The organism is Azospirillum melinis (assembly GCF_013340935.1).
GTDB classification, from domain to species: domain Bacteria; phylum Pseudomonadota; class Alphaproteobacteria; order Azospirillales; family Azospirillaceae; genus Azospirillum; species Azospirillum melinis.
The window spans coordinates 1-54840 of record NZ_WHOS01000031.1 but is presented as its reverse complement, the minus strand read 5'-3'; the positions used below and the strand labels follow the sequence as shown (position 1 = coordinate 54840).

Genomic DNA, 54840 nt, shown 5'->3' with positions numbered 1-54840 from the left:
AAGGGAAATCGTGGCGGCGCTGTGCAGGTCGTTCAGGTACTTCTGGCTGAAGTCCTCAATGACCTGGAAAAGCCCGCCGTAGCGGTAGCAGTCGAAGGCGCTGTCGGTGTCCGGCAGCCACACCGCCGGACGGTCGGCGTCGAGGAAGTTGACCAGGTCGAACAGGCGGTCGCGGTCGCCGGCCTCGTTGACCGTGCGGTCCAGCGTGGCGGTGCGCCGGCCGCGGCCGGGCTCCACCGCCACACCACCGCCGGCCAGCTCGGTCACCTTGCCGCCGCGGCGGTAGCCTTCGGCCGACGCGCCGATATGGCGGTCGAATGCCAGGCTGTCGCCGGCCCAGCCGAACCCGATGCGATAGGCCTGTTCGGTGGTGCTGTAGCGGCTGCCGGCCACCCGGTAGGCCGGGCCGTAGATCGTCCAGCGCAGCACCTGCGCGCTGCACAGCGGCATCGTCACATGGATGTTCGTCGGGTAGCGCAGGAACTCCCGCGCGCCCAGCTGGCCCAGCACGGTGTTCTCCCCGCCGAAGCGCAGGGTCTTCGGATCGTAGAGCCCGGGCAGCACCAGGCGGTCGATGCCGCTGGCATGCTGGGTGGTGAAGGCCAGCGCGGTCCGGGCGCTGGTCTTGAAGGCCTCCAGCCGGATGCGGCCGGTCTTCCACAGGTTGGTGCGGTAGAGCCCGGCATAGGTCAGGTCGACCGGCCGCTCCCACTCCCACTCCAGCACCACCGGTTCGTCCCGGGTGCCGATCCGGGTGGACACCGCGGCATCCACAAGCGGCAGCGTCTTCAGCGCATCGAGCGGCGCCGTTGCCGCCCAGTCGGCAGCCGTGCCGGTGATTGCGCAATCCTGTTCCGACAGCTCGTTGATATGGGCCAACAGTCCGGTGGCCATGGCTCACCGTGCCACGTAGAGGGTAGCGCCGCCGGTGCGGTCGGCGATGGTCCGGCCATAGACCACCACCGGCGCCCCTTCGGCAAAGCCGGCGATGTCGTCCTCCACCGTCACGGTGTCGCCGATCCAGACGCCGGGCGCCCCGTCCAGCGCCGGCAGCTCGTAGAGGGTCGGCGGCGCCGACAGCTCGGCCACCCAGGCCGGCAGCTCGGCCGCGGCATCGGTGCTGAAGGTCAGAGCGGTCTCGACGGTGGCCACCTTGGCCGCGCTGCCCCAGGCCGCGGCGATCTCGTCGTCCACTGCAGACGGCACCTCGACCCACTCCTGGGCCCAGCGGGTGGCGTCGGCCGCGGTGGCGTCGGTAGCGGCGCTGCTGGAGGGGCTGGGGTTGTGGGCGCAGCGCAGCACCACCTGTTTGGCCGGCGGGTTGTGCTGGCCCTCGACATACTGCAGGCCCGTGGTGGTGCCGGCGGCGCTGCTGTAGGCCTGGACCGCCGCCGCCGCGGTCGGGCGGGGAACCCGCGTCACCACCAGCTGGCCGGCGGTGCCGACATACCAGCCGCCGCGCGGCACGCTGCCGACGAACTTGGCATAGGCGGCGGCATGGGTGGTGCTGTCGCCGGCGGCGAGGAAGAGCCCCACCGTGCGCGGGATGGCGTCCATGCCGGCGCTGTCCACCGTGCTGGCCAGCCCGGCGCCGGTGGCCAAAGCGGCGATCAGCTCCCCGATGGTGCGGCGGTAGACGCCGGCGAACTTGCGGCCCAGCACCTCGACGCGGAAGTCGGCATATTTCACCGTGGTGGTGACGATCCCGCTGGCGAGGTCGACCGTGAAGTGTGCGTTGTCCGCCGGCGTGGCGCCGCTCTGCTTTGCCACCCCGACACCGGAAGACCAGCCCCGCGGCACGTCCTGCACCGGCTTGCCGCCGCCGACAGACCAGCGGTGGAAGCCGTCGATGATGCCGAGATAGGTCGGCCGCGCCATCGGGCAGTGCCCGAGCGGCAGCTCCTTCAGCGTGTCCTTCAGCTCGGCCGGCCCTTCATAGCTGCCGGTGCCCTTGTAGCGCTCGGTCTGGATCGGTGTGTCGTAATCGAGGCGGGAGTCGTAGATCGGCAGGGCGATCTCGGTGCGCTTGGGCTTGGGCTGACCGACCCGGGCGGTCCAGATGGTCACAGCCTCGGCCAGCGGCGCCCCGTCCTCGATCTCCCGTTCGGTCACCGCCTGGATGACATAGTCGCCGGTCAGCAGCAGGTTGAGCGGCCGGTCATCGAGGGCGAGGCGCAGCCAGGCGCCGGTGTCGAGGTCCTGCACGGTGGCGAAGCGCTGTCCCGGGTTGCGCGAGGTCTCGTTGCGCAGCACCAGATCGCCGATCCGCAGCTCGGCCTGCCCGTCGGCGGCGCCCAGGCTGCCGATCGACACCGACGCGTCGGCGCCGGCGGTCACCAGCGGCAGCCAGGTGACGTTCGGCGGGCTGTCGGCCGGGCCGGACTGGTAGCCGGGGAAGGTGGCCAGCGGCAGCCGGTGGCGGTGGCCGCTGGGGCGGTGGAACAGGGTCAGGTCGACAAGACGCACCTTCATCAGGCGGCCCTCCGGGTGTTGGCGAGTTTGCGGGGCAGGTCGCTGGTGGCCGCCTCGACGCGGGCCAGCAGGGCGGCGGCATCGGCACCGATACGGGCGCGCTGGGTGAGGGCATCGCGGCCGATGGCGCGGACCTCGTCGCGCAGGCCCTCCACCGCCTCCAGCAGCTCGGCCACACCGGCGCCGCCGGCGTCGAGGTCGGGGCGGCGGAAGGAGACCATCGGTGCCGGCGCAGGAAGGCCGTTCACCGCCGCGTCGAAGGCCGACGCAATCCGCAGGCTGTCGGCGCTGGATGCCACCGCCGCCCCGCCGCCCTGCCACAGCAGCTCCGGCCCGCGTTCCCCCACCCACACGGCACCCGGCGGCGTGGCCAGGGTGCCGGTGGCAAAGCCCGGGATGCCGGCACCGTGTGCCTGCGCCCGCACCGCCGCCTCGAAGGCGGACTGGTGCCCCAGCTTCACCCAGGCGTTCAGCCCGCTGTCGAGTCCGCCGTCGTAACCGGCGGCGCGGACGGCGGCGAGCTGCTGCGCCTGGGTCAGCGCGTCCCAGGCGCGGCCGACGTCGTCCGGTGCGCCATAGCGTGCCCCGCCGGCGATGGCGGTGACATCGGCGCCGAAGGTCGTGGCCCGCTGGGTCGAGGTGGCCAGCCAGATGTTGAAGGCCTCGTCCAGCTGGCCGCCCCAGCCCATGGCGCGGGCGATGCCGTGCTGCTGCTCGGCCGACAGGCCATCCCAGGCCGACTGCACTGGCGCCGGCGCGCTGTAGTGCGGCCGGTTGTCGTTGCTGCCGGTCAGCGTCATCAGCGGTGTCAGCGCCGCCTGCCAGACGGCGTAAGACTGGTCCATGACGTCGCGCAGGCTGGACAGGCTGCCGAGTTGCCGCTGCCCGATCGCCGCGGCCTCGGCCCGGGCCTTCTGCAGCTCCTTCAGCTGGTCCTGCGCCACCTGCAGGTCCTGGGTGGCGGTATCGAGGCTCAGCCCGCCGGTGTCGCCCAGCTCGGCGAAGACCTTGTCCACCTTGTCGAACAGCACCGACGCGGTGCCGCCGCTGGCCGCCTTCTCCAGCGCCACCAGGGTGGGGCCGACCTGCAGCAGGGTCTGCCGGGCGGTGTCCTTGTCGGCATCGGTCGAGCCGCTGTCCTTTAGCACCGCATAGGCGGCGTCGAAGCGGTCGCTTGCCTCCTGGATCTTCTGGCGCGGTGCCAACGGCGAGTCGTCGCCCTCGCGCAGGGCGGCGCGGGCATCCTTGAACTGCTGGGCGGCCTGCAGCAGGGCGATGGCGCCGGACTGGATGGAGTCGACCACCTCCTGCTTGGCGGCGATCTCGCGGTCGTAGGCGTCCAGCAGGTCCTGCTGTGCCAGGGTGAAGGCTTGGCTCGCCCGCTCGGCCGCCTGCACCAGGCGCAGCTGGGTGGTGTCGTAGCCGGCCGCCTTGGCATCGGCCAGGGCTGCCGCCTGCTGGGCGTCCAGCGCGATCAGCCCGGCGCCGCGGCTGTTGCCGAGCGCCGCAACCATCCGGCTGACGATGTCGGTCTGGTAAGCGGAAAGCGCCTTGGCCTTTTCGGCCGCCGTCTGGGCGGCGTCGGCGCTGTCCTGCCACGCCTGGGTCAGGTACCCCACCATGGCGGTGTACTGGTCGCCGGTGACGGTGCCGTCGTAGAGCGCCCCATTCAACCGGCCCAGCGCCGCCCGCTCCGCCTCGATGGTCAGCGTGCCGCCGGATGCCGCCTTCTCCACCCCGTCGATGACGCCGGCCAACCCCTTGATGGCGGAGTCGGTCCGGTCGAGGCCTAGCCCCTGCAGCCGGTCCAACGCGCTGGACTTGACGTTGGGGTCGATCAACGCCTCGATGGCGACCGCGCCCTGCCGCTGAACATAGGCCACCGCGTCGGCGTATCTGTCCTGCAGCTTCTTGGTGTAGCGCGCCGCCAGCTCGGCCACCTCGCCGGTGGTGTAACCCAGCGACAGCAGCGCCGGCCGGAACTGCTCGAACTCGATCTCGGCCTGCTTGGTGGCCGCGGCCATGCCCACCAGCGGCTTGGTGGCCGGGCCGAGACCCATCATCGCCTCGATGCCCTTGCGGGCGGCGGCGGTCAACTCGGTCTCGGTCGCCAACCCCAGCTCGCTGGCCTTGCTCCGCCAATCGGTGATGTTGGTCTTGACCTGGTCGCCGATCGCCTTGGCGTTCTCGGTGAAGGTCTTCAGCAGGTTGTTCGTCGGATCCAGGCTGGCGTTCATCACGTCGAGCTGCTGACGAAAGCCGGCGGCGAAGCCCAGGTCGTTGGCCAGATCCTCGGCCTTGGTCGCCTTGGAGGTGCTCAGCGCCGTCTTCACGTCATCGTTGACGCCGGTCAGCTGGCCAGTGCCGATCAGCCCCTTCAGGCTTTCGCGCATGTAGAAGGCGATGGCCTCGTTCTGGTCGGTGAACGCGGTCTTCTGCCCGGCCTTGTCCCCCACGGTCGGGGTGACGTACCACTTGCCGTCCTTGGCAAACTGCTGAATGAGCGCCGTGTTTGCACCGTCGCCACCGGTCAGCTTGCCGCCGATCCCCGACACGATGGCGTTCATCGACGCTGCAACGGCGTCGGTCACCTGCTGCATCTGGCCAGCGTCGGCGCCGTTGTCCGCCAGGGCGGTGTCGGTGCGGAACCCACCCTTGCCGTTCAGGACGATGTTGCCCGAGCTGTTGGGACCGACGGTGGCCTTCTGGGTGCTTAGCATGCCCATGATGCCACCGACCACCGCGCCGATCGCCAGCCCGACCGGCCCGCCGATGGCGCCCAAGCCCATGTAGGCGGCGAGTGCCGACGCACCGGCGCCCAATGCCGCGCCGGACAGGCCACCCACCGCCTTGGAATTGGTGGCAGTGCCGAGCATGCCGCCGATGGCGCCGCCGAAGGCACCGGCACCCGCCGCACCCAGATAGGCCGACAGGCCGCCGGTGATGCCAGCCCCGGATACGCCGCTCGCGGAGCCGGTGTAGAGTGTGTTGGCCGCTGCTGTGTTGCCTGCTGCCGCTACGCCAGTCGCCGCATTGGCACTCGCTGCCCCGGTGATGGGAGCCGCAGTTGCCGCCGTGACGCTGGCAGGGGCGGCGGCAGCCCATCCGCCGACCGTTCCGATGCCGAGGGTGCTGTAGCCAAAGCTGTCGATCAGGCCGCTGATGCCGCCGGACCCACCGATGCCGAGCTTGTCCATCGCCCAGCCGGCGCCCTTCGACAAAGCGGTGTTGGTCAGGCTGCCGGTCAGGCCGCTGCCCTGCGACTGTCCCGTTTGCCCGCTGCCGCCGCCGAACAGGTCGAACAATGTGGGCAGGTTGCTGCCCATCACCCAATTCTTGATCGGGTTGATGACCGCCATCTTCAGCGCGAGTTGCTGCAACTCCACGCTGACGGTGCCGATGGCGTCGGCCCAGGACATCGTCGACTTGCCGGCGGCAGACAGCTTCTGCAGGATGGCGTCGAAGCTGCGGTCGCCGAACTGCTCCAGCTCCTGGTAGGCGGCGTTGGTTCGCTCCAGCGCCAAGTTCTGCCGGGCGAGCGCTTCGGCGTTGGCCAGATAGGCCTGCCCCTCCCGGCTGGCGGCGTCGATGTTGCGGTCGCGCAGGTCGATCAGGGCCTGGGTGCGCGCCAGCTCCACCGCGCGCTGTTCGGCCGACGCACCGATCAATTGCAGCTGCTTCTGCCCCAGCTCCAGCTGGTCGCGCTGCTGCTGAAGCATCGGCCCGGCCGCCGCGGCCGACTCCAGCTGCTGCGCCTGGGTCAGCAACTCGACGTAATGGGCCTTGGCCTCATTGTAGCGCTGGGTGCCTTCTTCCCCTTCCTTCAGCGCCAGCGTGTGGGCCTGTTCGGCCACCTCGGCCGCCTTGACCGCCTTCGGCCCCAGTTCGTAGGCGTCCATCAGCGCCCGAGCCGAGCGGATGCGGTCCTGGATCGGCTGGTCGGCGTCCTTGCGCAGCTGCTGGACGGTCAGCGCCTCCACCCGCGCCTCGGCCGCCGCGGCGGCCTCGCCGTAGCCCTTCAGTCCGGCCGCCGCCACGCGGTTGGCAGCAGCAGCCACGCGCTGGGCAGCCTCGCCCTTGCCGGCGGCAGCGGTCAGCCGCTGCTGGGCGGCGACGTCCATGGTGAGCTGGGTGACCTGGGCGCCCACCTCGCCGGCCAGCTCGGCCCGCGCCTTGCGCAGCAGCTGGGTGCGGGTGCTGCCCTCCTGCGCCGGGTCGAGGCCCTCGCGCAGCCGCTTGGCCACCTCCACTTCGACCTCGGCCGCCTTGATCGTCGCCGGGTTGCCCGATGCCCGCGCCCGGGCCAGCTTTTCGGTGGCGTCGGCCTCCAGTTTCAGCAGCCGTACCACTTCCGCCGACTCCGCCGGGACGATCTGGCTCTTCAGCCGGCCGCGCACGACGTCGCGCTGGGCGTCCCAGGTCTGATAGGCGGTGTCGTCGGAGGACCGGCCGCGATCCTGCAGGCCGGTGACGACGGGGGTTTTCTGCTCGGGCGGCGGCCCGACCATCTCCCCGACCCGCCGCTCCAGCCCTTCGGGCAGCGACAGGGTCCAGCTCTTGGCCCCAAGCTCGGCCAGCTTGGAGGCCACGCCACCCACAGCAGAGCCCAGCCCGGCGAAGCGCGAGGCGGCGGTGTCGGCGGTCTGGCCGGCGGCGAGCACCGCCTTGGCCGCCTCGTCCGCCGGGTTGGTCAGCAACGCCAGCCGGGCGGCCAGCTCCTTCGCCGTCCTGGACGCGGCTTCCGCCTTGGTCGCCGGATCGGCCAGACGCTGCGCCAGATCCAGCAGCGGCTTGCCGGCGGCGCCGGCGTTGCGCCCGACCTCGTCCAGCACGCGTACCAGGTTGGCGATCGCCTCCGGATCGTCGGCCGCGGCCGAACGGAAGGCCTGGAACGCGATGCGCAGCCGGTCCACCCGGTCGGCCGCCAGCCCCATCTGCTCGTAGACGCGGGCCGAGCTGGCGCTGTCGGTGGAGACGTTCCAGTCGCCCGACACCGGCCGCGCCACCGAATCCGGGCGGTAGACCGCTGCCGACGCGGCGCTGCGCTGGGCGGCGATCGCCTTGGCCTGCTCGGCCAGGGCCTCGTCCAGCTTGATGCGGGTCACCGCCCGCATGCTGTCGGACAGGTGCCCGTACTGGATGGCCAGCTGCTCGACGTCCGCGGCCGAGTCCTTCACCGCGTCCTGGGCGGCGCGTTGCGCGTGCTCGAAACTGTCGGCCGCGTCTTCGGCCGCCGTGGTGCGGGTGGCGAAGACCGCCACCGCCGCGGCGCCGGCCAGCAATGCCGCCCCCCACGGTCCGCCGACCACCCCGAGCATGCCGGCGCCGGCGGCCTTCACCCCGTTCCACGCCGTGGTCAGCAGCGAGGCGCGCTGCGCCAGGGCGACGCTCGCTGCATTGGCGCTCACCGCCATGGTGGTGAGGTGGGCGTCCGCCACGACCACCGCTTCGCCGGCCGCGGCGGTGGCGAGCTGGGCGGCGCGCAGCCGGGCCAGCGAGGCCATCTTTTCGGCGTCGGCGGCAATCGAGGCCTCGCGCGCCATCACCACGGTGGCCTCGGCGTCGCGCTCGGCCGCAAGGGCACGCGACAGCACATAGACGTTGGTGGTGAGCGCCGTCTTGGCCCGGGCCGACGTCAGCGCCGACTCGGCCGATGCCAGCGTGGTTGCCGCTCCGCTCGCGGCGGCGGCCTTGGCCGCGAACTCCGCCTCGGCCGCCTGGACCGTCGCAACCGTGGCGACCCGCGCCGTCTGCGCCCGGATCAGGTTCTGCGCTGCTGCCAGCTTCTCGGCATTGGCCGCCTCGGCCGTGGCCACCGCCTTGGCATAGAGGGCAACCCGCTGGTCATCGATGGCCTGGGTAACCGCGGCAATGCCGGTCGGCATCATGCGCGCCGTGGCGATGGCGCCCAGCGCCAGGGCGGCACCGCCGGCGGCCTTGGTCACCGCATCGAGGTTGTCGGCCAGCACCAGGATGCCGGACGAAATGCCGGCGGTCAGCCCCACCGCCTGGTTCATTTGGCCGATCTGGCGCTGGGCGGTGTTGGCCAGCACCGTCAGGCTGTCGGACACCGTGGTGGCGATGTGGCCGAACTCGGTGTCGATGGCGGTGCTCTGCTTCAGCAGCGCATTCACCACCTTGTCGGCGGTCAGAGCCCCCTGCTCGGCCAGCGACTTCAGGGCGCCCCGCGGCACGCCCAGCCCATCGGCCAGGGCCTTGGCCAAGCGTGGGGACGCCTCCATGACGCTGTTGAACTCGTCGCCGCGCAGCACCCCGCTGGCCATCGCCTGCGACAGCTGCACCAGGGCGCCGGCGGCGGTGCCGGCCTCGGTGCCCGAGATCTTGAAGGTCTTGGAGATGGTCTCGGTCAGCCGGATCACCTGCCCCTGGGACTTGCCCATGGTGAGGGCGGCATCGGCCAGCGAGGTGTAGAGCCCGACCGTCGGTTCCATGGCCGAACGGGCGCGCTGGGCGGCCTGGAACAGCTGCTCCTGAACCGCCACCGCCTTTTCGCCGGCGCCGGCATAAAGCGCGATTTTCGAGGCGGACAGACTCCAGGCGTCGGCCGCTTTGATCGCCTCGCCGGCCCCCTGCGCCAGCCCGATGCCGGCGACCACGCCGGCGACGCGGCCGGCGGCGCTGCCCAGCGCATCGAAGCTGGAGGATGCTCGCCGCACGGAGCCGTCGACGCGGCCGGCGAACTGGTCGACGCGGGCTTCCGCCTGCGACAGCACCCGCCGCAGGCCAGAGTCGTCCGCACCGACCGGTACCATCATGCCGGGGAAATCAGCCATGCCGGTCTCCGGAAACGAAAAGGGCGCCGGTCACCCGGCGCCCCTGCCCTTGTCCTGTTCCGGGCGCTTCAGGCCGAACACGACCCGCGCCCGCTCCTTCAGCTCCGTCACGTCCTTGGGCTTGCGGCGCGGCTTGCGCTTGGCCCCCGGTGTGGTGGCGGCGAGGAAATCGACCTTCCCGTCCAGGGCCAGCTGGATGTCGGGGAACGGGGCGTCCAGCGCCTCGCTGCGCGACCACCCCAGCCAGCCGGTGGCGTACTGGAACATCCGGTCCACGTACTCCGGGAAGGTCAGCCGGCTTCCCCCGATGCGGCGGCCTCGCTGCCGGCTTCAGCCGTCCCAGCTTTGGGGGTTTCCGTCTTGGGCGCCTTGCCGCCGCCGGCGAGGAAATTGAGGAACAACAGGACCTGCGGTGCCACGACGACGACACCTTCGGCGAAGATCGCTTCAGCGGTGGCCTCGGCCTGCTTGCCGACGCGGCCGGCGGCGGCGTTGACGACATTCACCAGCGTGTCGAAGTCGAAGGCGTTGGTGTTGGTGAAGGCCTGCTGCAGCCCGCCATACAGGCGGCAGATGGTGCGCGAGGCGCGGACGTTGGCGAACAGCTCGACGTCTTCGCCGTCGAGGCTGATGGTCATTACGCCGTGCGCGAAGCGCGGCGCCGTGCTGGGGACGGTCATGGCAGGATCTCGCTTTGGACGGGGAGAAGGGCCGGCAGCCAGGGCGGGCTGCCGGCGTCAGGGCACCGGCGCTTACGGCGCGTCGGCCGCCACCTCGATCGGTTCGGCGTCGATTTCGAGGCCGACGCTGGCCTCGATCACCTTGTCGTTGCCGCCGATTTCGGTGGTGTAGGACATGACGTAGGCGCGCATGTAGATCGTGGTCGGCGTGCCGCCGTCCGGGGCGTCATCGAACTCGATCTTGATGTTGTAGGCGGCCTTGCGGTTCTTGGCCGCGGCGCGGATCGCCGTCTGGCCGGCGCCGGTCGGAACGCGGGCCAGCTTCAGCGTGCCCGAACCATAGTCGACGGTGCCCTTCTTCTTGTGAACGGCCCCGTCGCCCAGCGTCTTGTAGGTGACCTTCTCGAAGGTCTCGCCGAAGGCGCCGATGTCCTCGATCTCTTCGACCTCGGTCCAGGCAAGCGCCTTGTACTGGGCTTCGGTGGTGCACAGGGCGGTGGTGGAAAGGAACAGGCGCGTGCCGGCGCTCTGAACAGCGTTGCCGCTCATGGGAATGCCCCTCCTTCGGGCAAAGAAAAAGCCGCCCGAAGTCCGGGCGGCGGGGAAGCTCCGGAGGCTCCGGAGGGCTCAGGCGTCGGACTCAGGCGTTGGGCTGGCCGAAATTGGTCTGGTAGGTCACGGCGAACTGCAGGCGGGTCACCCCGGCCTTCAGCTCGCCACTGGTCAGGCGGTCGGTGACGGTGCGCACCAGCTCGATGCGATCCACCGTGCCGGCGAACTTGCCGCCGCCGGCGATCACCTGCTCGATGCGCAACGCCATGGCGTCGAGCTGGTCGTCCAGATCGGCGCCGGCGCGGACGTAGCCGTCGACATAGAGGTCCATGCGCCGCAGCTGGCGGCGGCTGCCCATGGTGATTTCCTGCGTTGCCTCGTCGGGCGTGAACAGGCCGATGCAGGGCAGCGCGTCCGGCTGCAGCGGATCGTCCCGGTTGGCGGTGACCGGAGCGACGGAGGCAAGCGCCGTGGCGATGGCGGTGCGGATCCGGGTGCGCGGGTGCATCAGCGCGACTCCCGCAGCAGCAGAACGGTCATGCCCTGCCCGTCCGGCCGCGGCTCGGACACCGTGAAGGACAGGCCGCGCACCTCGACGGCGGCGCCGGCGGGCACAGGCCCGCCCATGTCAGCGTCGACCACCGCCAGCGAGGTCATCAGGGTGGAGACCGGCCCGTCGCCGGTGTCCACCTGATAGTGCCGGCGGTCGAAGATGCCGGTGACGGTCGCGTCGGACCGGCCGGGACGGCGGATCACCGCCGGCTCACCGAAGGCACCGACACAGGCGGCGTTGAGGTCATTGAAGAACATGGCCGATTATCCCTGCAGAGCGGCCCAGGCCCGGTCACGCTGGTCGGCGGTGATGTCCGCCGCCAGCAGCTCGCCCAGCGCCTTCAGGTCCGGCTTGCCGCCCTTGAAGTGCTTGGCATTCGCCGGGTCCAGCTTGCCGATCGCCGCGATGATGCGGTCGAGCGGCAGTTCCTCCACGTCGGCCGCGTCGCCGGCCTTCACCCAGCGGGCGAAGCCGCGGGTCACCAGGGAAGCGGCCTGTTCGTCCTCCGGGTCCTTGACCTCGATGACGGCCCCCGGCCGCAGCGCGGTCTCCTTGGCCACCTTCACGGTGACCAGCAGGCGCAGCTTGGCCATGGATCACCTCACCGTCGCGCACATGCAGGCGTTGGGACGCCGCGGGTAGACCAGCGGCGCCGACTGGCTCAGCAGCATGCGCCGGCCCGGGTTCTCTTCGATCCAGCTCTTGGGGAAGACCTCCAGGGCCTGGTAGCCGGCGCGCGGGTCGAGGATGGCGCCATGGGCCTGGATGCCCTCCATGGCCCCAGTGGCGCCCAGCAGCACCGTGTAATCCGGCAGCAGCTCCTTGGTGGCGCCGGCATCCTTGTAGGTGTCGTTGTAGGTGTAGAACTCCACCATGCCGATCCGGCCCTTGAACACCGGGGTACCGGGCACGCCGGGCTGGAAGCCCATCTGGACGATGGCGGCCTGCCCCAGGGTGCGGTCGAGCACCTTCTCCAGCTTGGGGTCGGCCTCGAACAGCGCCCAGGCCTTGGCGTCCATCACCACGACATTGACCGCGGCGCCGGACTTGCGCCCCACCAGGTCGATCCATTCCGACACGTCGGCATAGGGCGACACGCCGGCCTCGCCCCATCGGGCGGCGCCGGACAGCACCAGCGACAGATCGCCATCGCGCTGGAAATCCACCAGGACCTCCGGGTAATCGTCGCCCTTCACCACGCATTTGCCGGTGCGCAGGACCTCGGCCGCCATCACCTCCTTGCGGCGCAGGATCTGGTTCAACTGGCGCTGCAGCTTGGAGCCCAAAATCGCCTGTTCGCGGGCACCGGCCGACAGGGTGCCGGTCAGCGGTTCACCGGCCAGCCGGCGCAGCGGCTCGCCCGGCTTGATGTCGTGCAGCGGCTTCACATAGGCCGGGGCGAACATCCGGGTTTCATAGCCAGTGTCCGACCCGACGCGGCCGGCGGCGAGCGGCGAAACGAAGGGGGCGATCTCAATGTCATCGACCTCGACGTCGAAGATGATCTTTTCATCGTCGCTGAAGCTGGCCAGCGGGAAGAACATGTTCAGCAGGAAGCGGGGGGCCTTGGCGCGCAGCGACTGCAGCACCCCCAGCATGGCAAGGGTCGAATAGATGTCCATGGGTGGGGCCCTCAGAGGAAGATCGACAGGTCGCGCAGCGCGTCGGCCGCCGACGCGGCGGAGTGGCCGGCGCCGAAGGTCAGCTGGTCCGGGTTGAACTCGCCGCTGAAATAGGCGATGGCCTCGACGTCGCCGGCGGTGGCATCGACCGGTTCGGCCAGGATGGCGCAGGGCTTCTCGGTGCCGTCGTTGGCCATGGCCACCGACAGGACGAAGCGCTTGGTGCCGCCGGTGCGGCCGAGCACGGCACCGGCGGGCAGCGCACCGACGCCGCTGGCAACGGTCACCAGCCGGGTGATGCGCGGAAAGTCGCCGCCGATCAGGGACGGCAGCGGCTGATTGCTCTGGGAGGAGAAGCTGGCGGAGGTCATCGGGTGCCGTCCTTCTTCGGAATGAGACCGACAGCGGCCATGCTGGCCAGCACCGCGGCGGCGGCCTTCTGGTCGTCGCTCAGGGTGGCGGTGTCGGTCGAGGCGCCGACGGTCGGGTTGGGGTGGGCGTCCATGGCGGCGAGCGCCAGGGGGTTGCCGGTAGAGGCACCGGGCATGGTGGCCCCGATGGGTGCAGCCTCCAGCGCGGCGCAGGCGGCCTCGACCGTCAGGTCGGTGTTGAAGGCCAGATGCGCGGCGAGCTGGACGCGGCCGGCGGCGGCAGGCGCTGCGAAGATAGCGGCGCAGCGCTCACGCTCACCGGGGGCGTCGGCCTGCTGGCCGGTAGCATTCTTGTCGCCCCCGTCGCCATTGCCGGGCGCGTCGTCGTCATCGCCGTCTTTCGGCTTGTCCTTGCCCTTGTCCTTCTGGTCGGCATCGTCGCCGGCACCGGCCTGCGGCGTGGTGCCGCCGGTGCCGGTCTTGGTGCTGTCGGTGCCCGCCTGGGTCTCCCCGTCCGCCGCCTTGGAGCGGCCGAAGGGGTTCAGGTGAGCGAAGCTGAACGTCTTCACTGGGTGTCCCTCACATGATCCACCAAGGCCGAAAAGGCCCGGTCGGGTGGCAGGACCGCATCGGCCAGCCCAAGGCGCACGGCCTCGGCGGTGCCGACCGGCCCCTCAAAACAGCGGGCCTCGGTGGCGAGGACCGCCGCCACGTCCAGCCCGCGGGCGCGGGCGACGGTTTCGGCGAAGAGCTGGCGCAGCGCGTCGACCTGCCCCTGCCACTCGGCACGCACCGCCTCGGACAGCGCGGCATAGGGGTGACCGTCGGTCTTGTGTGCGCCGGACTGGACGATGGTCGGCTTCAGCCCGGCCTCCTCCAGCATGCGGGAATAATCCCAGTGCATCAGCCAGACACCGATCGAACCGACCCCACCGGTGCGCGGCACCGCGATGCTGTCGGCGGCACAGGCGATGGCGTAGGCGGCGGAATAGGCCTCTTCGCTGCAGATCGCCCCAACCGGCTTGCCCGTCGCCGTCTTCATGGCGACGATCCAGTCCATCAGGTCGAAACAGCCCTGCGCGATGCCGCCGCCGCTGTCGATGTCGAGGCAGACGGCGCGCACGTCCGGATCGGCGAAGGCATGCGCCAGTTGAAACCGCAGCCCGTCATAGCCGGTGACCCAGCTGCTGCCGATGTATCCCAGCTTGGGCACCAGCAGCCCGGCGACCGACACCACCGCCACACCCTGGTCGACCTCGTAGGGCCGGCGGGTGCCGTTGATCTCGCCCAGCCGGTAGCAGCCAGCCGGCAGCTCCCCGCCGGCGCGGTTCGCCTGGGTCAGCTGGACCATGCGCGCAGCCGCCGTCTCGGCCCAGGCTGGGGACACCAGCACGGGCTGCATCGTCTTCAGCATGTCGGGAAACTCCGTCAGGCGCCGGCCGGCGGCTCGGGCTGGTCTGGGGTGGGCATGAAGTTGACCTCGGGCAGGGTCAGCCCGCGCGCCTTCAGCGCCTCCTGCTCCAGCGCGATCTGGTCCAGCAGGTCGTCAAGGTCGCGGCCCTGGTCGAGGGCCTCGTCGCGCAGGGTGGAGATGCCCAGCCGCACCCGCATCGCCGCAGCGGTGATTTCCTTCACCGGGTCCACCCAGCCGCGTGCCGGCCCGCGCCACACCCCACGCAGCCACGCCTGCCGCCGCGCCCGGCTTTCGGAGAATCCGGGAAGGTTGAGGTAGCCGCGCCACACCGCTTCCTCCAGCACCAGGTCGAGCGTCGGCCGGCACCAGGTCAGGGTCTTGTGCATGCGCAAGAACAGCACGAAGCGCCAGCCCTCCAGCAGCGACGCGCGGGCGCTGGAGTAGTTGGTCTTGCTGAAGTCGCGCATGAAGGTCTCGTAGGTCATGCCGATGCCGGTGGCGATCAGCCGGCTCACCGTAGTGACGAACCCGTCCATGCCGGCGCTGGGGCGGTTGGACGAGTAGCCCTTCAGCGTCTCGCCCGGCAGCAGGCGCGGGATGGCGCCGCCCGGGCCGATGCCGAGCTGCACTGCCGGCTGGGCGTTGCGCATGTCCATGTAGCTGTTGGCGTCGCCGAACAGGTCCAGCAGCGTCTGCCCGTCTGCCGGGCTTTCCAGCACCGCGGCGATCACCGCGTTGACCACCGCCGCCTGCAGCTCGGCCCGCTGAAACCGGGCGCGTTGCTTCAACTCGGTCATCACCGGCGCGAAGACCGACACGCCGCGGTGCTGGCCCGGGCGCTTCTGGTCGAAGGAATGGATCACCACCCGCCGCCCACCCGGCCCGCGCAGCGGCACCCGCTGCCACTCCGCCGCGGCCATCGCCCAGGGCATGAACAGGTCGCCCGGATGGCTGCTGCGGACATGGTAGGCGACGGGCGCCCCGTATTCGTCGATCTCGACACCGTCGCGCAGGCGCGGGTCGCCGATGCGGTCTTGCGGATTGGACAGGCGGTCCGCCTCCACCGTCTGCATGACGGTGGCGAAGCGGCTGCCCAGCCGGCGCTGCCGCTCCGGCAGCCACAGCGCCAGCTGCAGGCTTTCGCCGGCGACGAGGTCGGACTGCACCGACTGGCGCAGCATCGCGCCGAAGGGCAGCTGGCCGGTGACGTCGCAGGCGTCGCGGTCCTCGCTCCACTCGTGCCAGATGGACTCGATCCGGCGGGCGGCGTCCTGCGCCTCGTCACGGCCGATGCCCAGCGCGCGATAATCCGGCATCGACTGGAAATCCAGCCCGAAGCCGATGGCGCTGTCCTTCAGCGACTGGACGGCACCGGAGACCAGGGCGTCGTTGCGTTCCAGGTCGCGGGCGCGGGCGACGATGGTCTGGCGGTCGCCGTCGAGGTCGGCGTCGGGAGAGCCCGCCGCCGGCGTCCAGTCGCGCAACTCGGGCGCGTTGCCCGATCCGGCGAGAAAGGCACTCATGGCCGCCTGCGCCCGGGCCCGCCGGATCTCGGCCTGGGTGATCGGCCGGCCGTGCCGGTCGAGGATGACGGGGGTGGTGGCCATCAGCCGATCATCCGGACATAGGGCGACACCGCCGGCCCGCGCCGGCCCTTGGCCGCAGCGATCTGGCGTTCCAGCGAGGCGATGTAGCTGGCCAGCTGGGTGGCGTTGGCCGGGGCGTATTCGACCACGCGGTCACCGAAGCGCACGCTGACCTGCTGCTGGCCGAGCTGCAGGCCGTGGTAAGCGGCCCGCGCACCGGCGAGCCACGCCTCAAGGGTGGTGACGTCGGTCATAGGTACAGCTCCCCTTTGTCGGTCGAGGCCGCCGGCGGCGGCGCCACCGGTTGGACGGCAGCAGCCGGCTGGCTCAGCCGGCGTGCCCGCGCCACCGCCGCGGCGATCGCGTCGGCCGGCGTCGGTTCCGTGTCGGTTTCGCTGGCGGCCTCGCCGGCTTCAGCGGGCGCTGCATCGATGTCGGCCTCACCCAGCTTGACGTATTTGCCGGACAGCGCCTGCAGGCCGCACACCGCGGCGTAGGCGTAGACGAAGCACACCCCGGCCTCATGGGCCTCAGCCGGCTTCTGCCACACCGTATATTGCTGCCCGCGCGGGACGATCAGCCGCTCGCGGGTGAGCTGGGCGAAAAACTCGTCGTCCAGCTCGCGGGCGCCGTCGACGGCGGCTTGCGGGAAATGCACATGGCGCGGTCCGGGCTTGTCCACCGCCAGGCTGCCATAAGCCCAGTCACGCGCGGCGTTGCCGCCGATCATGTACCAGACATGGCCCAGCTTGCTGGACGGCTTGCGCGGCCACACCTTGCCCCGCTGGCCCCGGCTTTCCGAGCGGCCTTTGATCGCCCACACCCGCCGGGAGCGGCGCTTATTGGCGAAGGCATAGACCTCCTGCGTGTGGTGGCCGCCTGAATCGATGCAGGTGGCCCGCACGTCCAGCGTGGTGCCGTCCGGCTTGCGGTACCGGCGCAGCAGCACCTGCTCGTCCAGCGCCGCCCACACCTCGCCCTTGGCCGGATCGCCGACCAGGACGAAATGGCCGATTAGCCAGACCTCCAGCCCACGGCCCCAACCGTAGACGGAGGCCTCCAGGCGCGGGTTGACCTTGCCGGACTGGACGTCCACCCCGACGGTGATGAACTCGACACCTGCCGGCACCTCGGCCGGGTACAGCTCCATGCGGTCGATGAAGCTGCTGCTCTTGACCTCCTGCCCGTAGGTCGCCCGGTAGGGGCGGCCCAGCCGCAGGTTCATGAAGGGCTGCACCAAGCTGGCCGGATCGGCCTGCGCCTCCAACCATTCCTGGACGATCACCGGCCAGGCGGCGTTGGGATTGAGCGACATGCCGGTCCACAGATGCATGCCGACATGGCCCGGCACCTTCGCCTTGGCGGTCGGGCGCCACTCGCCGTTGGCGTCCATCCACGCCTTGTGCCGCTCTTCGATGATGCAGCCGCAGGTGCCGACGTACCACACCTTGTCCAGGGTGCCCTCGGCGTCCAGGCTCCACTTCAGCCCGTGCGGCACGTCCGGCCCGCCCCAGTCCAGATACTGCCAGCCGTCGAACTGGCCGGCGGCATCGGAGCATTGTGGGCACGGCACGAAGTAGCGCCGCTGATCCGATGCCAGCCACAGCTTCCACACCCGGCTGGTTTCGAACAGCAGCGGGGTGGAGCCGCGCACCATCGAGCGGTTCCAGAAGGTTTCGCCGCGCGTCCAGAACAGCTTCAGCTTGTCGCCCTGGGTTTTCGCCCCGGGCGTCCAGCCGTCGCCGTCGATTTCGTCGGCGAACAGGAAGCGGGCCGAGTAGCGGCGGAAGGCATCGTCCGACGCGGCGCCGACCACCCGCACGCTGGCGCCGTTGCTCAGCTGGTAGAAGGCGGCGTTGTCCTGCTTCTCCCCCTTCTTCACCGGCCGCATCAGCGGTTTCAGCGCCGGCGTGTCGCGCAGCATCGGGGCGATTTCACCGCTTCCAAAGTCTTCCGCGTCCGGCACGGTGGGTTGGGCGATGGCGCACAGCGTCGGGTCCTGGTGCAGGTGGTAACCCACCGCCAGCGTGGCGCAGCGCGTGTAGCCGACGCGGGCCGCCTTCAGTACGGTCAGCAGCGGCACCGCCGGATCGCACATGGCGTCCACCAGCCCGCGCTGGTAGCCGTAGAGCGTCACCTTGCCGTGCTCGGCCCCGGTGCCCTTCGGGATCCAGCCGAAGCGCTCGGCCCACACGGAGCCGCTCATGCGCTCCTGGAACTTCAGGCTGCCCTCGAACAGGGCCAGCAGCGCCCGGCGCAGCTCGCCCCGCCCGGTCCGGTAATCGCCGTGACGATGGGCGCTGACCCGCGCCGCCGCCTCAAGCCCGCGGTTCATCGCCCACCGCAGTACCCCAGCCCTTGACCAGCTCGTCGCGGGCGGCGTCGAAGGCCCGATTGATTTCCGTCTCGGCCAAGGCCTGGATTTCCGGCGCCCCGGTCATCGCCGCGGCGCGGCCGGCGATCTTGGCCACCGCATTGGACAGGCCGGTCCGCAGGCTGATGCAGAAGCCGGCGACGTCGGCCGCGGCCTCATGGCGGTTCACCACCTCGTTCAGCGCCTCGTCGGCCTTGATCTCGGCCACCACCGCATCGGCCACCGCCTTGCGGCGCTTGGCCTCGTCGGCGGTGATGACGCCGATCTCGCCCTCATAGCCGGCGGCGACGTCGGCCACCGCACGGTCCACCAGCCAGCGGTGGACATCGGCCGTCGCGAAGGCCCATTCCCGGCCCTTGGCCCCCTTCTCCGCGAAGGGGCAGCCGTCGCGCACCCACGCGTCGACGGTGGGCAGGCTGACGCCGAACAGGTCGGCCAGCTCCGCCCGGTTCACCCGTTGGCCCGGTTTGGACATAAACAAAAACCTCGATTCAAAAATTTCTCAGAGGGTGGACCGGTGCGGCCCGAATTACCCTCGCTGGGGGGTGTCCCCGGAAGGACCCGCAACCGCCGGCTGGCCCATCACCGCCGGGCGGCGAAGCGGGCGTTGACCATCCGCACCGCCTCCTCCAGCCGCCGGCCGATGTTGGCCCGCACCGCCCGCTCGACGATGTCGTGGAAGCGGAAGCGCGGGCGGTAGCTCGGCGCTCGGACGAAGATCACCACCGGCCGGGCGTCGGCGCCGTCGCGCTGGTAGATGCCCGGCGGCAGCCCGCCGGCGTTGCCGGGCAAGGCGGCGAAGTAGCCGTTGCGCCGCCGCTTCTTCCGGCTGCGGGCGCTGTCGCTCCGGTTGGCCGTGTATCCCTGTTCCCCGAAGGCCCTGGTCTGCGACAGGATGCGCACCACCTCCGACCGCCGCATGTTGCCGTAGGCGTCCAGCTTGGCTTCCTCGCCCGGCACCGCGAACATGCCGGCCGGCAGCAGGCCGGCAGCCCGTAGCTGGCGCTCCATCCGCTTGTCCCGGCGTGGTCCGCCCTCGACATTCGGCAGCAGGTAGCGCGCCGCCGGCGTGCCCTTGCCCCAGTCGTCCTTGAAGCCCACCCAGGCCACCGGGTCCGCCTTAGTGGCGGGCCGGACGAAGGTGGACTTGATCGTGTAGGGTGTTGGCCGGTCGAAGGTCTCCGGCAGCGCCCGCTGCACCGCCAGCTTGGCGTCCTGCGCCGTCTTGGTCAGCGCCATCGGCAGCGCGTAGCGGGCGAGCTGGTCGCCGTACCGGCGGATGGCCGCCTTCACCTGATCGGCAGAGGCCTGGATCCGTGCGTCGGCCATCTTCTTCCTGTCCCTGATGTGACGGGCATCACTGCTGGCCGACCGCCTGTGGATGACACTGGCAACTCGAAATCGCACTGAAATTGCCTGCCATTCGACAGGCTCAGGACCAACAGGATCCGGATGCCACAAAAGCCCCAGCCCCTGGCAATTTGCCTGGAGTGCGGAACGCCCTACCTCGCATTGGAGGCGATCACGCACGGGTGCACAACGCAGACTCCAGCCGGCCGATGTAGCGGCGAGGTCGCCGCCAGATGGCGCAACGAAGACTGGACCGTCTGCCCATCCTGCAGCGGCGCCGGCTGTACGGAATGCCGCAGCCTCGGCTGGCTGCCCGTACCGCGCTGATAGGCACCCCGCTCCTATCGTTTCGGGTCGGCACCGCCGTCAAAGTGTTCACGCGTGAACACTTTGGATGGCCGACGGAGGCGGTCCCGGACGTCGAGCGCCAGCAGCACCATCCGCCCGACCACCAGAGCCACCGTGCCCCAGAAGGCCAGCTCCTGCGCCGGCCCGTGCAGGGCATCGAGCCACCAGCCCATGGTGCCGCCAATCGTGACGATGACGCCGTCGGTGGCGGTGCGGGTGGTGAGGCCGTGCATCACGTCCTCCAGCTGCATGGTCATGCCGCCAGCTCCTCGGTCAGGTTGGCCAGCCGCTGCCATCCGGCCTCGAAATAGCGCCGGTCGCGCTCGATGCCGATGAAGCGCCGGCCTGTGGTCAGCGCGGCATGGCCAGCCGACGCGCTGCCGAAGAACGGGTCGAGCACCGTCTCACCCGACGGGCAGACAGTGCCGATCAGCTCGGCCAGCAGCCCGACCGGCTTCTCCGTCGGGTGGGCGCCGAACCGCACCGGCGCATGGCGCAGCACGTTGGCGACGTTCCGGCGCAGCGGCTCGCTGCCCTTGCCCTTGGTGAAGTGGTGGATCAGCTCGTGTTGGTGACGGAAGTGCGTCCCCATGCCGAAATAGGTCTTGTCCCACACCAGAAGTCCCACCCGCTTCAGGTCGGCGCTTTCCATGGCGTCGGCCGCATGGCCGGACAGGAACAGCGAGGCCTCGCCGCCGTCGATGGCATCGGCCAGATGATCGCCCATGCGCCAGTCGATGAAGGCCAGCACATGGCCGCCCGGCTTCAGCAGCCGCTGCCATTCCATGGCGCAGGCGCGCAGCAGGTGGAGAAAGCCGCGCGTGCTCAGACTGTCGGAGCCGAACCACCGATCACCGCCGCCGCCCTTGGTCGACCGTGTCATGGTCTTGCCATAGGCAGTGCGGCCAGCCTCGCGGGTGGCGCCGCTGGAATAGGGAACGTCGGTCAGCACTAGGCTGATCGAGCTGTCGGGAAGCTCCCGCATCCGCTCGATGCAGTCGCCCAGCATCAGCGTCGCGGCGCCGATCGTCACGGAATGGGACATGATTTCCTTCGGGCGTGTTCAAGAGAGAGTAGGCGCTTGGGGCGCCCGGGCTTCCCTTTTGACGGGGGGGTGAATGCCCACGCTTCAACGTTTAGGGCATACGATACGTTTAGTTGCACCGTGCAGCAGCGCCGTCCACATTGAGGGTATGGAACCACTTCCCCTCTCAGCCGGCTTGTCCGCGCCTATGACCCAACTTAGCCATATGTTGGAACGTCGGGCGAAGATGATGCTCGCTTCGCAAGAGCGCCTGAAGGCAGCCACTCAGTGCATTGAGTCCACCGAACGTTTGCTTAACAGCGTGAACGATCGCAGGCCTGAGAAGCGGAACGAGAAGCCTTAAACCTCTGATTTTCCGCCTTTTTTGAAGCAAGCTTGCGATAATGCTGATTTTCGCAAGCTCGGTTTCAGGCCGTTCCGACCGTCAGCGGCTTGACGAAGAAGGCATCCTCGCCTCCCTCGATGGACACACCGTCGATGGTCACCGCCACCTTCGGCTCCGCCAGCAGCGCCGCCCGGTCGACCTCGCTCTTGGTGCGGATAAAGCGCCGCAGCTTGCGGTCCTCCTCCAGCCGCTTCAGCAGCGCGTCGACATCCGCCACCACCAGCTTGGCCGTCGTCTTCTTCACGCCCATGGTGCCGGTGGACAGCGCCACCGACTTCTTGCCGCCGGTCAGCAGGCTGGCCCGGTTGGCGTCGAAGTAGCCGCGCAGCAGCTCGGTGTCGGCGGAGATGGCCGTACGCAGCGGCGCCGCCGCGGTCTCATAGGCGAGGTTCGCCTGGGCGACGGCCACGTCCAGCGAGGCTTTCAGCCGGCCCAGCTGCACCTGCGCGGCGCCGATCCGGCCGACAACGGCCGCGGCCTGGTCCTGGGTGCGCACCCTGCGCACCGGAGCGGCGATGGTCTCGCCCATGTCAATCCTCCGCAATGAGCGCCGCCATCTGGCCAGCCAGATCGGCGCGGTTGTCGTCGTAGATCTGCAGGGTCTGGACATTGCGGTGCCGGCTGAAGCGCTGCACCGCCCGGATGTTGCCGTTGCTGGCGTCCAGCGCCGCGGTGATGGCCGAGTGCCGCAGCCCATGCGGCCGGGTGGCGATTCCCACCCCGGCACCCAGTTCGCGGACGATCTGGTAGACGGCGGCGCCGGTCAGGCGCCCTGTGCCTCGGCCGGCGGCATCGAGGCGATGGAACAGCGGCCCGGGGGCCTTCCCCCGCACCGCGATCCATGCCTCAAGCGCCGTCCTGGTGGCGGCCGGCAGCGTGACCTGCTCGCGCTGGGTCCGCCCCTTGCCCAGCACCGCGACGGCGCCGCGCCGGCTCTCGTAGTGCTCCAGATCCAGCGACACCACCTCACCGCGGCGCAGGGCCACGTCATGCAGCAGCCGGACGATCGCCGTATCACGCAGCCCCTTGGCGTCGGTCCGCTCCCTGGCCTGAGCCACCATCGCCCGCACGCCATCCCGCCCCGGCCCCCGCGTGTCGCGGTAGGTCACGGAGTCGACGTTCTCCGCGTCCAGCGTCCAGCTGACCAGGCCCAGCGTGTTGCCCAGCTTGACCACCGAGCGCAGCGCCGCCAGCCGGCGGTTCACGGTGGCGGGCTGGAGCTGCCGCCGCACCATGTCGGTGCGGTAGCCCAGCGCCAGGGCGTTGGCCTGCCCATGCTCCACCGCCAGCAGCATCCGCACCGCCTGTTCGGCGGTGGCGGCGAAGGCGGCGAGCCCATCCTGCCGGGCCACGAAGGTCCGGAAATCCTCATGATCGCGCCGGTAGGCCCGCACCGTGTTGGCCGAGCGCCCGGCATAGAAGGCGTCCAGCAGGTGCTCCTGGATGCGGTCCAGCCGCAGCGCCGGGGCGTGGCGGGCGTCGCTGACGTCCTGTCCGGCCGGATCGCCCGGAAGGACGGGAAGGCTCATCCGTCGATGGCGTCGCGCAGCTCGGCCACGGTCATGTCCTCCGGCAGCTCGCGCAGCATCGCCGCGACCTGCTGGCCGAAGAACGCAACCGCCCCATCCGACGGGCACACCGCCGCCGGCTCGTTGCCACGGGAGAGGCCGGCGCCGGCGGCGACCGCCTCGCGGATCAGCTCGTCCATCCTGCTGTCCTGTCAGGAAAGCCACGCGACCACCCGCGCATCGGCCACTCGGCCGGCGGCGTGATCGCGCAGCATGTCAAAGAGAGGCGCGCAATCCTCCACCAGCTCGATCAGCCAGGGTGCCCGGATCCAGCCCTGCCGCGTCTGGATCTCGATCGCCTCGATGTCGGCGCGGAAGGGTCCGCCCTGGTAGGTGATGCGCGCGGCGAAGTGACGATCCACCGGGCCGAGCTGAAGGCACAGCACGCCGTCCCATTCGGTCCGCATGGCCAGCCCCCGGACAGCGGAAGGCCCGCCGCGGCAGCTGCCGGGCGGGCCTTCCTTCACACGCAATTCGTCCCGCTCACCCTGTCAAGGAATTGACCTTTCGTCAAGGATTATATTCCCATGGAGCAGCCGGCGCGCTGATACCGGTGAGCACATGATCGCGCAGGCCCCAGCCGCCGATCCGCTCCAGCAGCTCCGTCATGCCGGCATGCCAGCCGGCATAGTCGGTGTTGGCCTCCACGATCTCGGCATCGCTGTGGGCGGGCTCCAGCGGGCACCATTTCACCTGCACCTGCCGGCGACCGTCGCCGAAGGTGCGGAAGTGGAAGCCGCGCTCTTCCTCGACGATCCGGCGCTGCCCGCGGGCGTCGAAGAGCGACTGGCCGCGCAGCACATAGCGCTTGGCCAGTTCCGAGCGGGTCGGCACAAACTCCCACCGCTCGGCCGTGACATGCCGGTACCGGCCGCGCGCCTCGCTCGGCCGCTTCACCGCCACCATGGCCGGCACCAGCGGCAGCCAATCCGGCCGGGTGCCGGATCGCCCATGGAAGCGGACGAGGCGGCGCTGCCACGGGTCGAGCCATCCCACCGCGTTGGCGACCGCCTCGGCATCGGGATGAACCGTCACGGCGATGCCGCGCACCGGTCCGCCGCCGTCCACCCGGTCGCCGACCTCATGACGGCGCAGCAGCTCGGCCACACCGTCGCCGCTCACGCCCTGCGGTTCCCATCCATGGTCGTTCGCCGCGGCCTCGATGTCGAACAGACCGGACTGGACGCGGTCGGCCTGCTGATCGCGCAGAGCCCAGGTCACTAGGGTTTCAAGGTCGAGGTGCCGGCGGGTGTCGCAGCGGGCGAAAGCTAAGGCCACGATGCCCCCGTTCAGGCTGCAGCCGGTACGGCCACCGGCTTGCACAACGCGCCGGGGAACAACATGCCGATGCCCACCACCAGGGTATCCAGCGCCTCCATGGAGATCTGTCCCGGATCGATGCGGCCGGTGTGCTGCAGGTAACGCGCTTTGGCAAAGAGATCCTGCGGAGTCAAGATCTCGCCCTTGACCAGAACCTCCTCCAGGCTTCCACGCAAGACCTCGATGTGGTCGGCATCGCTGGCGCCCAACGCTTCGTAGGCCAGGAAGACGGGCATCAGCGTTGAAGGGATGGCGGGCATGGGGCAACCTCCGTCGGCCACCCGGCGGAACACACCCGCCAGGGCTCTAGGACTGTTTGCCCAAAATGATTACCAATTCCTTGCAACTAACCCGTAATCGGAACTTTCCTTTCATCCGATGGGTTTTATTCCGTCGTTCGCCCATTCCCCGTCCCCCCCCACTCCTCCACACCACTGTGGCGGTGACCAATTCCGGGCTTCATCTCCGGTCATTCAACCGCAAGCGCGTGCGCGACCAGTTCGGGCTCCTTCTCGATCATGCGCAGATAGGACTCCACAGCGGCATCGGGAGCCCGACGGCCCTGTTTCCATTCCTGAAGGGTGCGCAGAGGAATGCCGAAGCGCTCGGCAAACACTTCCTGCGAGAACCCGGTCGAGCGGCGAACCCGCTTCGCCAGAGGCGGGCACTTCATGGCGGCAAGCTGGTCGTCGATGAAGGGAGCGTCATCGGTCATGGCTGACACCATCGGGTTGGCTGTTGACTTGGAAGCACCGCAGCGTCTCGCATCACCTTCAGCGTGGTTTGAGGTGCCGGTTCAGCGCCAGCCCGAACCGCTGCATCCCCACGACGAACTCCAACGTTGTCCAGTCGAAGGTCGTCCCCGGCGCATGGGCGATGGCGTGCCAGTTTGGTGAAAGCGCCATCATGTTCGAGGGATCGTCGGCGCCGCCATCGCACAGGAAATCGATGTGGTGGACCTGGGTCAGATCACCAGCGGCCCCATCGAGGATGGGTTCGCCGCTGATCTGGCAAACACCGCCGTAGAGCTGCCGGATGCGCGCAACGTGCCCGACGTTGCGGGCAAACGTTTCCCCGTGCAGTTCCCGGCGGCTGGCTGGCCCTGGTTCCTTGTAGGGCAATGGCGCGACGGGAGTGCCTTCCGCATAACTCAGCAAACGGTTGCCCTTGGGAACGTACCGGTAAGGGCCCGTCAGATTTGGCAACTCCAATTCCCCCAACGTGAGAGGCGGTGTGAAGACCGTGAAGTCCGACAGGGTGACGTTCCCAATTCCGGTGTCCAGCGTCGCCCCACCCTTCCGAGCCGCGCTGATCCCTGCAAGGAGTGTCTCCTGAGTTGGAGCCCCTGACGCGCTGCCGAACTTGGTCCAGAGTCGGGCCGGGGTCGTGCTCTCATGCTCGACGAAACGTCCGTACCCAACAATGAAAGGCGCACCCCGCTGCTTGAAAAACCAAGGAACGCCAACGCTGATCTCTGTCGGCACCGTGTAGGTCGGGCGCCAGAATGCGACCCTGGCCGGACGGTTGACGAGCGAAGCCAAGTGCGAAAACCATTCAGGGTCCGTTGACGCGTAAACATCAGGCATAAAAAGCGATCCGCGATTGGCAGCACACAACCGCCACCTTATCCGGTCACCCGTAGCACCTCAATCCCGCCCGTTGCCTTTTGCTCAAGCTGCAACCGAGTCTGGCTCCTGATAACGTCGCGTCATTTGATGAAACACCCACCCTTCGACCGGGGCACCACCCGCTCGCCCCCGTCAGCTTTGCCACCATACCGTTCAGTTCTTGGCGATTGATGCGGTAGAGGGTTGAGCGGAGCATCAGGATGAAGGCGGCTTCGGTGTCCGTCATCTGGAAGGGGCTTTTCGTGACGCCGCCCAGGCCGGACTATTCCCCTTGCGGGTGTTCTATTCATCCGTCCCCCGGCATAGGGGCACGCTCCGGACAGAGTGCGGGCATAAAAATAGCCGCATCGCAAAAACGCGCGGGCGGCCTACCGCCAAGTCATAGAGTTATCAGGCTCCGAGGCGGAGGATGGCTCGAGCCGTGGTGGGCGTCAAGAGGCGAGCATGAGTTGACTTACACACCCTCTCAGCAGTTTTTGTCCGACTTCTGGATTATTTTGATGATTTTGTTCCATAGTAAAAGCCAGTAGCAGCGGAGACCAAGGTCACAATTGGACCAAGAATAACTGCAAATTCCTTAAGCTCACTAACGGTCATCTTTTTGCAATAAAGGAGAAAAAATATGGCAACAATAACAAATGCCAAGATCCCGATAAGAGAATACGCTATCCCTTTACGAGCCGCATCCTCATGAATAGTAGAATTATAAGGTTTCTCAAGCGGTTCCTGAACTCGATTTATATTCTCTGATGTGTAATCAAGATCACCTGATTCATCGGGATCGTCACTTCGATTTGACGCTGTTTTCTTAGTGGGTTTAGCAGGATCTATCCGACGTGTTCCAACATGCTTCTCAATGAGAGACGGTTCTTCAGACGGAAGCTTGCCCCCGCTAAGAGGTGGCCTCTCTTTGACATCTTCTGAAGCTCCTTCTAGAAGGGGCCCTTGGGTTTGGGGGTTCTCAGAAGGAGCTTCAGAAGCCTTAGGAGTAGTTTCTGGCGTTACTGATGAAGTAGGCTTCTTGTCGGCGGGAGTATCTGCATTAGCGTCATGAGCACCATTGCCGTCAGCAGAATTTTTTTGGTCTTTATCCGACACAATTCTTCTCACTTAGAAAAGTTATTTCCGTTTCTTATCTACGCCAAATCTCTCGAAGCTCGTTATCATCACTCTGAACTAGAATTTTTTTCCCTGAATTTTCGTTTTCAACAAAAAATTTCTCAGATCTTATGGACCTCCTTAGAACATCTGTAAATGACAAATTTTCCTGCTTAGCAACACGCTGCAAGAATTGAACTTCGTTTTTTGGAAGATTGACCGTAACCTTCTTCACTTCTTCCTTTTGCTCCGATTTCCTATCGTCTTCCGAGTTCATAGCAGTCTCCAACGCTAAGATAGACGAACCATATATAGTATGGTAAAATCCCGTATGTCAATCCATCCCATCTGTAATAGGTCAATGTACACCGACCGTATGGGCACATTATGGCGTGTCGTCAGTTGAGCCATATGAGAGCCGACACGAGGTAAATGGCCGCCAGAAAGTTGCTTGCAAGCTTGTCGTAGCGAGTGGCAATGGCTCGGAAGCCCTTGAGTTTGTCGAAGAATCGTTCGACGAGATTACGTTCGCGGTACAAGGCGAAGTCCGAGACCTGACCGGCGGTCAGAGAGATCACCACCGTGTTGCCCAAAGCGTCCATGACGGCATGTATCTTGGTCGTTACCCTGCCACGGGACCGCCCGATGGTATGGTTGGCCCCCCTTTTTTGTGCGCCCCAGCGCTGTGCTGATGGGCTCGGACGACGGTGGCGTCGAGCATCATGTATTCGTTGTCGCTGTCCTCGGCCAGAACCTGAAGAGGCGTTCGAAAACTCCACTTTTGCACCAACGGTGGTAGCGGCGGTAAGTGTTCTTCTAGTCCCCGAAGCAGGCGGGGAGATCGCGCCACGGAATGTCGGAACCGTAGCGGTACAGGACCGCGTCTACGAATCGGTTGTCCTTTGCCGTCCCGCCGACATGCCCACGGCGCCCTGGCAGAAAATCCTGGTCCGCTCCCACTGGTCGTCGCGCAAAGCATAGCGCCGCATTGGTGGGCCCTCCCGTCAGCAGACCCTCTATGAATCACCCAGTCTGCCTGCTGGGAAGTCCCTAACTGACGACACACCCTAATGGCTTTATGTAAAATATTAACTATCATTTACGCTTGGATATTAGCACAGAAAATTTTCAAGACCCGCCCAAGACACTGTTGGCATCAACCGCTCCGGCGCATCGAGGAAAAGCCAACCGCCCGGCTGGTGATGATGGTAATCGGCAGCGATCAAGTCGGTCAGAACCTTGTCCAGTTTGGCACCGGGGATGGTCTCCCACGCCGGGTGTCGGGCTGATATCAGATACAATGCAGGCGGCTGTGACGACGGGCGCAATGTCGCGCAGATCGCACAAGACGGTGAGCCACGGTTCGCCGGTTAGCACCTCGGCCAGCAGCGGCTTCAGCGGACTGCGGCGGGTGGCTAAAACGGGGTCGGTGTGTAGCGACATCAGCGGCCCCCCATCAGCTTGGCGTTGTGCAGGTCGACCACGTACTGGACGAGGGTCGCCGTTGCGTCGTCATCCTTCAGGCCCGTGAGCGCTACCCGCTTCATGTGTTCCATGTGGGCCAAAATCGAGCATCGATCATCGGGATCCACGGACCACGGGCGGGCGGTGGCCCCCTTCAGGGAGGAGACCTTCTCGACGGCCGGCGCCGACGACGCGGGCGTGTCCACGGGAATGGCCTCCACGTCGATGACCGTCGGCGCCGGCAGCGCGGGTGGCTGGGCGGATGCCGACCTTGCTGCCTCGATCACCGTCCAGACTTCCACCAGAGCGTCCGCCGCCACCTCTTCATCCTCCTCCGCCTTGGCCGGGCTGGCGAACAGCGCGAACAGCCCCGGCGCCTTCACCTCCGGCGCGGCCGGCTTGGGCGGCTTCAGCACCGCAACCTCGGCCCGCGTCACCTCGGGCCGAATCACGCCCTGCTCAAGCGCCTGCTTGCGCGTCGCGTCGGGCAGGGTGGCGATGGCATAGAGCGTGGACATCGCCTCCGGCAGCTGGTCCAACGGCACCTTTTCGGTGTCCACGAAGGCGGCGATCTCGCGCAGCTTGCGGGCGGTCGAGGTGCTGAACGGAAGGTCGTTCGTCACCATCGCCTCGTATTCGCCGTGCGGCAGGGCCTCCTTGGCCTCGTTCAGGCGGCGGCCCACCGCCACGGTGGCCTCCAACGCGTTGGTCCACTCCCGGCGGATGTCGGCGGCGAACTCGGCACGGGTGGTCAGGGTGCGCGGCTTGGCCAGCATGGACAGGCGGGCATTCCCCAGGCTGCGGGCAGTCGGTGCCATCGTCAGACTCCCATCTCGACGGACAGATAGGCCCACAGGTCGCGGAACAATGGGCCGGTGCGGGTGCCGGGGATCTCGGCCGTACCCAGGCCAGCCATGAAGCTGCGCGGCACTTCCTGAAGCAGCGGGATCTCCACCGGCGCCGGCGTGCCCATACCGGAGATGATGGCCCGCGCGTCGGCCGTCTCCCGCAAGCGTGGCTGGATCTGGCTCAACAGCAACCGCATCGGCCGGCGCCGGCTCTGCAGATAGGGCAGCATGGCCTGCATGCTGACCAGATCCTCCGGTCCCGGCCGCACCGGCACCAGCACCAGGTCGGCCGCGTCGAACAGCAGCGCCGTCGATTCGGGGAAGAACTCCACCGCGGTCGGCGTGTCGATCACCAGCAGGTCGAGGTCCTGCGGCGTCGGCCGCTCCACCTCGCCCAGCACACGCTGCTCGCCAGCGATCGGCGCCACGTCGGCCGGGCGCAGGCTGTGCCAGTGCGTCAGGCTGCCCTGCGGATCGGTGTCCAGCGTCCCCACCCGCAGCCCGGCCGTCGCGGCGGCCACCGCCAGATTGCGGACGGTTGCCGTCTTCGGCCCGCCGCCCTTCCCCTGCACCACCAGAATCGTCTTCATGTTCCAGCCCCCAAAGTGTTCACGCGTGAACACTTTCCCGTTTCCCCACGCCGCCGATCCGCGCTGTCGGCGGACCAGCGACACCCGATTCGTTGCCGCCGCTTCAGCGGTCGGCCTTGCCCTGTTCCCGCCGCTGGTGGGCGTGGAAGAGGCGCATCAACTCCGCCGTGGTCAGAAGCTTGCCATCGACCAGATGCAGCGCGCCGTTCCGGTAGACCCGCAGCCCGGCGGCGCGCAGCACCTCGACGGCGCGGTACACGCCTGGCTCCTCCGGCTGGACCTGAACCGGCCGGCGTCGCGCCGTGCGCGGCGGCACGCCCAGATCCAGGGGAAGTTGCTGGCCGGCCCGGCTCATGGCCGCGCGTCCCGCCGCAGCGCGCCGCTGTTTCCTGTGCCTCTTCCGACCGAGCCGCCCATCCCTGCCCCTCCCCCATCAAGCGCGAGCTGCTGCACCATGCCGCCGTTTCTCAGGCAGCCACGGTGCCCGCCCCGTCGCCTTGAAGCTGTTGCTGAAGCGCCTGGATCAGCGTCGGCACAATCGACGGCAGCACGTCGCGCACGGCCTGTTGGGCGGCCAACTGGACCGCCTGCGCCAGATCCGGCGGCAGCCCACCAGCCGGCGCCACGTCGCCCGCTCCGTCTGCCCGGTCGAGCGCCCAGCCCAGCCACTTCTCCAGTTCCTCCGGCGTCGGCCGGTAGCCGTCACGCAGCCGCTCTTTCTGCGCGTCCTCCAGCCACTCCACCGCCAGGGCTGCGCGCTGGGCGTCCCCCAGAATCTCAGCCGCCCTCTGCACGATTCTCGGATGCCAGCCACGATTCCGCTCCGCCCCCGGATAGCCCTGGGAGTCTTCCGCCGCAGAACGTCCGCCGGAAATCGGAAGGGGGAGGTGACGCTGGCGGCGGTCAGGATTCTGGCCTGCCGCAGTTTTCGACGCCCGCGCGCCTCTATTTCTATTATTTAGATCTATTTCGGGCGGCAGAGCTGCGCCGCAGTTTCCGGCTGAATTGCCGCAGTTTGTGGACGCCAGCGCCGCAGTTTCTCCGTCGCCGTCCGAAAACGCGCCGCTGTTTTGGCCGGATAGTGCGGCACCCGCACCGCTGTTCTCCGCACCGCCGCCGATCATGCCGCTGTTTGCACCCGGAACTGCGGCGGCCATGCCGCTGTTTCGGCCACCCGCTCCCGCCCCCTGCCACCCGTCCGCCGCAGTATCGCCGCCGAACCGGGCAGCAACTGCGGCATAGGTGCCGCCGTTTGCCACGGCGAACAGGTCATCGGGCAGGCCGTAGGCTTCTGCGATGCCGCAGTTTTCCAGCTGGACGGCGGTCGCCCCCAGCCAGTGTTTGCTGAAGCGGTAGCGGGTGGAGCGGGCTCGCCCGCCGCCCTTTCGGTCCACCTCGATGATGCCGGCGCCCAGCAGCCAGGACAGGCCGCGCTGAACGGTGCGGCGGTCGCACCGCATGGCCCGCGCCAGCTTGTCGGCACCGATCCACGCCACCAGCTCGCCGCAGCGGACGAAGATCGACTCGTCGCTGCGCCTGACCAGCAGCAGCGCCAGCACCCGACGCTTGTCGGTCAGGCCGGGCGCCAAGCCCAACGCGTCCTGGAACAGCTCGCGCAGCAGGTAGAAGGGGGAACGCTTGTCCGCCTGGATCATGCTGCCCCCGCTGTGAGAGGGGATGCGAGCTGCCGCAGGATTCGACCGCAGCGGGGGGAGCATAACAGCGGCAGCGGCACAGCGCGGTCGAAGCGGATCGGTGCGGCGGCGCTCATGGTCGCAAACCCATACTTCCGTGCGCCATTCCGGCCTATCTGGCTGACTTCCATGAACGGCATGACGCACCTAATTTTCGTTGGTCGAAGACAGCAATGGGCTCGCGTGGCAACTGCCGCGCAGAGCGCAACCTGGTTGACATCAGCGGTAGACTCCGGGGCGGTCGCAGCCACGACCGCTCCATCCGCCGGCGGGCCTCGCGCGGCGCCATAGCGCCGGCCGGCACAATAGAGCTGCACCGCCGCCGCGGCACAGCTCCCGGTGATGCAGATGGATCTCGGATCTTTTCGCAGGCGGAACGGTCGCCCGCGGGCGGTCATTCACGCCCTCGTGTGGCAGCGCCAGCGGTAGCTGTCCGCAGCGATGCCAGAGTGTGCAAACGCGCCGTCCCACGGCGCAGCAGCGCCGCCAGTTCGACCGCTTCCCTTTCGTCCAGCTCGGCCAGCGAACGCGCGTTGCAGAGCGTCCGCACCACCTTGTCGACGGTCGCCCATTTCACCGCTGCGGCAGCTTCGAAAGCCGGCCAAGCATCGAGCACGGCACGCTGGGCAGGTGTCAGATGGGATCGATCACGCTTGGTCATCACGCCTCCCCCGATAAGAGGGAGCGGCAGGCGCCGACTGGGAATAGCGTCGGCCACGATCACATCCGCGCGATTTACAAGAGAAGGTCGGTTGCAAAAAATCGAAGGCGGACCGCTCCATATCGACTAACCGATCCACCATTGCTACTATGACGCTGTAATTACAACTGATGGAGCAATTGAAATGTCGTTTGCTGAAGGCTACCAGCGGCGCCTCGAAGCTACCCGTCACCTCGAAATCGTCGCCGCTCATTTGACAGCGGCGTACTTGCCGAGTGTCACGGTGCTCACCACCGCAGGGGTGGTAGCAATCTACCGCGATATGCTGGCCGAGCTGAAAGCTAAGCCCCAGTCCGATACTGAGGCCGAGACCACAGAATAATTTCCTTCCAATTCGAACATTGGCATGGGGAGCGCCAAAGTTATGACGCTCCCCCACCTGGGCTATACAGTGAGTGTTAATTGCCTTATCTCTGTCCAATTCGGGCAATGACTGGGCGCTCGAGAGCGTTCGCACCACCTTGTTGACGGTCGCCCACTTCACCGCTGCGGCTACCTCGAAGGCGGGCCACGCATTGAGCACGGCGCACTGGGCAGGCGTCAGATGGGATCGATCAAGCCCGGCCATCACACCTTCCCCGATAAGAGGGAGCGGCCGGCACCGGCTGGACATGGCGCCGGCCGCGTTCGCATCCCGGCCACGGACAAGGGAATGCCGGGAGCGAATCTCCTAACAAGCAGTGAGGCGGCAGGGAGGCCCCTGATTGACCTGCGGTCCTGGCCTCTACCTAATCCGTCACGCGACGGACAGGCATCCGAACATGAGGTTGCCAGTTGCCGCATCGCGTAAAGCGAGCGATGCTTCCTGTATTGGCAACCCATGGTCATTAACATGCAGATACTCTCCGCAATCAGCTTTGCAGAACCGTTTGGCGCGGCGCCCTGGCTTCCTGTGGAAAGTCGCCACGAGAAAGGTCTGAGAGCTTCTGCAAGGTTACACCGCGCAGCTTGTGCTTCCGTGCGGAAGCAATAACCACCGGCCAATGCTTGGAAGGGATCGAGTCTCGACGATGCCATTGCTTCACGACTCCGTAATCGACCCCACAGTCGTCGGCGAGGGCAGCGCGGCTAGGCCAGCGTTCTATGAGTTCCTTGAAGCTCATTGGGGTAAGGTACGTTTCGTACCGTACTGCGTCAAGACGAAACGTACCTTGCCCTTTGGTACGCTTTGTCCCATGAGAAAGCCGGACAAATCAGCTGCACCATACGAACGCTTGCAGTGGGCGCGAGCCAATGCAGGCTTTGGAACCCCACGCGATGCGGCGGAACGGTTTGGCTGGAATTACAATACATACAAGAGCCATGAAAACGGTGCTCGCGGGCTTAAACAAAAGTCCGCCGAGCGGTATGCGCACGCGTTTAAAATATCGCTTAGCTGGCTTCTTACTGGTGAAGGGTCTGAAGCACAGACTCTCACCACTGATGAAATTGCTCTTCTCGAAAAATATCGGAGGTTGGATCAGGCCGGCAAAAACGCCACCCAGGTCTTAACCGATGCGCTTGCTAAACAGGAAACGCCCACGGAAAAATTAGCGCTCTGATGTGGCAGTGAATGCGCCTGGACCGTTGACCCGTTCTCATAGGGTACGTTTTGTGTTGAGTTGAAAAGGTACGTGATGTACCGTATTCGCAACATGAGGTGTCAAAAATCACGTTGAGTGCCTACCGAATCCATTCGATGGGCCTTCAAGCAGCGTGATCGAGCGAAAAACAAAGGAAAGGGCAATGAGCAACCAAATTCGGGTTCCATTGCAGCGTCGTGCCGGGGCGCAGAACGTATCCATGGACCGATCCTTCGCGCCGTCGCACTCCGAAAAGCTGGAGAGCACGCTGCGGCACATGGCTCCGGCGCTGCCCAAGAAGGGCGCAACGCCGTTGGTCACTTACAACGTGGTGGTCAACAACCGCTGGACAGCGCATCGGACATCCATGCGGCTCGATGTGACGTCGTGGCTGTTGCTGGATCACGTTGCGGAGGCAGAAGGCTACGCGAACCGCGATGTCCTGATCAGCGCCGTGCATGAGCGGTTCCACACCGACGATCTGCCGCTCACCTCTCTGGTCCGCCTTTTCCTCCAGACCTACACAGCGCCGAATGCCGTGCTGTCCTTCCTGAGCCAGGAACGCCGCGCCAATGGCTGCGGGTTCACAGCCAGCCGGGTGGAAAACTGAGATGACCGGCGCGGTAGATGAAACCGTTGCCCTGGTCGGTCTTGTCCAACGGCACTTCGAGGAAGCCGGCCGGGTCGAGTTGGAGGCAGGAAGCACCCGCCTCCAACTCCGCCGCATGCGCCTGCTATCCGCCGCGCGCTATCACCGCGACTACGCCGAACTGGCACGGAAGGAACTGCCGTGATCCTCACCCTCGAATCAACCGACTGGCAGGTGTGCCACGCGGCGCAGTTCGATACCCCGGCCGACGTCCGCCGGATCCAGTTCCGGCAGGGCGAGCGGCTGGTCATCCTCGCCGCGGGCGAGGTGCCGGTCGTCTGCGACATCCTCACCCCCGGCGTCTACAGCATGGACATCCCCACCCACTACCCGCGCGCCGTCTTCCCCGTGCTGGTGGTCGCCGTGCCCTCCCCCACCGCCTACCTGCTGGCGCATGGCGGACCGACGCGGACGCTGCCGGCCGTCCCGCTGGCCGACCCGCACACGGGAGGCTCGACGTGATCGTCGCCTATCGCCGGATGGAGGTGAGCCTTGGCCGCCCGAGTCTCTGACCTGGAAGGCTTGCCGTACTGGCCGCGCATGCTCAGCCGCGACCAGGCAGCGCGCTATGTCGGCGTGTCCCCCGGCCAGTTTGCCAAGGAAGTCGAGGAAGGCCGCTGGCCGGAGCCTGAACGCCGCGGCGGCGCAGGCAGGCGCACCGCCCGCCTGTTGTGGGACCGCCTGCTGCTGGATAGACGGCAGGACGAGCGCAGCGGGCTTGTGCAACACTCATCCACGACAGGCACGGCGGGCGCTGACGAATGGGCAAGGTGGAGTTGACGGTCCTGCGCATGAAGCGGGTGGCTGGGCGCTGGTATTGGCGCACCACCCCAGCCGTCAAGGCGCTGGGCTTCAGCGACGAAGCGCTGGGCGATGACACGGACAAGGCGATTGCCCGCGCTCGCGAGTTGAACGCAGAGGTCGAGGCCGAGCGGGTCCGCCGCTCCGGCCTCCAGCCCGCGATCCTCCCGAACAGCGTGGCCGACCTCATCGCGAAGTATCAGGCCTCGCCGCAGTACGCCAAGCTGGCGCCGAAGACGAAGCACGAATACCGGCTCCTGCTGAACCGGATCGAAAAGGTGGCCGGCAACAAGCTGGTGGCCAGCATCACCAGGGCGTGGCTGGTGACGGGCTATGAGGCGGTGCAGAAGAAGTCCGGCCTCGCCACCGCCAACGCGGTGATGCGGATCTGGCGGATCGTGCTGGGTCATGCCTGCGACCGCGGCATGATCGACGTGTCGCCGGCGGATGGGATGCGGCTGATCGGCACGCAGGCCCGGACGCAGCTGTGGACACCCGATCAGGTCGAGATCTTCTGCGCCGCCGCCATCGAGGCCGACCGGGAGTCACTGGCGCTCGCGGTTCGGCTGGCGCTCGACATCGGCCAGCGGCAGGGGGACATCCTGGCGCTGAAATGGTCGGACTATGACGGCACAGCCTTCAGCTTGGTGCAGGGGAAGACCAAGCACGCCCTGCGGGTGCCGGTGACGCCGGCCATGCAGGCGCTGCTGGGGAAGGTGAAGCGCGACGCCGTGCAGGTCATCGTCAGCGAGGCGACTGGCAGGCCGTACCAGAAATTCCACTTCGGCCACGAGTTCGCCCGGATCCGCGCGCTCGCCCAGCTGCCGGCGGAGTTGCAGTTCCGCGACCTGCGCCGCACCGCCGCCACCGAACTGGGCGCGGCCGGCGCCACTGATGACGAGATCCGCGCGGTGACGGGGCATCGGTCCCGCGGCGTGGTCGCCGTCTATGTTCGACCGGATGATCGCATGGCGGCGGCTGCGCAAAGCAAGCGGAGCAGTGTGCGTTCAGAGATAGGTAAATTCTCAAAAAAATAGACGCTTGAGCCCTTTTTTAGGCTCAAACGCCACAGCTCAAATTTTCCTATTCTTTAGTGGCGCAAAAGCTACGCCAGCTCCACGTCACCGCTTTCCAAAATGAGACCGATATTGAGGATCGACCAAATCCTCAGACTTTTCCTTAGTATCGAAGAAAAAACGGCGGCTAGCGTAGGGAGAAGCGGAGCCGCTTTTACCCCTTCTCGTTGGATAACCTTCTTCCGACACCTTCTTCATTTTTTCTTCCACCGACTTCCGGTCAATTTGAGGGTTTTTCTCCAGGATAGCTTCAATGTTGAGCTTTTCCATTGCACACCTTCCTAACGGACCGCAAGAGGTCGATATGCATCACGTGTATGGACAATCGAATTGTGCCGCATACGCGCTCCATGATCGACCAGTAGCTTATGATAACGGCGGATAGCAGCACTCAGTTCCGGAACTTGGCCAAAATCATCGATCTTTAGGTTTAGCTCTTTACGGAGCAATTCCATATTTATGCCAATTCCGTGTGAGTTCCATCGACGCACGTTGTTAAGTCTATCAGCTATTTCTTTTGACCGAGCCTTTTTCATATCTTCAGTCACTGGAGTCTTTTGGGTCTCTGTTTCGACCCAATCCTTGAATTTGTATTTTACAAGCCACTCCTCGAGCAAAGAACGAGAAAGATCTCTAGCTTGCTCATAAGAATAGAGCTGACCTTGATCAAAGGACAACAATATATCCATCTCAGGACTGGTAATCTTCCCATCATTTGCCTTAGCAAGCAAGTCTTCATACCGGATTAAATATCCCAATGCAGGGATAAGAGCCCCATCTGGACCTTCAATTTGGGGATCAATCGGACCCAAAACAGAATAATAGTCCATATGGATGGCATCACCTGCCATTGCGAGAATAGTCCCAGCCGACATTGCATAACTAGGAATCAGAAAATCAACAGTGGTGTAGTGATGCCTAACTGTGTCAGCGATACGCCTCGTTGTTTCCGCGAAACCTCCAGAGGTTTCTAGAATGAAGACAAGCTTTTTCTTCTTATTTTCTATTTCTTCTACGGCATCCCGAATTGCATCATCAACACCAAAAGCTATTGGCCCGACATAAGCTAGGCAATCAGCATCCATCAGATCCTCAATTTTTTGGATCCTTTCTGATAACTGCTCTTCAATAACCTGCTTAGTTCCAGTCGACTTTAAGGCCATCACCCCGGTTCCTTATTCTTATCCCATCGCGCTTTAGCCGCACGTGTAGCGATTTGTTTACGCTCCTCTGCTGTCAGCTTTTCTGCTCGTGCGGGCCCCCCTCTTCTACCGCCAAGACGCCCCAGAGCAACCGCAGCAGGATTTTTCCCCGAGCCGCTACCGAGGGGCATTTCTTCTTGCAACGCACCGCCTTCATCCATTTCCGATAAGCGGTTGTTTTTCTTAGAGTTTATGCTTGAGCGATTATGCATATCGGCATTAGACTCTCTGACACACCCTTATGTCAAGCCATTGGAGAAGGCATGGTGATGTTGCATTTTTATTAACTTTTATTCAAAAGCCAACCCGTGGCTGCTTTTGAAACGGACAGGTAGCCTGCGCATGAAAGTAAGCAGCATACATTTTGTTCAGACAAAGCAAAAAGCAGCCAACCGCTTTCGCGGATGGCTGCTTGTGGGAAACCAGCGATGACACTGGTGGGAAAACTGGTGCCGCAACAGGGATTTGAACCCCGGACCTACTGATTACGAATCAGTTGCTCTACCCCTGAGCTACTGCGGCGTCGTTGTGGCGCGGAACATAGCGAGGTGCTTCGCGGGATGCAAGCGGTGAATTTTGGAAAAATCGGCCAGCCATCCTCAAACCTGCCATGCACCCGAAAGCCTCACCCGTGCTGCCGGATCACCTCCAGGAAGGCGTCGGCGTAGCGTTCCAGCTTGCGCCCGCCGACCCCCGGCAGATGGGCGAAGGTGGCGTGGTCGCGGGGGCGCTGGGCCACCATCTCCAACAGCGTGCTGTCGTGGAAGATCACATAGGGCGGCACACCCTGGGCCTTCGCCAACGTGGTGCGGCAGTCCTTCAGCGCATGCCACAGCGCGTCGTCGGCCGCCGACAGCGTTCCGCGGGCGCCGGAGCGCGACACGCCCTCCCCGCTCAAGCCGCCGCCGACCGACCCACCCCGCGCCGTGTGACGGCGCAGCGCATCGTGGACGCCGCGGCGGCGTTCCAGCACCGGGTCCTTGCGCAGCTTCACCACCCGCTGCCCCTTGATGACGGCCACCCCGGCATCGGTCAGGCGGAAACCGCCATAACCCTCCAGATCGACGGTCAAAAGGCCGGTCGCGACAAGCTGGCGGTAGACCGACTGCCATTCGACCTTGGTCAGGTCCTTGCCGACGCCGAAGGTCTTCAGCTGGTCATGGTTCTGCTGCACCACCTTTTCGGTGGCGTTGCCGACCAGCACGTCGATCAGATGGCCGGCGCCATAGCGCTGCCCGGTGCGGTAGACCGCCGACAATGCCTTCTGCGCGGCGATGGTGCCGTCCCAGGTCTCGACCGGGTCCAGGCAGGTGTCGCAGTTGCCGCAGGGCTCCGGCAGCGTCTCGTTGAAATAGTTCAGCAGCACCTGACGGCGGCAGTCCGACGTCTCGCAGAAGCCCAGCAGGGCTTCCAGCTTGCCGCGCTCCACCCGGCGGTGGCTGTCGCCAGCCTCCGACTGCTCCAGCATCTGGCGCAGCATCACCACGTCGGCCATGCCATAGGCCATCCAGGCGTTGGCGGGCAGCCCGTCGCGGCCGGCGCGGCCGGTCTCCTGGTAATAGGCTTCCAGGCTCTTGGGCGGATCGAGGTGGCAGACGAAGCGGACGTTCGGCTTGTCGATGCCCATGCCGAAGGCGACGGTGGCCACCATGACCAGACCTTCGCTCTTGATGAAGCGGTCCTGGTTGGCCTCGCGCGTCTCGGCGGGCAGCCCGGCATGGTAGGGCAGAGCCTCGCGGCCCTGTTGGTTCAGCCAGGCCGCGACCTCCTCCACCTTGTTGCGCGACATGCAATAGACGATGCCGGCGTCTTCCGGATGGTTGTCGCGCAGGAAGGCCAGCATCTGCTGGCGCTCGCTCTTCTTCGGCACCACCCGGTAAGTGATGTTGGGTCGGTCGAAGCTGGACAGGAAGACGCGGGCGTCGGTCAGCCCCAGCTTGTCCTTGATCTCGGCGCGGGTCTGCACGTCGGCGGTGGCGGTCAGCGCGATGCGCGGCACCATCGGGTGCCGTTCGTGCAGGATCGACAGTTGCAGATATTCAGGCCGGAAGTCATGCCCCCACTGCGACACGCAATGCGCCTCGTCCAGCGCGAACAGCGCCAACCGTGTGCGGTCGAGCAGGTCGAGGAAGCGCGGCGTCACTAGCCGTTCCGGGGCAACGTAGACGAGGTCGATCTCGCCCTGCACCATCGCCCGCTCCACCTCCCGCGCCTCGGCCGGGCCGAGGGAGGAATTGAGGAAGGCGGCGCGCACGCCCAGTTCCCGCAGCGCCGTCACCTGATCGCGCATCAGAGCGATCAGCGGCGAGACCACCACCGTCACCCCGTCGCGCACCAGCGCCGGGATCTGATAGCACAGCGATTTGCCGCCGCCAGTCGGCATCAGCACCAGCGCATCGCCGCCGCGCACCACATGGTCGATGATGTCGGCCTGCTGGCCGCGGAAGGAGTCGTAACCGAACACCGTCCGCAGCGCTTCGAGCGCCGTGGCCGGCGGTTGACCGGGCGCATCGTCCGACGCACCCAGATTGCCGTAGGAAAACAACGAATCCACGCCGATGCGGTTCAGGAAAGTGGTGCCGGAGATCCGGCTTGTCGTCTCAACGCCCCATCATGTCGCACAGATCGCCCGCGGGGCAAAGCCGCAAAGGGACGCGCCCGGGAACAAAGGTCGGACCTTCACCGGCGCACAGTCACCGATACCACACATTGGTGTGAAAAGGTGGCGTCAGTTCATCGCCCACGTGTAAACTGAAAACGGCGGATGGGTGGTCCATCCGCCGTTTCAGAAGGAGGAAGGTGGCATGAAGAAGATGCCGTTCTTCCTGGTGCTCCAGTGGCGGAGATGGCGGATCGAAATCCGCCTGATCCGGCGCTAAGCACTGGAAGCGTGCCGGCGGGTGCAGGAACACCCGCCGGCTACCTCCGAAAAATATACAGTCGCGCGGCCCGATTTTCAACGCATGGTATCGCGCCTTACAGCAGATCCCGCAGCATCGCCACCAACGGCACGTCGGCCGGCGGCATCGGGTAATCGCCCATCCGGTTCGGATAGACCCAGGCAAGCTTCTGCCCTTCCCGCGGCATCACGTCGCCCTCCCACACCCGGCAGACATAGAGCGGCATCAGCAGATGGAACCGCTCGTAGCTGTGGGACGCGAAGGTGAAGGGCGCGAGGCAGCTGGCCGCCGTGTCGATGCCCAGCTCCTCCTTCAACTCGCGCACCAGCGCTGCTTCCGGCGTCTCCCCGGCATCGACCTTGCCACCGGGGAATTCCCACAGGCCTGCCAGCGACTTGCCGGGCGGGCGCTGGGCCAGCAGCACGCGCCCGTCGGCATCGACGAGCGCCACCGCGACGACCAGCAGCACCGGCAGCGAGCCGGGTGCGGGGGTGGAGCTGGGATCGAAACAGGCAGTCACGGCACGTCAGCTTCGATAGCTGCCGTTGATGTCGATGTAGCCGTGGGTCAGGTCGCAGGTCCACACCTTCGCCGTCCCCTTGCCCAGCCCGAGATCGATGTCGATGTCGACCTCCTTACCCTTCATGTGGGCGGTGACCGGCGTCTCGTCGTAACCTGGGACTTCCATCCCCTCGGCGCAGATCAGGGTGCCGCCGACGGTGATCTTGATCAGGTCGCGGTCGGCGCGCTCGCCGGCGCGGCCGATGGCGGCGACGATACGGCCCCAGTTGGCGTCCTCGCCGGCAATGGCGGTCTTGACCAGCGGCGAGTTCGCCACCGTCATGCCGATCCGCTTGGCGGCGGCGTCGCTGTCGGCGCCGCGCACGGTGATGGCGATGAACTTGGTCGCCCCCTCGCCGTCACGCACCACCTGCAAGGCCAGATCGAGCAGCAGATCCTCCAGCGCGGCGCGGAATTCCGCCAGCTCGGCGGCATCGGCGCTCGACACCGGGGCGTTGCCCGCCTTCCCCGTCGCGAACAGCAGCAGCGTGTCGCTGGTCGAGGTGTCGCCATCGACGGTCACGGCGTTGAAGGTGCGCTCGGTGAACTCCGACAGCATGTCCTGCAGCGCGGTGGCGGCGATGGCGGCGTCGGTGAAGACGAAGCCCAGCATCGTCGCCATGTCCGGCGCGATCATGCCGGAGCCCTTGGCGAAGCCGGCGATGGTCACCGTCGTGCCACCGATGGTCGCGGTGCGCACCGAGCCCTTCGGGAAGGTGTCGGTGGTCATGATGGCGCGGGCGGCCTTCTCCCACGCGGCCGAATCGGCGGCAAGGCTCGGGGCCATCGGCGCCAGGCACTTGCCGATGGCGTCGGCAGCCAGCGGGATGCCGATCACGCCGGTCGACGCGATATAGACCTCGTCCGGAGCGCAGCCCGCCAGCTCGGCGGCGGCGCTGACGGTCGCCTGCACGGTGGCGTCACCCGCCTTGCCGGTGAAGGCGTTGGCATTGCCGGCATTCACCACCACGGCACGGGCCGACCCCTTGGGCAGGCTGTCGCGGCACCAGATCACCGGAGCCGAGCAGGTCAGCGACCGGGTCAGCACGCCCGCCACGCTGGTGCCGGGATCCAGCACGGCCAGCAGCAGATCGTCGCGGCCCTTGTATCGGATGCCGCTGTTCGCCGTGGCGATGCGCACGCCCGCGATGGGCGGCAACGTCGGGAAGCTGGCGGGAGCCAAGGGGGAGAGGGTCGTGGCCATGAAGGAAATTCCCGTGGTGGGGAGTGGTGGTGGCGTGGTGGAGCGATGAAACCGTCAGGGCCTCAGGCCCCCGTCGCCCTCTTCTCCACAGGTGCGGGGAAAGGGGCGGCGGGGGCCTGAACGCCGGAGCTTACTTCTTCGCCGGTTCCGCCGGAGCGGCAGGCGCCGGGGCCGGGGCCGGGGTGGCCGGAGCAGCGGCCGGCTCTTCCTTCGGCATCGGCGAGCCGTCGAGCTGGAAGGTCTCGATCTTCGCCTTGCCGCGCAGTTCCTCGACGAGCGCGGTGACCATGTCCTTCGACAGGGTCTGCTCCAGCTGCGGCTTCACTTCGTCGAGCGTCGGCTGCGGCTGGGTCCGCTTGTCCTCGACCTTGATGATGTGATAGCCGAACTGGGTCTTGACCGGCTCCTTGCTGATCTCACCCGGCTTCATGGCGAAGGCGGCGTTGGCGAAGGGTTCGACCATCGCGTCCTTGGTGAAGTAGCCGAGGTCGCCGCCCTGGGCCGCCGCGGCGGCGTCCTTGGACTTCTCCTTGGCCAGCTTGGCGAAATCGCCGCCCTTCTTCAGCTGGGCGATGATGGCCTTGGCCTCGTCTTCCTTCTCGACCAGGATGTGGGCGGCCTTGACCTCCTCCTGTGCCGGGTTCTCCTTCAGGTATTCCTGATAGGCCTTGTTCAGCGCCTCGGGCGTCACGCGGGCCTTGATTTCCTTCTGAATATAGGCGCGCTGCACCGCGCGCTCCTCGGCGCGCTTGATCTCGTCCTTCACCTCGGCCGAATCGGCCAGACCGGCCTTGTAGCCGGCCGAGGAGACCAGCTTGCCGCTGACCAGCTGGTCGATCACCGCCGGATAGATCATCTCGATCGGCATCTGCTGCACCTGCGGCGGCAGCTGCGAGACCATGCGGGTGACGTCCGACTTGTGCAGCTCCTCGCCGTTGACGCGGGCGACCACCGGATCGGCCGGGGCGGCCGGAGCCGGAGCGGCGGCAGCCGGGGCCGGAGCGACCGGCGCCGGGGTGGCGGGAGCCGGCGTCTGGGCATGGGCGGCCAGCGCGATGCCGCAGGCGGCGACCGACAGGAGCGCGGTGCGGAACACTCGTTGAACCATGGCGTGTCTGTTTCCTTCCGGCGGATGCTTCACAAATGGGCGGCCGATGGGCCGGCGCCCGTTTCGCATGGTCTGCGGCATCGGAGCCATCCGCCGCTCCGCGCCCGATTCCGCAGGGGATTAAGCATGGCTAAGCCGCGCGGGGCAAGGGTCCCCATTGTCCCGCGCGCGGCCACCGCCCATTAGCTGTGTTCCGCCGCAGGGGATACCAGCCCCCACCGGCGCCAGCCAACCGCCGCGGCGCATTCTGGACGCGAATTCATCAAACGGTCATGCCGGGCAGCCATGACGGACGGCCATGCCGTCCCCGCTGAACCGTCTGCGCAAATGCCGCAACCGAGCCCCCGCCGGCCCGGTCTCGTTGACAGCGCCTTGCCATAGTCCTATGTGAGACCCGTCGATAGGCTGGCCCACATTCCGCTTTACTCCCGAGGTTTTCATGTTCGGCGCTCTCGCCCGCAAGATTTTCGGCACCGCCAACACGCGCGCGGTCAAGGCGCTGCACAAGACCGTGGCTCAGATCAACGCGCTGGAGCCGTCGGTCGCCGCGCTGTCGGACGACCAGCTGAAGGGTCGCACCGACTGGCTGCGCGAACGGCTGGCCAAGGGCGAAACGCTGGACGACATCCTGCCCGACGCCTTCGCCACCGTGCGCGAGGCGGCCAAGCGCGTGCTGGGCCAGCGTCACTTCGACGTGCAGCTGATGGGCGGCATGGTGCTGCACAGCGGCAAGATCGCCGAGATGCGCACCGGCGAAGGCAAGACGCTGGTCGCCACGCTGGCCGTCTACCTGAACGCGCTGGAAGGCAAGGGCGTCCACGTCGTCACCGTGAACGACTACCTCGCCTCGCGCGACAGCGGCTGGATGGCGCGGGTCTACGGCTTCCTCGGCCTGACCACCGGCTGCATCGTCCATGGGCTGGACGACGACGAGCGGCGCGCCGCCTACGCCGCCGACATCACCTACGGCACGAACAACGAATTCGGCTTCGACTATCTGCGCGACAACATGAAGTTCCGGCTGGAGGAGCTGGTCCAGCGGCCCTTCAACTTCGCCATCGTCGACGAGGTCGACTCGATCCTGATCGACGAGGCGCGCACGCCGCTGATCATCTCCGGCCCCTCGACCGATTCGTCCGAAATGTATGTCCAGGTCGACCGGCTGATCCCGATGCTGGTGGCCGAGGATTACGAGAAGGACGAGAAGCACCGCACCGTCAGCTTCACCGAAGCCGGCCAGGAGCATATGGAGCAGTTGCTGGCCGAGGCCGGTCTGCTGAAGTCGGGCGGGCTCTACGACATCCAGAACGTGGCGCTGGTCCACCATTCGCAGCAGGCGCTGCGCGCCCACATGCTGTTCCAGCGCGACAAGGACTACATCGTCAAGGACGACAAGGTCGTCATCATCGACGAGTTCACCGGCCGCATGATGGACGGCCGCCGCTTCTCCGAAGGTCTGCACCAGGCGCTGGAAGCCAAGGAGAAGGTGACGATCCAGCGCGAGAACCAGACGCTGGCCTCCATCACCTTCCAGAACTACTTCCGCATCTACCCGAAGCTGGCCGGCATGACCGGCACCGCGCTGACCGAGGCGGCGGAGTTCGGCGAGATCTACGGGCTGGAAGTGGTCGACATGCCGACCAACGTCCCGGTCAAGCGCATCGACCATGACGACGAGGTCTACCGCACCGCGACCGAGAAATACCACGCGATGACCGACCTGATCGAGGACGCGCGCAAGCGCGGCCAGCCGGTCCTGGTCGGCACCACCTCGATCGAGAAGTCGGAACTGCTGTCGGAGCTGCTGAACAAGCGCGGCATTCCGCACAACGTCCTGAACGCCCGCCACCACGAGCAGGAAGCCTACATCGTCGCCCAGGCCGGCCGCGCCGGCGCGGTGACGGTCGCCACCAACATGGCCGGCCGCGGCACCGACATCCAGCTCGGCGGCAATCTCCAGATGCGGATCGAGGTCGAGCTGGCCGACGTTCCGGAAGGCCCGGAGCGCGACGCCCGCATCGCGCAGATCGAGGCCGAGATCGCGGAAGCGCGCGAGAAGGTCAAGCAGGCCGGCGGCCTCTACGTCATCGGCACCGAGCGGCACGAGAGCCGCCGCATCGACAACCAGCTGCGCGGCCGTTCCGGCCGCCAGGGCGATCCCGGCACCTCGAAGTTCTTCCTGTCGCTGGAAGACGACCTGATGCGCATCTTCGGGTCGGAGCGGATGGACAGCATGCTCCAGCGTCTCGGCCTGAAGGAAGGCGAGGCGATCATCCATCCCTGGATCAACAAGGCCCTGGAAAAGGCGCAGCAGAAGGTCGAGGCGCACCATTTCGAGGTCCGCAAGAACCTGCTGAAGTTCGACAACGTCATGAACGACCAGCGCAAGGTCGTCTACGAGCAGCGCCACGAGGTGATGGAGAGCGAGGACATCGCGGAGGAAATCCGCGAGATGCGCCACCAGATCATCGCCAACATGGTGTCGACGGCGATCCCGGCGAACAGCTACTCCGAGCAGTGGGACATCGACGGCCTGCACGAGGCGGTCAACCGCGTGCTGGGCATGGACCTGCCGGTCCAGGAGTGGGCCAAGGAAGAGGGCATCGCCGAGCCGGAGATCGAGGAGCGCGTGCGCGAGGCCGCCGACCGCAAATATGCGGACAAGGAGGAGGCCTACGGCGCCGAGACGATGCGGCATGTCGAGAAGAGCATCCTGCTCCAGATCCTGGACCAGGAATGGAAGGACCATCTGCTCCAGCTCGACCATCTGCGCCAGGGCATCAACCTGCGCGCCTATGCCCAGAAGGACCCGCTGAACGAGTACAAGCGCGAGGCCTTCGAGCTGTTCGACACGATGCTGATGGCCCTGCGCGAGCAGGTCACCACCATCCTGATGCATGTCGAAATCCGCATGGCGCCGTCGCAGGAGGAACTGTTCGCCCGCCAGATGCAGGAGATGCACGAGGGCCGCATGGACCCGGCGCTGGCGATGGCGGCCATGGGCGCCGGTGACGGCGAAGCCCTGCCCGACGGCATGGTCCGCGGCTCCTCGCCAGCCTCCTCGCTTGTGGGCACGCCGGAAGACCAGCCGCTGCCGGCCGAGGTGATGGAAAACACCCCGCGCAACGCCGCCTGCCCCTGCGGGTCGGGCAAGAAGTTCAAGCACTGCCACGGCCGCATGGCCTGAGGGCCGAAGTCTCCCCCCCTCTTCCCCCGATCCTGTCCGGGGGAAGAGGGGGCCTTATGAAACCATCCCTGCTCCGTCCCGTTTCCCTTCCATGACCACGGAGAAACGGGACGCCATGTTCGAAGAATTCAAGAAATTCATCAGCCGCGGCAATGTCGTGGAGCTGGCGGTCGGCATCATCATCGGTGCCGCCTTTACGGGAATCGTCAATTCCCTGGTCAAGGACATCCTGATGCCGCCCATCGGCTGGGTCATGGGCGGCATCGACTTCTCCAACTATTTCTTCAGCCTGTCCGGCGGCCGGTTCGATTCGCTCCAGGCCGCCGAACAGGCGGGTGCGGCCACCGTCAACTATGGCCGCTTCATCAATGCCTGCATCAATTTCCTGATCGTGTCGGGCGCCCTGTTCCTGATCGTCCGGCAGGTCAACCGGCTGCACATCCTGCACAAGGAAACGCTGAAAACGCCGCCGCGGCAGGAACAGCTGCTGGAGGAAATCCGCGACGCCCTGCGCGCCCAGGCGAACGACCGGGCCGGCAATCAGTCCACCCCCCGGCCCGCCGCCCCGCCCGCCGACCGCTCTCCCTGATCCCTTGCCGGGCGCACCGGCTGCCATCGGCGCGGGAGCTTGTCACAAGCGCGCGAGAACCCTTCGTTGCCGCAGCTTGTCGAACGGGTTACCCTCTTGGATAAGCTGGCGATGGCGGCGAGGAGATGGCCTCACACGCCTGCGCTGTCCATGACCTCGGCAAGGGCCATGTCCATGTCCGCCACGCGCTGCCCATCGACTGTTCCGGCCGGGGCGCCTCCATGAGCCCCAAGGCGATCCCCATGGCGATCCGCAGCGCGCGGACCGCGGTCGCGCGGCTGCTGGCGATCCTGCTGCTGTCGCTTCTGGCCGGCGACCCGGCGGCGGCGATCAACACGCCGGTGCCGGCACAGCTTCCGGAGACCGGCCCCCGCCCGGCCGAGATCCGGGTGACGCTGGACAACAATTACCCGCCCTACAGCTTCCACACGCCGGACGGCACCCATGTCGGCATCGTGAAGGACATGTGGATGCTGTGGTCGCAGAAGACCGGCATCCCGGTGCGGATGATGCCGCTCGACTGGGGTCTCGCCCGGCAGGCGATGGACAGGGGCGACGCCGACGTCATCGAGACCATCTTCCGCAACAGCGCCCGCGAGGCGATCTACGATTTCTCCAAGCCCTATGCCCGCGTTGACGTGCCGATCTGGTTCAGCGCCGACCTCAGCGGCATCACCGGGGTGGATTCGCTGCGCGCCTTCACGGTCGGGGTGAAGGACAGCGACTTCTGCATCGAATGGCTGACCGACCAGGGCATCACCGCCTTCCAGCGCTATCCCGGTTTCGAGGCGATGGTCGAGGCCGCCTCGCGCCAGGAAAGCCGGGTCTTCTGCATGGACGATCCCTCGGCCCGCTATTACATGACCAAGCGCGGGGTGCAGGGGCGCTTCCGCTACACCGAGCCGCTCTACACCGGCGAACTGCACTGGGCGGTGCGCAAGGGCAACGCCGCCCTGTTCCGCCTGATCGCCGACGGCTTCGCCCGCATCACCGCGGACGAGCGCAAGGCGGTGGACGAGCGCTGGCTCGGCCGCCCGCTCACCGGCATGGTCAGCCCGCAGACGATGGATCTGCTGGTCAAGCTTCTGGCCGGGCTGGCCGTCCTGGGCGCCGGTGCGCTGGTGTGGGTCCTGCTGCTGCGCCGGCAGGTCGAAAGCAAGACCGAGAGCCTGCGCACCGCGGTCGCCGCCCTGACCGCCAGCGAGGAGCGCGTCCGCACCATCTTCGACAGCGTCACCGACGCCATCTTCATCCACGACCTGGACAGCGGCTCCATCCTGGAAGCCAACCGCAGGATGATGGAGATGTACCGGGTGGAAGGCCTGCCGCTTTCGGACATCACCGCCGGGATGCTCAGCTCCGGCACGCCGCCCTACACGCGCAACGAGGCGGCGGCGTGGATCCGCAAGGCGGCCGACGGCGAACCGCAACTGTTCGAATGGCATGCCCGCCGGCTGGACGGGTCGCTGTTCTGGGTGGAGGTCAGCATGCGGCGCGCCGTCATCGACGGCAACGACCGCCGGGTTCTCGTTCTCATCCGCGACATCACTGAACGCAAGGCGGCGCAGGAGCGGATGGAGTATCTGTCGCGCCACGACGCGCTGACCCTGCTGCCCAACCGCATCCTGGTGCAGGACCGCACCGAACAGGCCCTGGCGCGGTCGGAGCGCAACGGCCGGCTGGTGGCGCTGGTCGCCTGCGGGCTGGACCGCTTCAAGACCGTGAACGACAGCCTGGGCCACGCCGTCGGCGACGCGCTGCTGCGCGCGGTCGCGGACCGGCTGAAGGCGGCGGTGCGCGAGACCGACACGGTCAGCCGCGGCGGCGGCGACGAGTTCATCCTGCTGCTGTCCGGCAAGCCCGACATCGACACGGTGGTGGAAACCGTCGCTTCCCTGCACGAGGCGATGGCCGCCCCCTTCCAGGTCGGCGGACAGGAACTGATCCTCACCCTGTCGTCGGGCGTGGCCATGGCCCCGGCCGACGGGAAGGACTTCGCCACCCTGCTGAAGAACGCCGACACCGCGCTCCACCACGCCAAGGCGGCCGGCCGCGACACCCACCGCTTCTATGCCGAGGCGATGAACGCCGAGGCGGTGGCCCACCTGTCCACCCGCAGCGGCCTGCGCCGTGCGCTGGAGCGGGGGGAGTTCCTGATCCATTACCAGCCGCAGGTCAGCCTGGAGACCGGAGCCGTGACCGGTGCGGAGGCACTGGTGCGCTGGAACCACCCGGACAAGGGCATGGTCCCACCCGGCGATTTCATCCCGATCGCCGAGGACAGCGGCCTGATCGTGCCGATCGGCGCCTGGGTGCTGACCGAGGCCTGCCGGCAGGCGGCGCAATGGCACGCCCAGGGGCTGGCGCTGTCGGTGGCGGTCAACCTGTCGGCCTTGCAGCTTCAGCGCAGCGACCTCGTCCGTACGGTGACGGGGGCGCTGAGCGACAGCGGGCTCGACCCGCTGCTGCTGGAGCTGGAGCTGACCGAATCGATGCTGATCCAGAACACCGATGTGGTGATGGACAATCTGAGACGGATCAAGGCGATGGGGGTGCAGGTGTCGATCGACGATTTCGGCACCGGCTATTCCAACCTGTCCTACATCGGCCGTCTGGCGGTGGACAAGCTGAAGATCGACCGCGGTTTCGTCGCCGACCTCACCCGCAACCACGACAGCGCCAAGATCACCGCCGCCGTCATCCAGATGGCCCACAGCCTGAACCTGACCGCCGTGGCGGAAGGCGTGGAGGATGCCGAGACGCTGGAGGCCCTGCGCGGCCTGAACTGCGACTTCGCCCAGGGCTATTTCCTCGGCCGCCCCGGCCCCGCCGAAGCGGTGGAGCGCGCCGCCCGGCAGGTGAACCCGTTCAAGGTCGGGGTGTAGAACCGGACTTTCGCAACGAACCGGAGCCGGCCCAATGCGAAGGTCCGTTCACTGCAACGGCATGGACCGTCAGAGGTCTTTCGCCAGCGCGACGAGCTGGTCGAGCGCCGTGTTCCAGCCCAGATGGAAGCCCATGTCCTCATGCGTCTTTTTCGCCGCTTCGTCCTTGTGAAGTGCGATGGCGGTATAGAGGGTGCCTTCGGCCGTCGGCTCGAAGATGACGGATGCGGTCATGAAGCCGTTGTCGGTGGGGCGGTAGCCCGGCCCGAGGGCGGAGGTGAAGACCAGAAGCTTCTCGTGCTCCACGGCAAGGAAGCACCCCATATTGTCGTTCCTCTCGCCGTTCGGCCCTTCCATCACCGTACGGAACTTGCCGCCGGGCTTCAGGTCGATCTCGCAGGCGGTGGTCCGCCAGGGTGCCGGCGTGAACCACTTCATCAAGAGATCGGGCTCGGTCCAGGCCCGCCAGAGCAGCCTCGGCGGAACCGATACCTCACGCTTCAGTTCAAGGTCGAGCCGCGGATCGAAGACGGCGGCGGCGGTCGGAACGGTCATGGGTCCTCTTCCTCCTTCTGCTTCAGGTCCAGCACCAGGCTGTCCAGTTGGTCGAACCGCTTTGTCCAAAGGCTCCGCTGCTCTTCCAGCCAGCTTTCCGCGGCCGCCAGAGCCTCAGGCTTCAGCGTGCAGGTGCGCACCCGACCGACCTTCCGCGTTTCGACGAGTCCGCTCTCCTCCAGCATCTTCAGGTGCTGGAGAAAGCTCGGCAGAGCCATGTCGAAGGGTTTCGCGAGGTCGCCCACCGTCGCCGGGCCATGCCCGAGCGCCTGGACGACCGCCCGGCGCGTGGGATCCGCCAGCGCCCGGAATGTCAGATCGAGTGCCGCATCCATGACGGCACCCTACCGGCGAAGAACACTTAGGTCAACGCCTAACTATCGCGGTCACGCCGGTCCGCTCGCCATGTGCAGGCTGATCACACCGGCGACGATCAGCAGGATGCCGACCACCTTCATCACCGTGAGCGATTCGCCGAACACGAAGACGCCGATGGCGGCGATGGCGGCGGTGCCCGTCGCCGACCAGATGGCGTAGGCGATGCCGACCTCCATCGTGCGCAGCGCCTTGGCCAGCAGCAGGAAGGCGATGCCGTAGCACACCACCACGACCGCCGCCGGGCCGAGCCGCGTCATCCCCTCCGACATCTTCATCGCCGACGTGCCGACGACCTCGAACAGGATCGCCACCACCAGATAGAGCCAGCTCATCACCCCGAACCCCACCGACGCCCGCAAGGACGATCCCCGCGGGCCGATCCCGCGGGCCGCGCAGGATGGACCGGCCGACCGGGTGCCGCAAGTGGCCCGGAACACCTACCCCGCCAGACGCCCGGGCCGGACACCCAAGGTTGACGCCACGCCCGCCCGGCCCTAGGGTCTTTGCCCTCATTCCCAACTTTATCTTTGTGGTTTCGAAAGGGTCCGACGATGACCGGCGAACGGGATCTGGCGTTGCAGGCGAAGGCATGGCCGTTCGAGGAGGCGCGCAAACTGGTCGCGCGCTTCGCGAAAGCTCCGCCCGCCAAAGGCTATGTCCTGTTCGAGACCGGTTACGGTCCGTCGGGCCTGCCGCATCTCGGCACCTTCGGCGAGGTGGCGCGCACCAGCATGGTGCGCCACGCCTTCCAGACCATGAGCGACATTCCGACCAAGCTGTTCTGCTTCTCGGACGACATGGACGGGCTGCGCAAGGTTCCCGACAACATCCCCAACAAGGAGATGGTGGCGGCCAACCTGGGCAAGCCGCTGACCCGGGTGCCCGATCCTTTCGGCACCCATGACAGCTTCGGCGCCCACAACAACGCCCGGCTGCGCGCCTTCCTCGACAGCTTCGGCTTCGAGTACGAGTTCCAGTCCTCCACCGACTGGTACAAGTCGGGCCGCTTCGACGAGGCGCTGCTCGGCATCCTGCGCCATTACGACGAGGTGATGGCGGTGATGCTGCCCACCCTGGGTGCGGAGCGTCAGGCCACCTACAGCCCCTTCCTGCCGGTCTCCCCCTCGACCGGCCGGGTCCTCCAGGTGCCGATGCTGGAGCGCAACGTCGATGCCGGCACCATCGTCTTCGAGGACGAGGACGGCAAGAAGGTGGAGCTTCCGGTCACCGGCGGCCATGTGAAGCTGCAATGGAAGCCCGACTGGGGCATGCGCTGGTTCGGCCTCGGCGTCGATTACGAGATGTACGGCAAGGACCTGATCCCGTCGGCCGAACTCGCCGGCAAGATCTGCAGGATCCTCGGCGGCACCCCGCCGGAGGGCTTCAATTACGAGCTGTTCCTCGACGACAAGGGCCAGAAGATCTCCAAGTCGAAGGGCAACGGCCTGACGATGGAGGAATGGCTGGCCTACGCGCCGCAGGAAAGCCTCGCCCTCTACATGTTCCAGAAGCCGAAGTCGGCCAAGCGCCTCTATTTCGACGTCATCCCGCGCGCCGTCGACGAGTATCTGACCTTCGTCGACAGGGTCCATGGCGAAGAGCCGGCGAAGAGGCTGGAGAACCCGGCCTGGCACATCCACAACGGCAAGCCGCCGGCGGTGCGCTCCGACGTGTCGTTCAACCTGCTGCTCAATCTGGCCGGTGCGGCGAATGCCGAGACCAAGGACGCCATGTGGGGCTTCATCCGCCGCTATGCGCCCGACGCCACGCCGGAGAACAGCCCGTTCCTCGACAGCATGGTCGGCTATGCCGTGCGCTACTATCAGGATCAGGTGAAGCCGACCAAGCAGTTCCGCGCGCCGACCGACGCCGAACGTGCGGCCTTGCAGGATCTGCTGGTCAAGCTCGACAGCGTGCCGGCCGACGCCCGCGCCGACGTCATCCAGAACGAGGTGTTCGAGGTCGGCAAGGCCCACGGCTTCACCGAACTGCGCGCCTGGTTCCAGGCGCTCTACGAGGTGCTGCTGGGCCAGACCACCGGCCCGCGCATGGGCTCCTTCATCCAGCTTTACGGCATCGAGGAGACCAAGGCGCTGATCCGCGAGAAGCTGGCGGCCTGACGCTGCGGTCCGCATCGGATTGGGAAAAGGGGGGTGTCGCGAGACGCTCCCCTTTTTCATTTACGAACATTCAAAAGCGCGATGATTTTCGAATTCGATCGTTCGCCCAACCCGCAAGCGGTCGCCTGCACACCAAACGGGCAGAACTCTGCCTTCCCGCATAGGGGGTGGGCAAACCAAACTCTATTCCATACCGCGCTATGCGGATGTCGCACCGCACCAATACGAAAACCGTGGTACCGCTAACACGGCTGTGGGCTTAAACTCCGCCTCGTTACTGCATTTTGCAGTGCGTTTCCTCCCTAGACTAAAGGCCGCGCCCATTTGGGACGCGGCCCTTTTTTTTGCCCGCAGCCCGCCGTCCCCTGTCGCGCCCCCTTGTCCCCCTGTCCCGGCTCGGCCCTGTGATGGCCGTCACAGCCAGGATAGATAAAATACCGGATAAATTGTTCCGGTAACCGCGTCCGGCCCAGTCGCCGGCCGGCTGGGATACACCGGGAGGGAGGGCGTGGGATGACCGCCGATCAGCCGCCGTTCGAACGCCACCATCGCACGGCCCAGGCTCTGGTCAGCACCTTTCAGGAAGCGCTGGAGCCGCAATTCACCGCCAAGGGCGTCCTGTCGCGCGAGGAATTCACCCGCGCCATGGGGTTGATGATGGCGCACTGGCCGTCGGTGCTGCCGCTGTTCGCCTCGATCTGCCAATCCTGCACGGCGTCCAGTTGCGGTGGCTGCGGCGGAGGCACCGGAGCCATGGGGGAGGAGCCACCGCAGATCGGGGCCGGCGGGCGCCGCCGCGACTTCGTCACCCGCCTGATGGTTTCGGCCCTGCGCACCCGGCTGCCCGACAGCATGGACCCGATCACCGGCGCCAGCTTTCCCCAGGTGATCCTTCCCGGCCTGCAATCGACCCTGACCGCCCTGTTCTACGAAAAGGAATGGGAAGCGATGAATGCCAGCGTCATCGCCCTGTTCAACCGGCTGGGAACCGACCGCGATGCCGAGGTCTGGCAGCGGCTGGCGCATGAGGAAACGCTGGCGGTGCTGGCCGACACGCCCTTCATCCGGGTGATGCTGCGCTTCCGCCAGTTCCACCAGCAGCGCCAGACCTTCATCCGGCGGATGACCGACCAGCTGCGCGAGCGCCATTTCGTCTTCGCCGAGGAGCATTTCCAGACGCTGTTCGACGCGCTGTTCGGCCGGCTGCGCGACGGCCTGCGCACGGAACTGGGCCGCGCCCGCACCGACATCCAATATGGCGAGGGCACGGCGGAGGCGCTGCTGCGCATCTTCGACCAGTTCGACAAGCACCGGCTGGAGCAGTCCGTGCCGGTCCGCGTGCTGGGCGGCCGCCAGATGCCGCGCCCGATGCTGGCGCAGCGCAGCATGCTGGGCAGCACCCCGGCGGCCAAGCGGCGCTGAGGTCCGCCGCCGAACTTGCGGGATGTCACAGGCCGGATGTCACAGGCCGCACCGCCGCCGAATTAGGGGGCCGTTAACCAGGGGAGCGTTTCGATGGTCCGCATGATCCCACAGCTGCCGCTCCGCTCCGGCCGCGGCCCAACCACAAGGCTTCAGGTCCGGTG

General features: G+C 66.8%; 55 protein-coding genes, 1 tRNA gene and 2 pseudogenes (1 of these 58 only partly in view). 12 read left to right on the top strand and 46 right to left on the bottom strand.

Annotated elements, in window-relative coordinates; translation table 11 throughout:
• The 36 genes and pseudogenes from GBZ48_RS21665 to GBZ48_RS21495 form a co-directional block, all read right to left on the bottom strand.
• Positions 1-894 carry the 5' portion of a hypothetical protein gene (locus GBZ48_RS21665; RefSeq protein WP_174472901.1) on the bottom strand. The gene continues 18 nt to the left of window position 1, outside the view, so 894 of the gene's 912 nt are visible here — the first part of the coding sequence; it begins with the start codon at positions 892-894; its stop codon lies off the left edge, out of view.
• Positions 895-897: 3 nt separating this feature from the next.
• A complete protein-coding gene (locus GBZ48_RS21660) occupies positions 898-2472 on the bottom strand; it encodes a hypothetical protein (protein ID WP_174472900.1) in 1575 nt (524 codons plus the stop codon).
• Entirely contained in the window at positions 2472-9266 is a 6795-nt protein-coding gene (locus GBZ48_RS21655) for a tape measure protein (protein ID WP_174472899.1), read from the bottom strand. The genes GBZ48_RS21660 and GBZ48_RS21655 overlap by 1 nt, the downstream gene beginning before the upstream one ends.
• A gap of 30 nt (positions 9267-9296) precedes the next feature.
• Entirely contained in the window at positions 9297-9533 is a 237-nt protein-coding gene (locus tag GBZ48_RS21650) for a hypothetical protein (RefSeq protein WP_174472898.1), read from the bottom strand.
• Positions 9534-9556: 23 nt separating this feature from the next.
• The gene (locus tag GBZ48_RS21645) at positions 9557-9946 is read right to left on the bottom strand and encodes a hypothetical protein (RefSeq protein WP_174472897.1); all 390 of its coding nucleotides are present in this window, start codon (positions 9944-9946) and stop codon (positions 9557-9559) included.
• Positions 9947-10018: 72 nt separating this feature from the next.
• Positions 10019-10495 (bottom strand): hypothetical protein, encoded by a 477-nt coding sequence (locus GBZ48_RS21640; protein WP_174472896.1) that lies wholly within the window; start codon positions 10493-10495, stop codon positions 10019-10021.
• Between the two features lie 91 nt (positions 10496-10586).
• On the bottom strand, positions 10587-11006 hold the full coding sequence (locus GBZ48_RS21635) for a hypothetical protein (protein WP_174472895.1): 420 nt from the start codon (positions 11004-11006) through the stop codon (positions 10587-10589).
• Positions 11006-11308 carry a head-tail joining protein gene (locus GBZ48_RS21630; RefSeq protein ID WP_174472894.1) on the bottom strand — a complete coding sequence of 101 codons (303 nt, stop codon included), beginning with the start codon at positions 11306-11308 and terminating at the stop codon, positions 11006-11008. The genes GBZ48_RS21635 and GBZ48_RS21630 overlap by 1 nt, the downstream gene beginning before the upstream one ends.
• 6 nt (positions 11309-11314) lie before the next feature.
• The gene (locus tag GBZ48_RS21625; protein ID WP_174472893.1) at positions 11315-11644 is read right to left on the bottom strand and encodes a hypothetical protein; all 330 of its coding nucleotides are present in this window, start codon (positions 11642-11644) and stop codon (positions 11315-11317) included.
• Positions 11645-11647: 3 nt separating this feature from the next.
• On the bottom strand, positions 11648-12673 hold the full coding sequence (locus GBZ48_RS21620) for a major capsid protein (protein WP_174472892.1): 1026 nt from the start codon (positions 12671-12673) through the stop codon (positions 11648-11650).
• Positions 12674-12684: 11 nt separating this feature from the next.
• On the bottom strand, positions 12685-13044 hold the full coding sequence (locus tag GBZ48_RS21615; protein ID WP_109048426.1) for a head decoration protein: 360 nt from the start codon (positions 13042-13044) through the stop codon (positions 12685-12687).
• Entirely contained in the window at positions 13041-13613 is a 573-nt protein-coding gene (locus GBZ48_RS21610; RefSeq protein ID WP_174472891.1) for a hypothetical protein, read from the bottom strand. Before GBZ48_RS21610 ends, GBZ48_RS21615 begins: the two co-directional genes overlap by 4 nt.
• Positions 13610-14458: a S49 family peptidase gene (locus GBZ48_RS21605; RefSeq protein ID WP_174472890.1), complete on the bottom strand. Its 849-nt coding sequence runs from the start codon at positions 14456-14458 to the stop codon at positions 13610-13612. The genes GBZ48_RS21610 and GBZ48_RS21605 overlap by 4 nt, the downstream gene beginning before the upstream one ends.
• 14 nt (positions 14459-14472) lie before the next feature.
• Positions 14473-16065 carry a phage portal protein gene (locus GBZ48_RS21600; RefSeq protein ID WP_246307367.1) on the bottom strand — a complete coding sequence of 531 codons (1593 nt, stop codon included), beginning with the start codon at positions 16063-16065 and terminating at the stop codon, positions 14473-14475.
• Entirely contained in the window at positions 16065-16298 is a 234-nt protein-coding gene (locus GBZ48_RS21595) for a phage head-tail joining protein (protein ID WP_174472889.1), read from the bottom strand. Before GBZ48_RS21595 ends, GBZ48_RS21600 begins: the two co-directional genes overlap by 1 nt.
• Positions 16295-18379: a terminase gpA endonuclease subunit gene (locus GBZ48_RS21590; protein ID WP_174472888.1), complete on the bottom strand. Its 2085-nt coding sequence runs from the start codon at positions 18377-18379 to the stop codon at positions 16295-16297. The genes GBZ48_RS21595 and GBZ48_RS21590 overlap by 4 nt, the downstream gene beginning before the upstream one ends.
• Positions 18363-18893, bottom strand: a complete 531-nt coding sequence (locus GBZ48_RS21585) for a terminase small subunit (protein WP_174472887.1) — start codon at positions 18891-18893, stop codon at positions 18363-18365. The genes GBZ48_RS21590 and GBZ48_RS21585 overlap by 17 nt, the downstream gene beginning before the upstream one ends.
• A gap of 107 nt (positions 18894-19000) precedes the next feature.
• Positions 19001-19747 carry a hypothetical protein gene (locus GBZ48_RS21580; protein WP_174472886.1) on the bottom strand — a complete coding sequence of 249 codons (747 nt, stop codon included), beginning with the start codon at positions 19745-19747 and terminating at the stop codon, positions 19001-19003.
• 362 nt (positions 19748-20109) lie between these two features.
• The gene (locus GBZ48_RS21575; protein ID WP_174472885.1) at positions 20110-20373 is read right to left on the bottom strand and encodes a hypothetical protein; all 264 of its coding nucleotides are present in this window, start codon (positions 20371-20373) and stop codon (positions 20110-20112) included.
• Positions 20370-21161 carry a DNA-methyltransferase gene (locus GBZ48_RS21570; protein ID WP_211105838.1) on the bottom strand — a complete coding sequence of 264 codons (792 nt, stop codon included), beginning with the start codon at positions 21159-21161 and terminating at the stop codon, positions 20370-20372. The genes GBZ48_RS21575 and GBZ48_RS21570 overlap by 4 nt, the downstream gene beginning before the upstream one ends.
• Positions 21162-21568: 407 nt before the next feature.
• A complete protein-coding gene (locus GBZ48_RS21565; protein WP_174472884.1) occupies positions 21569-22075 on the bottom strand; it encodes a host-nuclease inhibitor Gam family protein in 507 nt (168 codons plus the stop codon).
• Between the two features lies 1 nt (position 22076).
• Positions 22077-23075 (bottom strand): tyrosine-type recombinase/integrase, encoded by a 999-nt coding sequence (locus GBZ48_RS21560; RefSeq protein ID WP_174472883.1) that lies wholly within the window; start codon positions 23073-23075, stop codon positions 22077-22079.
• A complete protein-coding gene (locus GBZ48_RS21555; protein ID WP_174472882.1) occupies positions 23072-23254 on the bottom strand; it encodes a hypothetical protein in 183 nt (60 codons plus the stop codon). Before GBZ48_RS21555 ends, GBZ48_RS21560 begins: the two co-directional genes overlap by 4 nt.
• Positions 23255-23266: 12 nt before the next feature.
• A complete protein-coding gene (locus GBZ48_RS21550; protein WP_174472881.1) occupies positions 23267-23521 on the bottom strand; it encodes a hypothetical protein in 255 nt (84 codons plus the stop codon).
• A 103-nt stretch (positions 23522-23624) separates the two neighbouring features.
• On the bottom strand, positions 23625-24392 hold the full coding sequence (locus GBZ48_RS21545; RefSeq protein WP_174472880.1) for a hypothetical protein: 768 nt from the start codon (positions 24390-24392) through the stop codon (positions 23625-23627).
• Positions 24393-24403: 11 nt separating this feature from the next.
• Positions 24404-24694 (bottom strand): hypothetical protein, encoded by a 291-nt coding sequence (locus GBZ48_RS21540; protein WP_174472879.1) that lies wholly within the window; start codon positions 24692-24694, stop codon positions 24404-24406.
• Between the two features lie 209 nt (positions 24695-24903).
• Positions 24904-25149, bottom strand: coding sequence for a helix-turn-helix domain-containing protein (locus tag GBZ48_RS21535; RefSeq protein WP_174472878.1), 246 nt, complete (start codon positions 25147-25149; stop codon positions 24904-24906).
• Positions 25150-25207: 58 nt separating this feature from the next.
• Positions 25208-26020: an HNH endonuclease signature motif containing protein gene (locus GBZ48_RS21530; RefSeq protein ID WP_174472877.1), complete on the bottom strand. Its 813-nt coding sequence runs from the start codon at positions 26018-26020 to the stop codon at positions 25208-25210.
• 534 nt (positions 26021-26554) lie between these two features.
• Positions 26555-27160 carry a hypothetical protein gene (locus GBZ48_RS21525; protein WP_174472876.1) on the bottom strand — a complete coding sequence of 202 codons (606 nt, stop codon included), beginning with the start codon at positions 27158-27160 and terminating at the stop codon, positions 26555-26557.
• Positions 27161-27558: 398 nt separating this feature from the next.
• Positions 27559-27708 (bottom strand): annotated as a pseudogene (locus GBZ48_RS37080) (transposase); the annotation flags it as partial.
• 9 nt (positions 27709-27717) lie between these two features.
• Positions 27718-28149, bottom strand: a pseudogene (locus tag GBZ48_RS21520) (IS5 family transposase); the annotation flags it as partial.
• A gap of 453 nt (positions 28150-28602) precedes the next feature.
• Positions 28603-29442 carry a DUF3102 domain-containing protein gene (locus GBZ48_RS36375; RefSeq protein ID WP_246307366.1) on the bottom strand — a complete coding sequence of 280 codons (840 nt, stop codon included), beginning with the start codon at positions 29440-29442 and terminating at the stop codon, positions 28603-28605.
• Between the two features lie 2 nt (positions 29443-29444).
• Entirely contained in the window at positions 29445-30062 is a 618-nt protein-coding gene (locus GBZ48_RS21510; protein ID WP_174472875.1) for a ParA family protein, read from the bottom strand.
• 103 nt (positions 30063-30165) lie between these two features.
• The gene (locus tag GBZ48_RS21505) at positions 30166-30417 is read right to left on the bottom strand and encodes a hypothetical protein (protein ID WP_174472874.1); all 252 of its coding nucleotides are present in this window, start codon (positions 30415-30417) and stop codon (positions 30166-30168) included.
• A 112-nt stretch (positions 30418-30529) separates the two neighbouring features.
• On the bottom strand, positions 30530-31717 hold the full coding sequence (locus GBZ48_RS21500; protein ID WP_174472873.1) for a hypothetical protein: 1188 nt from the start codon (positions 31715-31717) through the stop codon (positions 30530-30532).
• Positions 31718-32150: 433 nt separating this feature from the next.
• Positions 32151-32417, bottom strand: coding sequence for a hypothetical protein (locus tag GBZ48_RS21495; RefSeq protein WP_174472872.1), 267 nt, complete (start codon positions 32415-32417; stop codon positions 32151-32153).
• Positions 32418-32601: 184 nt separating this feature from the next.
• On the opposite strand from GBZ48_RS21495, the gene GBZ48_RS21490 reads away from it, so the two are divergent.
• From GBZ48_RS21490 to GBZ48_RS21460, 7 genes are all read left to right on the top strand, one after another.
• Positions 32602-32799: a hypothetical protein gene (locus GBZ48_RS21490; RefSeq protein ID WP_174472871.1), complete on the top strand. Its 198-nt coding sequence runs from the start codon at positions 32602-32604 to the stop codon at positions 32797-32799.
• A gap of 688 nt (positions 32800-33487) precedes the next feature.
• Entirely contained in the window at positions 33488-34018 is a 531-nt protein-coding gene (locus tag GBZ48_RS21485; RefSeq protein ID WP_174472870.1) for a helix-turn-helix domain-containing protein, read from the top strand.
• Positions 34019-34202: 184 nt separating this feature from the next.
• Positions 34203-34649, top strand: a complete 447-nt coding sequence (locus tag GBZ48_RS21480; RefSeq protein WP_174472869.1) for a ribbon-helix-helix domain-containing protein — start codon at positions 34203-34205, stop codon at positions 34647-34649.
• A 1-nt stretch (position 34650) separates the two neighbouring features.
• Positions 34651-34833: a hypothetical protein gene (locus GBZ48_RS21475; RefSeq protein WP_174472868.1), complete on the top strand. Its 183-nt coding sequence runs from the start codon at positions 34651-34653 to the stop codon at positions 34831-34833.
• Positions 34830-35150, top strand: coding sequence for a hypothetical protein (locus GBZ48_RS21470; RefSeq protein WP_174472867.1), 321 nt, complete (start codon positions 34830-34832; stop codon positions 35148-35150). Before GBZ48_RS21475 ends, GBZ48_RS21470 begins: the two co-directional genes overlap by 4 nt.
• Positions 35151-35180: 30 nt before the next feature.
• On the top strand, positions 35181-35468 hold the full coding sequence (locus GBZ48_RS21465; RefSeq protein WP_174472866.1) for a hypothetical protein: 288 nt from the start codon (positions 35181-35183) through the stop codon (positions 35466-35468).
• Entirely contained in the window at positions 35459-36526 is a 1068-nt protein-coding gene (locus GBZ48_RS21460; RefSeq protein ID WP_174472865.1) for a tyrosine-type recombinase/integrase, read from the top strand. The genes GBZ48_RS21465 and GBZ48_RS21460 overlap by 10 nt, the downstream gene beginning before the upstream one ends.
• A gap of 84 nt (positions 36527-36610) precedes the next feature.
• On the opposite strand, the gene GBZ48_RS21455 is transcribed toward GBZ48_RS21460, so the two are convergent.
• The 7 genes from GBZ48_RS21455 to GBZ48_RS21425 form a co-directional block, all read right to left on the bottom strand.
• Positions 36611-36835 (bottom strand): hypothetical protein, encoded by a 225-nt coding sequence (locus tag GBZ48_RS21455; protein WP_174472864.1) that lies wholly within the window; start codon positions 36833-36835, stop codon positions 36611-36613.
• Between the two features lie 11 nt (positions 36836-36846).
• Complete coding sequence (locus GBZ48_RS21450; RefSeq protein WP_174472863.1) at positions 36847-37728, bottom strand: SDH family Clp fold serine proteinase; 882 nt, start codon at positions 37726-37728, stop codon at positions 36847-36849.
• 486 nt (positions 37729-38214) lie between these two features.
• Positions 38215-38289, bottom strand: a tRNA-Thr gene (locus GBZ48_RS21445).
• 103 nt (positions 38290-38392) lie between these two features.
• Complete coding sequence (recQ, locus tag GBZ48_RS21440) at positions 38393-40321, bottom strand: DNA helicase RecQ (protein WP_174472862.1); 1929 nt, start codon at positions 40319-40321, stop codon at positions 38393-38395.
• Positions 40322-40743: 422 nt separating this feature from the next.
• The gene (locus tag GBZ48_RS21435) at positions 40744-41187 is read right to left on the bottom strand and encodes a (deoxy)nucleoside triphosphate pyrophosphohydrolase (protein ID WP_199235252.1); all 444 of its coding nucleotides are present in this window, start codon (positions 41185-41187) and stop codon (positions 40744-40746) included.
• 6 nt (positions 41188-41193) lie between these two features.
• Complete coding sequence (gene argJ / locus GBZ48_RS21430; RefSeq protein WP_174472861.1) at positions 41194-42432, bottom strand: bifunctional glutamate N-acetyltransferase/amino-acid acetyltransferase ArgJ; 1239 nt, start codon at positions 42430-42432, stop codon at positions 41194-41196.
• Positions 42433-42562: 130 nt separating this feature from the next.
• Complete coding sequence (locus tag GBZ48_RS21425) at positions 42563-43540, bottom strand: peptidylprolyl isomerase (protein WP_174472860.1); 978 nt, start codon at positions 43538-43540, stop codon at positions 42563-42565.
• A 439-nt stretch (positions 43541-43979) separates the two neighbouring features.
• On the opposite strand from GBZ48_RS21425, the gene secA reads away from it, so the two are divergent.
• From secA to GBZ48_RS21410, 3 genes are all read left to right on the top strand, one after another.
• Positions 43980-46727, top strand: a complete 2748-nt coding sequence (secA, locus tag GBZ48_RS21420; RefSeq protein ID WP_174472859.1) for a preprotein translocase subunit SecA — start codon at positions 43980-43982, stop codon at positions 46725-46727.
• A 115-nt stretch (positions 46728-46842) separates the two neighbouring features.
• Positions 46843-47316, top strand: a complete 474-nt coding sequence (gene mscL / locus GBZ48_RS21415) for a large conductance mechanosensitive channel protein MscL (RefSeq protein WP_174472858.1) — start codon at positions 46843-46845, stop codon at positions 47314-47316.
• Between the two features lie 125 nt (positions 47317-47441).
• The gene (locus GBZ48_RS21410; RefSeq protein ID WP_246307365.1) at positions 47442-50201 is read left to right on the top strand and encodes an EAL domain-containing protein; all 2760 of its coding nucleotides are present in this window, start codon (positions 47442-47444) and stop codon (positions 50199-50201) included.
• A 69-nt stretch (positions 50202-50270) separates the two neighbouring features.
• Here GBZ48_RS21410 and GBZ48_RS21405 read toward each other — a convergent pair whose 3' ends face one another.
• From GBZ48_RS21405 to GBZ48_RS21395, 3 genes are read right to left on the bottom strand one after another with little or no spacing between them, the layout of a single operon-like run.
• Positions 50271-50756 carry an SRPBCC family protein gene (locus GBZ48_RS21405; RefSeq protein ID WP_174472857.1) on the bottom strand — a complete coding sequence of 162 codons (486 nt, stop codon included), beginning with the start codon at positions 50754-50756 and terminating at the stop codon, positions 50271-50273.
• A complete protein-coding gene (locus tag GBZ48_RS21400; RefSeq protein WP_174472856.1) occupies positions 50753-51091 on the bottom strand; it encodes an ArsR/SmtB family transcription factor in 339 nt (112 codons plus the stop codon). Before GBZ48_RS21400 ends, GBZ48_RS21405 begins: the two co-directional genes overlap by 4 nt.
• Before the next feature lie 51 nt (positions 51092-51142).
• Complete coding sequence (locus GBZ48_RS21395; RefSeq protein ID WP_174472855.1) at positions 51143-51466, bottom strand: DMT family transporter; 324 nt, start codon at positions 51464-51466, stop codon at positions 51143-51145.
• Positions 51467-51685: 219 nt separating this feature from the next.
• Between GBZ48_RS21395 and GBZ48_RS21390 the strand changes: the two genes are divergently transcribed.
• Positions 51686-53254 (top strand): lysine--tRNA ligase, encoded by a 1569-nt coding sequence (locus GBZ48_RS21390; protein ID WP_174472854.1) that lies wholly within the window; start codon positions 51686-51688, stop codon positions 53252-53254.
• Positions 53255-53767: 513 nt separating this feature from the next.
• Complete coding sequence (locus GBZ48_RS21385; protein WP_174472853.1) at positions 53768-54676, top strand: hypothetical protein; 909 nt, start codon at positions 53768-53770, stop codon at positions 54674-54676.
• Positions 54677-54840 lie beyond the last annotated feature (164 nt).

What these genes read in the sequence shown, in the direction of transcription:
- GBZ48_RS21660 (WP_174472900.1), bottom strand. Translation starts at nt 2,472, where the DNA reads ATGAAGGTGCGTCTTGTCGACCTGACCCTGTTCCACCGCCCCAGCGGC.
- GBZ48_RS21655 (WP_174472899.1), bottom strand. Translation starts at nt 9,266, where the DNA reads ATGGCTGATTTCCCCGGCATGATGGTACCGGTCGGTGCGGACGACTCT.
- GBZ48_RS21650 (WP_174472898.1), bottom strand. Translation starts at nt 9,533, where the DNA reads ATGTTCCAGTACGCCACCGGCTGGCTGGGGTGGTCGCGCAGCGAGGCG.
- GBZ48_RS21645 (WP_174472897.1), bottom strand. Translation starts at nt 9,946, where the DNA reads ATGACCGTCCCCAGCACGGCGCCGCGCTTCGCGCACGGCGTAATGACC.
- GBZ48_RS21640 (WP_174472896.1), bottom strand. Translation starts at nt 10,495, where the DNA reads ATGAGCGGCAACGCTGTTCAGAGCGCCGGCACGCGCCTGTTCCTTTCC.
- GBZ48_RS21635 (WP_174472895.1), bottom strand. Translation starts at nt 11,006, where the DNA reads ATGCACCCGCGCACCCGGATCCGCACCGCCATCGCCACGGCGCTTGCC.
- GBZ48_RS21630 (WP_174472894.1), bottom strand. Translation starts at nt 11,308, where the DNA reads ATGTTCTTCAATGACCTCAACGCCGCCTGTGTCGGTGCCTTCGGTGAG.
- GBZ48_RS21625 (WP_174472893.1), bottom strand. Translation starts at nt 11,644, where the DNA reads ATGGCCAAGCTGCGCCTGCTGGTCACCGTGAAGGTGGCCAAGGAGACC.
- GBZ48_RS21620 (WP_174472892.1), bottom strand. Translation starts at nt 12,673, where the DNA reads ATGGACATCTATTCGACCCTTGCCATGCTGGGGGTGCTGCAGTCGCTG.
- GBZ48_RS21615 (WP_109048426.1), bottom strand. Translation starts at nt 13,044, where the DNA reads ATGACCTCCGCCAGCTTCTCCTCCCAGAGCAATCAGCCGCTGCCGTCC.
- GBZ48_RS21605 (WP_174472890.1), bottom strand. Translation starts at nt 14,458, where the DNA reads ATGCTGAAGACGATGCAGCCCGTGCTGGTGTCCCCAGCCTGGGCCGAG.
- GBZ48_RS21600 (WP_246307367.1), bottom strand. Translation starts at nt 16,065, where the DNA reads ATGGCCACCACCCCCGTCATCCTCGACCGGCACGGCCGGCCGATCACC.
- GBZ48_RS21595 (WP_174472889.1), bottom strand. Translation starts at nt 16,298, where the DNA reads ATGACCGACGTCACCACCCTTGAGGCGTGGCTCGCCGGTGCGCGGGCC.
- GBZ48_RS21590 (WP_174472888.1), bottom strand. Translation starts at nt 18,379, where the DNA reads ATGAACCGCGGGCTTGAGGCGGCGGCGCGGGTCAGCGCCCATCGTCAC.
- GBZ48_RS21585 (WP_174472887.1), bottom strand. Translation starts at nt 18,893, where the DNA reads ATGTCCAAACCGGGCCAACGGGTGAACCGGGCGGAGCTGGCCGACCTG.
- GBZ48_RS21580 (WP_174472886.1), bottom strand. Translation starts at nt 19,747, where the DNA reads ATGGCCGACGCACGGATCCAGGCCTCTGCCGATCAGGTGAAGGCGGCC.
- GBZ48_RS21575 (WP_174472885.1), bottom strand. Translation starts at nt 20,373, where the DNA reads ATGACCATGCAGCTGGAGGACGTGATGCACGGCCTCACCACCCGCACC.
- GBZ48_RS21570 (WP_211105838.1), bottom strand. Translation starts at nt 21,161, where the DNA reads ATGTCCCATTCCGTGACGATCGGCGCCGCGACGCTGATGCTGGGCGAC.
- GBZ48_RS21565 (WP_174472884.1), bottom strand. Translation starts at nt 22,075, where the DNA reads ATGGGCGAGACCATCGCCGCTCCGGTGCGCAGGGTGCGCACCCAGGAC.
- GBZ48_RS21560 (WP_174472883.1), bottom strand. Translation starts at nt 23,075, where the DNA reads ATGAGCCTTCCCGTCCTTCCGGGCGATCCGGCCGGACAGGACGTCAGC.
- GBZ48_RS21555 (WP_174472882.1), bottom strand. Translation starts at nt 23,254, where the DNA reads ATGGACGAGCTGATCCGCGAGGCGGTCGCCGCCGGCGCCGGCCTCTCC.
- GBZ48_RS21550 (WP_174472881.1), bottom strand. Translation starts at nt 23,521, where the DNA reads ATGCGGACCGAATGGGACGGCGTGCTGTGCCTTCAGCTCGGCCCGGTG.
- GBZ48_RS21540 (WP_174472879.1), bottom strand. Translation starts at nt 24,694, where the DNA reads ATGCCCGCCATCCCTTCAACGCTGATGCCCGTCTTCCTGGCCTACGAA.
- GBZ48_RS21535 (WP_174472878.1), bottom strand. Translation starts at nt 25,149, where the DNA reads ATGACCGATGACGCTCCCTTCATCGACGACCAGCTTGCCGCCATGAAG.
- GBZ48_RS21530 (WP_174472877.1), bottom strand. Translation starts at nt 26,020, where the DNA reads ATGCCTGATGTTTACGCGTCAACGGACCCTGAATGGTTTTCGCACTTG.
- GBZ48_RS36375 (WP_246307366.1), bottom strand. Translation starts at nt 29,442, where the DNA reads ATGGCACCGACTGCCCGCAGCCTGGGGAATGCCCGCCTGTCCATGCTG.
- GBZ48_RS21510 (WP_174472875.1), bottom strand. Translation starts at nt 30,062, where the DNA reads ATGAAGACGATTCTGGTGGTGCAGGGGAAGGGCGGCGGGCCGAAGACG.
- GBZ48_RS21505 (WP_174472874.1), bottom strand. Translation starts at nt 30,417, where the DNA reads ATGAGCCGGGCCGGCCAGCAACTTCCCCTGGATCTGGGCGTGCCGCCG.
- GBZ48_RS21500 (WP_174472873.1), bottom strand. Translation starts at nt 31,717, where the DNA reads ATGATCCAGGCGGACAAGCGTTCCCCCTTCTACCTGCTGCGCGAGCTG.
- GBZ48_RS21495 (WP_174472872.1), bottom strand. Translation starts at nt 32,417, where the DNA reads ATGACCAAGCGTGATCGATCCCATCTGACACCTGCCCAGCGTGCCGTG.
- GBZ48_RS21490 (WP_174472871.1), top strand. Translation starts at nt 32,602, where the DNA reads ATGTCGTTTGCTGAAGGCTACCAGCGGCGCCTCGAAGCTACCCGTCAC.
- GBZ48_RS21485 (WP_174472870.1), top strand. Translation starts at nt 33,488, where the DNA reads ATGCCATTGCTTCACGACTCCGTAATCGACCCCACAGTCGTCGGCGAG.
- GBZ48_RS21480 (WP_174472869.1), top strand. Translation starts at nt 34,203, where the DNA reads ATGAGCAACCAAATTCGGGTTCCATTGCAGCGTCGTGCCGGGGCGCAG.
- GBZ48_RS21475 (WP_174472868.1), top strand. Translation starts at nt 34,651, where the DNA reads ATGACCGGCGCGGTAGATGAAACCGTTGCCCTGGTCGGTCTTGTCCAA.
- GBZ48_RS21455 (WP_174472864.1), bottom strand. Translation starts at nt 36,835, where the DNA reads ATGGAAAAGCTCAACATTGAAGCTATCCTGGAGAAAAACCCTCAAATT.
- GBZ48_RS21450 (WP_174472863.1), bottom strand. Translation starts at nt 37,728, where the DNA reads ATGGCCTTAAAGTCGACTGGAACTAAGCAGGTTATTGAAGAGCAGTTA.
- argJ (WP_174472861.1), bottom strand. Translation starts at nt 42,432, where the DNA reads ATGGCCACGACCCTCTCCCCCTTGGCTCCCGCCAGCTTCCCGACGTTG.
- GBZ48_RS21425 (WP_174472860.1), bottom strand. Translation starts at nt 43,540, where the DNA reads ATGGTTCAACGAGTGTTCCGCACCGCGCTCCTGTCGGTCGCCGCCTGC.
- secA (WP_174472859.1), top strand. Translation starts at nt 43,980, where the DNA reads ATGTTCGGCGCTCTCGCCCGCAAGATTTTCGGCACCGCCAACACGCGC.
- mscL (WP_174472858.1), top strand. Translation starts at nt 46,843, where the DNA reads ATGTTCGAAGAATTCAAGAAATTCATCAGCCGCGGCAATGTCGTGGAG.
- GBZ48_RS21410 (WP_246307365.1), top strand. Translation starts at nt 47,442, where the DNA reads ATGGCCTCACACGCCTGCGCTGTCCATGACCTCGGCAAGGGCCATGTC.
- GBZ48_RS21405 (WP_174472857.1), bottom strand. Translation starts at nt 50,756, where the DNA reads ATGACCGTTCCGACCGCCGCCGCCGTCTTCGATCCGCGGCTCGACCTT.
- GBZ48_RS21400 (WP_174472856.1), bottom strand. Translation starts at nt 51,091, where the DNA reads ATGGATGCGGCACTCGATCTGACATTCCGGGCGCTGGCGGATCCCACG.
- GBZ48_RS21395 (WP_174472855.1), bottom strand. Translation starts at nt 51,466, where the DNA reads ATGAGCTGGCTCTATCTGGTGGTGGCGATCCTGTTCGAGGTCGTCGGC.
- GBZ48_RS21390 (WP_174472854.1), top strand. Translation starts at nt 51,686, where the DNA reads ATGACCGGCGAACGGGATCTGGCGTTGCAGGCGAAGGCATGGCCGTTC.
- GBZ48_RS21385 (WP_174472853.1), top strand. Translation starts at nt 53,768, where the DNA reads ATGACCGCCGATCAGCCGCCGTTCGAACGCCACCATCGCACGGCCCAG.